At 54.0% G+C, this 57,671-nt stretch carries 52 protein-coding genes and 1 riboswitch (1 of these 53 running past the window's edge); of the genes, 31 read left to right on the forward strand and 21 right to left on the reverse strand.

Annotated features, from left to right (window positions below; genetic code table 11):
• Window positions 1–106: 106 nt before the first annotated feature.
• Window positions 107–544 (reverse strand): acetyltransferase, encoded by a 438-nt coding sequence (locus tag DBY68_RS19610; protein WP_108475972.1) that lies wholly within the window; start codon window positions 542–544, stop codon window positions 107–109.
• Between the two features lie 156 nt (window positions 545–700).
• Here DBY68_RS19610 and metA point away from each other — a divergent pair, with 156 nt between their 5' ends.
• The 4 genes from metA (at window position 701) to aceK (ending at window position 6,727) form a co-directional block, all read left to right on the forward strand.
• Window positions 701–1,630: a homoserine O-succinyltransferase gene (metA, locus tag DBY68_RS19615; protein ID WP_108475973.1), complete on the forward strand. Its 930-nt coding sequence runs from the start codon at window positions 701–703 to the stop codon at window positions 1,628–1,630.
• A 270-nt stretch (window positions 1,631–1,900) separates the two neighbouring features.
• Window positions 1,901–3,502: a malate synthase A gene (gene aceB, locus DBY68_RS19620; protein WP_108475974.1), complete on the forward strand. Its 1,602-nt coding sequence runs from the start codon at window positions 1,901–1,903 to the stop codon at window positions 3,500–3,502.
• Window positions 3,503–3,534: 32 nt separating this feature from the next.
• A complete protein-coding gene (aceA, locus tag DBY68_RS19625) occupies window positions 3,535–4,839 on the forward strand; it encodes an isocitrate lyase (RefSeq protein WP_108475975.1) in 1,305 nt (434 codons plus the stop codon).
• A 103-nt stretch (window positions 4,840–4,942) separates the two neighbouring features.
• Entirely contained in the window at window positions 4,943–6,727 is a 1,785-nt protein-coding gene (gene aceK / locus DBY68_RS19630; RefSeq protein WP_108475976.1) for a bifunctional isocitrate dehydrogenase kinase/phosphatase, read from the forward strand.
• A 152-nt stretch (window positions 6,728–6,879) separates the two neighbouring features.
• Here aceK and iclR read toward each other — a convergent pair whose 3' ends face one another.
• Complete coding sequence (iclR, locus tag DBY68_RS19635) at window positions 6,880–7,704, reverse strand: glyoxylate bypass operon transcriptional repressor IclR (protein WP_146745489.1); 825 nt, start codon at window positions 7,702–7,704, stop codon at window positions 6,880–6,882.
• A 202-nt stretch (window positions 7,705–7,906) separates the two neighbouring features.
• On the opposite strand from iclR, the gene metH reads away from it, so the two are divergent.
• The 3 genes from metH (at window position 7,907) to DBY68_RS19650 (ending at window position 14,868) form a co-directional block, all read left to right on the forward strand.
• The gene (gene metH, locus DBY68_RS19640; RefSeq protein ID WP_108475978.1) at window positions 7,907–11,590 is read left to right on the forward strand and encodes a methionine synthase; all 3,684 of its coding nucleotides are present in this window, start codon (window positions 7,907–7,909) and stop codon (window positions 11,588–11,590) included.
• A 145-nt stretch (window positions 11,591–11,735) separates the two neighbouring features.
• Window positions 11,736–12,545 carry a hypothetical protein gene (locus tag DBY68_RS19645; protein ID WP_108475979.1) on the forward strand — a complete coding sequence of 270 codons (810 nt, stop codon included), beginning with the start codon at window positions 11,736–11,738 and terminating at the stop codon, window positions 12,543–12,545.
• 691 nt (window positions 12,546–13,236) lie between these two features.
• A complete protein-coding gene (locus DBY68_RS19650; protein WP_108475980.1) occupies window positions 13,237–14,868 on the forward strand; it encodes a Na/Pi cotransporter family protein in 1,632 nt (543 codons plus the stop codon).
• A gap of 44 nt (window positions 14,869–14,912) precedes the next feature.
• Here the strand turns inward: DBY68_RS19650 and pepE are convergent, their stop codons facing one another.
• The 9 genes from pepE to DBY68_RS19695 all read right to left on the reverse strand — a co-directional run bounded on the left by pepE (window position 14,913) and on the right by DBY68_RS19695 (window position 22,456).
• Window positions 14,913–15,602 carry a dipeptidase PepE gene (pepE, locus tag DBY68_RS19655; protein WP_108475981.1) on the reverse strand — a complete coding sequence of 230 codons (690 nt, stop codon included), beginning with the start codon at window positions 15,600–15,602 and terminating at the stop codon, window positions 14,913–14,915.
• Between the two features lie 333 nt (window positions 15,603–15,935).
• Entirely contained in the window at window positions 15,936–16,748 is an 813-nt protein-coding gene (locus DBY68_RS19660; protein ID WP_108475982.1) for a shikimate 5-dehydrogenase, read from the reverse strand.
• Window positions 16,741–17,970 carry an L-sorbose 1-phosphate reductase gene (gene sorE, locus DBY68_RS19665; RefSeq protein WP_108475983.1) on the reverse strand — a complete coding sequence of 410 codons (1,230 nt, stop codon included), beginning with the start codon at window positions 17,968–17,970 and terminating at the stop codon, window positions 16,741–16,743. The genes DBY68_RS19660 and sorE overlap by 8 nt, the downstream gene beginning before the upstream one ends.
• A gap of 51 nt (window positions 17,971–18,021) precedes the next feature.
• Entirely contained in the window at window positions 18,022–18,846 is an 825-nt protein-coding gene (locus tag DBY68_RS19670) for a PTS system mannose/fructose/sorbose family transporter subunit IID (RefSeq protein ID WP_108475984.1), read from the reverse strand.
• 11 nt (window positions 18,847–18,857) lie between these two features.
• Window positions 18,858–19,655, reverse strand: coding sequence for a PTS mannose/fructose/sorbose transporter subunit IIC (locus DBY68_RS19675; RefSeq protein WP_108475985.1), 798 nt, complete (start codon window positions 19,653–19,655; stop codon window positions 18,858–18,860).
• A 65-nt stretch (window positions 19,656–19,720) separates the two neighbouring features.
• Window positions 19,721–20,215 carry a mannose/fructose/sorbose PTS transporter subunit IIB gene (locus DBY68_RS19680; protein WP_108475986.1) on the reverse strand — a complete coding sequence of 165 codons (495 nt, stop codon included), beginning with the start codon at window positions 20,213–20,215 and terminating at the stop codon, window positions 19,721–19,723.
• Window positions 20,215–20,622, reverse strand: coding sequence for a mannose/fructose/sorbose PTS transporter subunit IIA (locus DBY68_RS19685; RefSeq protein ID WP_108475987.1), 408 nt, complete (start codon window positions 20,620–20,622; stop codon window positions 20,215–20,217). Before DBY68_RS19685 ends, DBY68_RS19680 begins: the two co-directional genes overlap by 1 nt.
• Window positions 20,623–20,631: 9 nt before the next feature.
• Window positions 20,632–21,438: an SDR family oxidoreductase gene (locus tag DBY68_RS19690; protein WP_015966354.1), complete on the reverse strand. Its 807-nt coding sequence runs from the start codon at window positions 21,436–21,438 to the stop codon at window positions 20,632–20,634.
• A 70-nt stretch (window positions 21,439–21,508) separates the two neighbouring features.
• Complete coding sequence (locus DBY68_RS19695) at window positions 21,509–22,456, reverse strand: sugar-binding transcriptional regulator (protein ID WP_108475988.1); 948 nt, start codon at window positions 22,454–22,456, stop codon at window positions 21,509–21,511.
• A 348-nt stretch (window positions 22,457–22,804) separates the two neighbouring features.
• Here DBY68_RS19695 and rluF point away from each other — a divergent pair, with 348 nt between their 5' ends.
• Complete coding sequence (gene rluF / locus DBY68_RS19700; RefSeq protein ID WP_108475989.1) at window positions 22,805–23,677, forward strand: 23S rRNA pseudouridine(2604) synthase RluF; 873 nt, start codon at window positions 22,805–22,807, stop codon at window positions 23,675–23,677.
• Here rluF and DBY68_RS19705 read toward each other — a convergent pair whose 3' ends face one another.
• Complete coding sequence (locus tag DBY68_RS19705) at window positions 23,678–23,950, reverse strand: DUF3811 domain-containing protein (protein ID WP_108475990.1); 273 nt, start codon at window positions 23,948–23,950, stop codon at window positions 23,678–23,680.
• 197 nt (window positions 23,951–24,147) lie between these two features.
• Between DBY68_RS19705 and DBY68_RS19710 the strand changes: the two genes are divergently transcribed.
• Window positions 24,148–24,504 (forward strand): type II toxin-antitoxin system RelE/ParE family toxin, encoded by a 357-nt coding sequence (locus DBY68_RS19710; protein WP_108475991.1) that lies wholly within the window; start codon window positions 24,148–24,150, stop codon window positions 24,502–24,504.
• The gene (locus tag DBY68_RS19715) at window positions 24,501–24,839 is read left to right on the forward strand and encodes an XRE family transcriptional regulator (protein WP_108475992.1); all 339 of its coding nucleotides are present in this window, start codon (window positions 24,501–24,503) and stop codon (window positions 24,837–24,839) included. The genes DBY68_RS19710 and DBY68_RS19715 overlap by 4 nt, the downstream gene beginning before the upstream one ends.
• Before the next feature lie 31 nt (window positions 24,840–24,870).
• On the opposite strand, the gene panS is transcribed toward DBY68_RS19715, so the two are convergent.
• Together panS and lysC are read right to left on the reverse strand one after the other, a co-directional pair.
• Window positions 24,871–25,812 (reverse strand): ketopantoate/pantoate/pantothenate transporter PanS, encoded by a 942-nt coding sequence (gene panS / locus DBY68_RS19720; protein ID WP_108475993.1) that lies wholly within the window; start codon window positions 25,810–25,812, stop codon window positions 24,871–24,873.
• A 95-nt stretch (window positions 25,813–25,907) separates the two neighbouring features.
• Window positions 25,908–27,257 carry a lysine-sensitive aspartokinase 3 gene (gene lysC, locus DBY68_RS19725; protein ID WP_108475994.1) on the reverse strand — a complete coding sequence of 450 codons (1,350 nt, stop codon included), beginning with the start codon at window positions 27,255–27,257 and terminating at the stop codon, window positions 25,908–25,910.
• Window positions 27,258–27,342: 85 nt separating this feature from the next.
• Window positions 27,343–27,537, reverse strand: a riboswitch (Lysine riboswitch).
• A gap of 234 nt (window positions 27,538–27,771) precedes the next feature.
• Here lysC and pgi point away from each other — a divergent pair.
• The 6 genes from pgi (at window position 27,772) to psiE (ending at window position 34,256) form a co-directional block, all read left to right on the forward strand.
• Window positions 27,772–29,421: a glucose-6-phosphate isomerase gene (gene pgi, locus DBY68_RS19735; RefSeq protein ID WP_108475995.1), complete on the forward strand. Its 1,650-nt coding sequence runs from the start codon at window positions 27,772–27,774 to the stop codon at window positions 29,419–29,421.
• A gap of 451 nt (window positions 29,422–29,872) precedes the next feature.
• Entirely contained in the window at window positions 29,873–30,115 is a 243-nt protein-coding gene (gene yjbE / locus DBY68_RS19740) for an exopolysaccharide production protein YjbE (RefSeq protein WP_015966345.1), read from the forward strand.
• 62 nt (window positions 30,116–30,177) lie between these two features.
• The gene (locus tag DBY68_RS19745; protein ID WP_108475996.1) at window positions 30,178–30,816 is read left to right on the forward strand and encodes a YjbF family lipoprotein; all 639 of its coding nucleotides are present in this window, start codon (window positions 30,178–30,180) and stop codon (window positions 30,814–30,816) included.
• Window positions 30,813–31,550, forward strand: coding sequence for a capsule biosynthesis GfcC D2 domain-containing protein (locus DBY68_RS19750; RefSeq protein ID WP_108475997.1), 738 nt, complete (start codon window positions 30,813–30,815; stop codon window positions 31,548–31,550). Before DBY68_RS19745 ends, DBY68_RS19750 begins: the two co-directional genes overlap by 4 nt.
• Window positions 31,550–33,646 (forward strand): YjbH domain-containing protein, encoded by a 2,097-nt coding sequence (locus DBY68_RS19755; RefSeq protein ID WP_108475998.1) that lies wholly within the window; start codon window positions 31,550–31,552, stop codon window positions 33,644–33,646. Before DBY68_RS19750 ends, DBY68_RS19755 begins: the two co-directional genes overlap by 1 nt.
• Window positions 33,647–33,845: 199 nt before the next feature.
• Window positions 33,846–34,256, forward strand: coding sequence for a phosphate-starvation-inducible protein PsiE (gene psiE / locus DBY68_RS19760; protein ID WP_015966341.1), 411 nt, complete (start codon window positions 33,846–33,848; stop codon window positions 34,254–34,256).
• A 115-nt stretch (window positions 34,257–34,371) separates the two neighbouring features.
• Here the strand turns inward: psiE and malG are convergent, their stop codons facing one another.
• The 3 genes from malG to malE all read right to left on the reverse strand — a co-directional run bounded on the left by malG (window position 34,372) and on the right by malE (window position 38,136).
• Window positions 34,372–35,262, reverse strand: a complete 891-nt coding sequence (gene malG, locus DBY68_RS19765) for a maltose ABC transporter permease MalG (protein ID WP_108475999.1) — start codon at window positions 35,260–35,262, stop codon at window positions 34,372–34,374.
• A 14-nt stretch (window positions 35,263–35,276) separates the two neighbouring features.
• Window positions 35,277–36,821: a maltose ABC transporter permease MalF gene (malF, locus tag DBY68_RS19770; protein WP_108476000.1), complete on the reverse strand. Its 1,545-nt coding sequence runs from the start codon at window positions 36,819–36,821 to the stop codon at window positions 35,277–35,279.
• A gap of 124 nt (window positions 36,822–36,945) precedes the next feature.
• Window positions 36,946–38,136 (reverse strand): maltose/maltodextrin ABC transporter substrate-binding protein MalE, encoded by a 1,191-nt coding sequence (gene malE / locus DBY68_RS19775; protein WP_108476001.1) that lies wholly within the window; start codon window positions 38,134–38,136, stop codon window positions 36,946–36,948.
• A gap of 372 nt (window positions 38,137–38,508) precedes the next feature.
• Here malE and malK point away from each other — a divergent pair, with 372 nt between their 5' ends.
• From malK to ubiA, 5 genes are all read left to right on the forward strand, one after another.
• Window positions 38,509–39,618 carry a maltose/maltodextrin ABC transporter ATP-binding protein MalK gene (gene malK / locus DBY68_RS19785; protein WP_108476002.1) on the forward strand — a complete coding sequence of 370 codons (1,110 nt, stop codon included), beginning with the start codon at window positions 38,509–38,511 and terminating at the stop codon, window positions 39,616–39,618.
• Between the two features lie 75 nt (window positions 39,619–39,693).
• On the forward strand, window positions 39,694–41,052 hold the full coding sequence (locus DBY68_RS19790) for a maltoporin (RefSeq protein ID WP_108476003.1): 1,359 nt from the start codon (window positions 39,694–39,696) through the stop codon (window positions 41,050–41,052).
• 111 nt (window positions 41,053–41,163) lie between these two features.
• Window positions 41,164–42,105 carry a maltose operon protein MalM gene (gene malM, locus DBY68_RS19795; protein ID WP_108476004.1) on the forward strand — a complete coding sequence of 314 codons (942 nt, stop codon included), beginning with the start codon at window positions 41,164–41,166 and terminating at the stop codon, window positions 42,103–42,105.
• Between the two features lie 189 nt (window positions 42,106–42,294).
• On the forward strand, window positions 42,295–42,789 hold the full coding sequence (gene ubiC / locus DBY68_RS19800) for a chorismate lyase (protein ID WP_108476005.1): 495 nt from the start codon (window positions 42,295–42,297) through the stop codon (window positions 42,787–42,789).
• A gap of 12 nt (window positions 42,790–42,801) precedes the next feature.
• Window positions 42,802–43,674, forward strand: a complete 873-nt coding sequence (gene ubiA, locus DBY68_RS19805; RefSeq protein ID WP_108476006.1) for a 4-hydroxybenzoate octaprenyltransferase — start codon at window positions 42,802–42,804, stop codon at window positions 43,672–43,674.
• Window positions 43,675–43,864: 190 nt separating this feature from the next.
• Here ubiA and plsB read toward each other — a convergent pair whose 3' ends face one another.
• On the reverse strand, window positions 43,865–46,306 hold the full coding sequence (gene plsB, locus DBY68_RS19810; protein ID WP_108476007.1) for a glycerol-3-phosphate 1-O-acyltransferase PlsB: 2,442 nt from the start codon (window positions 46,304–46,306) through the stop codon (window positions 43,865–43,867).
• Between the two features lie 130 nt (window positions 46,307–46,436).
• Here plsB and DBY68_RS19815 point away from each other — a divergent pair, with 130 nt between their 5' ends.
• The 4 genes from DBY68_RS19815 to DBY68_RS19830 all read left to right on the forward strand — a co-directional run bounded on the left by DBY68_RS19815 (window position 46,437) and on the right by DBY68_RS19830 (window position 49,267).
• Window positions 46,437–46,805, forward strand: a complete 369-nt coding sequence (locus DBY68_RS19815; RefSeq protein WP_108476008.1) for a diacylglycerol kinase — start codon at window positions 46,437–46,439, stop codon at window positions 46,803–46,805.
• Window positions 46,806–46,914: 109 nt separating this feature from the next.
• Window positions 46,915–47,523: a transcriptional repressor LexA gene (gene lexA / locus DBY68_RS19820; RefSeq protein WP_108476009.1), complete on the forward strand. Its 609-nt coding sequence runs from the start codon at window positions 46,915–46,917 to the stop codon at window positions 47,521–47,523.
• A 68-nt stretch (window positions 47,524–47,591) separates the two neighbouring features.
• Window positions 47,592–48,920, forward strand: a complete 1,329-nt coding sequence (gene dinF, locus DBY68_RS19825; RefSeq protein WP_108476010.1) for an MATE family efflux transporter DinF — start codon at window positions 47,592–47,594, stop codon at window positions 48,918–48,920.
• Between the two features lie 137 nt (window positions 48,921–49,057).
• On the forward strand, window positions 49,058–49,267 hold the full coding sequence (locus DBY68_RS19830) for a CsbD family protein (RefSeq protein ID WP_108476011.1): 210 nt from the start codon (window positions 49,058–49,060) through the stop codon (window positions 49,265–49,267).
• Window positions 49,268–49,346: 79 nt separating this feature from the next.
• Here the strand turns inward: DBY68_RS19830 and zur are convergent, their stop codons facing one another.
• Window positions 49,347–49,862 carry a zinc uptake transcriptional repressor Zur gene (gene zur, locus DBY68_RS19835; protein WP_108476012.1) on the reverse strand — a complete coding sequence of 172 codons (516 nt, stop codon included), beginning with the start codon at window positions 49,860–49,862 and terminating at the stop codon, window positions 49,347–49,349.
• A gap of 313 nt (window positions 49,863–50,175) precedes the next feature.
• Between zur and DBY68_RS19840 the strand changes: the two genes are divergently transcribed.
• Window positions 50,176–51,486: a conjugal transfer protein TraF gene (locus DBY68_RS19840; RefSeq protein ID WP_108476013.1), complete on the forward strand. Its 1,311-nt coding sequence runs from the start codon at window positions 50,176–50,178 to the stop codon at window positions 51,484–51,486.
• Here DBY68_RS19840 and DBY68_RS22835 read toward each other — a convergent pair.
• The gene (locus DBY68_RS22835; RefSeq protein ID WP_146745490.1) at window positions 51,469–51,741 is read right to left on the reverse strand and encodes a hypothetical protein; all 273 of its coding nucleotides are present in this window, start codon (window positions 51,739–51,741) and stop codon (window positions 51,469–51,471) included. The two genes, DBY68_RS19840 and DBY68_RS22835, sit on opposite strands and share 18 nt — an antisense overlap.
• A 131-nt stretch (window positions 51,742–51,872) precedes the next feature.
• Here DBY68_RS22835 and dusA point away from each other — a divergent pair, with 131 nt between their 5' ends.
• Together dusA and pspG are read left to right on the forward strand one after the other, a co-directional pair.
• Window positions 51,873–52,868, forward strand: coding sequence for a tRNA dihydrouridine(20/20a) synthase DusA (gene dusA, locus DBY68_RS19845; protein ID WP_108476014.1), 996 nt, complete (start codon window positions 51,873–51,875; stop codon window positions 52,866–52,868).
• Between the two features lie 139 nt (window positions 52,869–53,007).
• The gene (gene pspG, locus DBY68_RS19850) at window positions 53,008–53,262 is read left to right on the forward strand and encodes an envelope stress response protein PspG (RefSeq protein ID WP_108476015.1); all 255 of its coding nucleotides are present in this window, start codon (window positions 53,008–53,010) and stop codon (window positions 53,260–53,262) included.
• 165 nt (window positions 53,263–53,427) lie between these two features.
• Here the strand turns inward: pspG and DBY68_RS19855 are convergent, their stop codons facing one another.
• Window positions 53,428–54,411 carry a quinone oxidoreductase gene (locus DBY68_RS19855; protein WP_108476016.1) on the reverse strand — a complete coding sequence of 328 codons (984 nt, stop codon included), beginning with the start codon at window positions 54,409–54,411 and terminating at the stop codon, window positions 53,428–53,430.
• Window positions 54,412–54,498: 87 nt separating this feature from the next.
• Here DBY68_RS19855 and dnaB point away from each other — a divergent pair, with 87 nt between their 5' ends.
• The 3 genes from dnaB to tyrB all read left to right on the forward strand — a co-directional run.
• Window positions 54,499–55,914 carry a replicative DNA helicase gene (gene dnaB, locus DBY68_RS19860; protein ID WP_108476017.1) on the forward strand — a complete coding sequence of 472 codons (1,416 nt, stop codon included), beginning with the start codon at window positions 54,499–54,501 and terminating at the stop codon, window positions 55,912–55,914.
• A 47-nt stretch (window positions 55,915–55,961) separates the two neighbouring features.
• On the forward strand, window positions 55,962–57,041 hold the full coding sequence (alr, locus tag DBY68_RS19865; protein WP_108476018.1) for an alanine racemase: 1,080 nt from the start codon (window positions 55,962–55,964) through the stop codon (window positions 57,039–57,041).
• 174 nt (window positions 57,042–57,215) lie between these two features.
• Window positions 57,216–57,671 carry the 5' end (the start) of an aromatic amino acid transaminase gene (gene tyrB, locus DBY68_RS19870; protein WP_108476019.1) on the forward strand. 738 nt of this gene lie beyond the right edge of the window, so 456 of the gene's 1,194 nt are visible here — the first part of the coding sequence; it begins with the start codon at window positions 57,216–57,218; its stop codon lies off the right edge, out of view.

The raw sequence follows: 57,671 nt of genomic DNA on the forward strand, positions 1-57,671 counted from the left end.
GAGTAGGGAACTGCCAGGCATCAAATAAAGCAGAAGGCCATCCGCAGGGATGGCCTTTTTGCGTTGGTGCGGAAAACCTGCCGGATGCGGCTTTGCCTTATCCGGCCTACACATACGCCAGGTTCAACAACGGATACGGCTTCCCAAGATCGTCCACCTCGCTACGTCCTGTCACCCTGAACCCCATCTTCTTATAAAACCCAATCGCCTGCACGTTCTGCTCATTCACGTTAGTTGTTAACTTCGGGGCCTGGGAAAGCGCATGTTCCACCAACAAACGGCCAACCCCCGTACCGCGCGCATCAGGATCGACAAATAACGCATCCATATGCTCCCCGCTTAACAACATAAACCCAACCGGCTCATCCTGCGCATTGGCCGCGACCCATAGCGGCGCCTCGGGCAAAAATGAGCGTACAAGCTTCTCCAGCTCTGCCCGATACTCTATAGATAAAAAATGGTGCGTGGCATCGACAGAACGGCACCAGACAGCAACCAGCTTCTCTCCCTCATCATGGCGGGAACGACGAATACTAATAACCATAAATGCTCCTTTTATTTATTCTTATATTCTACGGTAATGTTGTCGGTGAAACTTTCTCACCTTTCACATGCAGACTCGACATTTCCCCTATTCCTGGTTATTGTCAGCTATCTGGATGTCTAAACGTTTATACGTATGTTGTGAGGTAATAAGGTTATGCCGATTCGGGTACAGGACGAGCTACCAGCCGTCAATTTCTTGCGTGATGAAAATGTGTTTGTCATGACCGCATCACGTGCAACAGGTCAGGAAATCCGTCCACTTAAGGTCTTGATTCTCAACCTGATGCCAAAGAAAATCGAAACGGAAAACCAGTTCCTCCGTCTTCTCTCTAACTCGCCGTTGCAGGTGGATATCCAACTGTTACGCATCGACGCGCGGGAATCACGCAATACCCCTGCCGAGCACCTGAACACCTTCTACTGCAATTTCGACGATATTCGCGACCAGAACTTCGATGGCCTGATTGTCACCGGTGCGCCGCTGGGGTTAGTTGAGTTTAACGACGTTGCCTACTGGCCGCAGATAAAACAGGTATTAGAGTGGGCGAAAGATCATGTCACTTCCACGCTATTTGTCTGTTGGGCCGTCCAGGCCGCGCTGAACATTCTTTATGGCATTCCAAAACAGACCCGCAGCGACAAACTCTCTGGCGTCTATGAGCACCACATTCTCCAGCCGCATGCGTTGCTCACGCGCGGGTTTGATGACAGTTTCCTGGCTCCCCACTCACGCTACGCTGATTTCCCGGCGGCGCTGATTCGCGACTATACCGATCTCGATATTCTGGCGGAAACAGACGGTGGAGATGCTTATCTGTTTGCCAGCAAAGACAAGCGTATCGCATTTGTGACGGGTCACCCTGAGTACGATGCGAATACGCTGGCAGGTGAATTTTTCCGCGACGTGGAGGCCGGTCTCAACCCGGTAGTGCCGCACAATTACTTCCCGAAGAACGACCCGCAGAACACTCCGCGTGCAACCTGGCGAAGCCACGGTAATCTGCTGTTTGCCAACTGGCTCAACTATTACGTCTACCAAATCACGCCATACGATCTGCGGAATATGAATCCCACACTGGACTGATCGTCTACCTCTCTCGATCCTAAAGCGTTTCAGCACTCTTCCTCAGGCACCTTCGGGTGCCTTTTTTATTTCCGAAAAGCACCTCAATCATTTAAAAAATTTTAATTTCATTGTAATCATAAGGTTATGTGTTATTTAATTTAAAAATGGAAATCGTTTTTGATTTTTATTAAATCCTGGATAGTCTTAAAAGTGTTGAATGAAAACTATGCAGCGATCGTCCGTTCACCCCTGGGGGATCGATCGCAATACATAATGAGGATCAGCACAATGACACAACAGGCAACAACGGCGGATGAACTGGCGTTTACCGAACCTTTTACCGGGCAGGAGCAGCAGATCTTAACGGCAGACGCCATCGAATTTCTCAGTGAACTGGTCGCGCGCTTTACGCCGAAGCGCAATAAATTGTTGGCTGCGCGTATTCAGCAACAGCAGGATATCGATGACGGTAAGTTGCCTGATTTTATTTCGGAAACTGCTTCCATTCGTAATGGTGATTGGAAAATCCGCGGTATCCCCGAAGACTTACAGGATCGACGCGTAGAGATCACCGGCCCCGTTGAACGTAAAATGGTGATTAATGCCCTGAACGCCAACGTAAAAGTCTTTATGGCGGATTTCGAAGATTCGCTGGCACCGGACTGGAACAAAGTGATTGATGGGCAAATCAACCTGCGTGATGCCGTGAACGGCACCATCAGCTACACCAATGAAGCCGGGAAAATCTACCAGTTGAAACCCAATCCCGCGCTGCTGATTTGTCGCGTGCGTGGCCTGCATTTACCAGAAAAACACGTTACCTGGCGCGGTGAAGCTATTCCGGGCAGTTTGTTTGATTTCGCACTCTACTTCTTCCACAACTACAAAGCGTTGCTGGCGAAAGGCAGCGGCCCCTATTTCTACCTGCCCAAAACCCAGGCGTGGCAGGAAGCGGCCTGGTGGAGTGACGTCTTCAGTTATACCGAAGATCGCTTCGACCTGCCGCGCGGCACCATCAAAGCCACACTGCTGATTGAAACGCTGCCCGCTGTCTTCCAGATGGATGAAATTCTGCACGCACTGCGCGATCACATTGTCGGCCTCAACTGTGGCCGCTGGGATTACATCTTTAGCTACATCAAAACCCTGAAGAATCACCCGGACCGCGTATTGCCCGATCGCCAGGTCGTGACGATGGACAAACCGTTCCTCAGCGCTTATTCGCGCCTGCTGATCAAAACCTGCCACAAACGCGGCGCTTTCGCGATGGGCGGTATGGCGGCGTTTATCCCGAGCAAAGACGCTGAGCGGAATACCCAGGTGCTCAACAAAGTCAAAGCGGATAAATCCCTGGAAGCCAACAACGGCCATGACGGCACATGGGTGGCGCATCCGGGCCTGGCGGACACCGCGATGGCGGTATTCAACGATGTGCTTGGCGAGCATAAAAACCAGTTATTTGTGACCCGTAATGACGATGCCCCGATCACCGCCGAACAGCTGCTGGCCCCTTGTGACGGTGAACGTACCGAAGAGGGGATGCGCGCCAACATTCGCGTCGCGGTGCAGTACATTGAAGCGTGGATCTCTGGCAACGGCTGCGTCCCTATTTACGGCCTGATGGAAGATGCGGCGACAGCGGAGATCTCCCGTACCTCCATCTGGCAATGGATCCACCATGAGAAAACCCTGAGCAACGGCAAAGCCGTCACCAAAGCCCTGTTCCGCCAGATGCTGGCCGAAGAGTTGTTGGTGATTCAGGAAGAACTGGGTGAGCACCGCTTCAGCAGCGGACGCTTCGACGATGCCGCGCGCCTGATGGAGCAGATCACCACCTCTGACGACCTTATCGACTTCCTGACTCTGCCAGGCTACCGCCTGTTAGCGTAAATCCACCACATAACAATATGGAGCATCTGCACATGAAAACCCGTACACAACAAATTGAAGAATTACAGAAAGAGTGGACTCAACCGCGCTGGGAAGGCATTCGCCGCCCCTACAGCGCCGAGGAAGTGGTGAAATTACGCGGCTCGGTTAACCCGGAGTGTACGCTGGCGCAACTGGGCGCGGCGAAGATGTGGCGGCTGCTGCATGGCGAATCAAAGAAAGGTTACGTCAACAGCCTCGGTGCGTTGACCGGCGGTCAGGCGTTGCAGCAGGCGAAAGCGGGTATTGAAGCTATCTATCTTTCCGGCTGGCAGGTCGCGGCTGACGCGAACCTGGCGTCAAGCATGTATCCGGATCAATCCCTTTATCCAGCCAACTCGGTTCCTGCGGTAGTCGATCGGATCAACAACACCTTCCGCCGCGCGGATCAGATCCAGTGGGCGTCCGGTATCGAACCGAACGATCCACGTTATACCGACTATTTCCTGCCGATCGTTGCCGATGCGGAGGCCGGTTTTGGCGGTGTGCTTAATGCGTATGAACTGATGAAATCGATGATTGAAGCCGGTGCAGCGGCAGTTCACTTCGAAGATCAGCTCGCGTCGGTGAAGAAGTGCGGTCATATGGGCGGGAAAGTGCTGGTTCCGACGCAGGAAGCCATCCAGAAACTGGTTGCGGCGCGTCTGGCCGCCGATGTCATGGGCGTACCTACGCTGGTGATTGCGCGTACGGATGCCGATGCGGCAGATCTGATCACCTCTGATTGCGATGCTTACGACAGCGAATTTATTACTGGCGAACGCACCTGCGAGGGCTTCTTCCGCACGCGTGCTGGGATTGAACAGGCGATTAGCCGTGGCCTGGCATATGCACCCTATGCTGACCTGGTGTGGTGCGAAACCTCCACACCAGATCTCGACCTCGCGCGCCGTTTTGCTGAGGCGATTCACGCTAAGTATCCTGGCAAACTGCTGGCCTACAACTGCTCGCCGTCATTCAACTGGCAGAAAAATCTGGACGATCAAACCATCGCCAGCTTCCAGCAGCAACTGTCGGATATGGGCTACAAGTACCAGTTCATTACCCTGGCGGGCATTCACAGCATGTGGTTCAACATGTTCGACCTGGCGCGCTCATACGCGCAGGGTGAAGGTATGAAGCATTATGTTGAGAAAGTGCAACAGCCTGAGTTTGAAGCGGGCAAACAGGGCTACACCTTCGTTTCTCATCAGCAGGAAGTGGGGACGGGCTACTTCGATAAAGTGACGACCATTATTCAGGGCGGCACTTCCTCGGTAACCGCGTTGACCGGTTCAACGGAAGAATCTCAGTTCTGATCCAGATGCCCGGTGGCGTCTTGCTAACCGGGTGCACACCGTTCTGTAGGCCGGACAAGCGTCAGTGGCATCCGGCATTACCGCGCACCGAACGAGGTCGATTATGCCGCGTGGCCTGGAATTACTGATTGCCCAAACTATTTTGCAAGGCTTTGACGCCCAATACGGGCGTTTCCTGGAAGTGACCTCCGGCGCGCAGCAGCGCTTCGAACAGGCCGACTGGCACGCTGTGCAGAAGGCGATGAAAAGCCGTATTCATCTTTATGATCATCACGTTGGCCTGGTGGTTGAGCAGTTGCGCTGCATCACCGATGGCAAAGGCGCGGATGCCGATTTTTTATTGCGTGTGAAGGGGCACTACACCGCGCTTCTCCCCGATTACCCTCGCTTTGAAATCGCGGAGAGTTTTTTTAACTCGGTCTATTGCCGGTTATTCGATCACCGCTCGCTCACACCGGAGCGGCTTTTTATTTTCAGCTCTCAGCCAGAACGCCGTTTCCGTACCATTCCACGTCCACTGGCGAAGGATTTCTTCCCCGAACACGGCTGGGGGATGTTGCTCAAGCGCCTGCTTACGGATCTGCCATTACGCTTGCCGTGGCAGAATAAACAGCGTGATATCAATTACATCATTGCGCATCTAAGCGAAACCTTTGGCCAGGCGATGCTTCAACAATCGCATCTGCAGGTAGCGAACGAACTGTTTTATCGCAATAAAGCGGCGTGGCTGGTTGGCAAGCTGGTGACCCCCTCTGCCACGTTGCCCTTTTTAGTGCCTATTCATCGCACGGATGAAGGGGAGCTGTTTGTCGACACCTGCCTGACAACCGCGACGGAAGCGAGCATTGTCTTCGGCTTCGCTCGCTCCTATTTTATGGTTTATGCGCCACTGCCCGCGGCGATGGTGGAGTGGTTGCGTGAGATTCTGCCCGGCAAATCCACGGCGGAACTGTATATGGCGATTGGCTGCCAGAAGCATGCAAAAACCGAAAGTTACCGTGAATATCTGCACTATATCGCCAGCACCGATGAGCAATTTATTGAGGCGCCGGGCATTCGTGGCATGGTCATGCTGGTGTTTACGTTGCCAGGTTACGATCGCGTCTTTAAGGTCATCAAAGACAAATTTGCCCCGCAAAAAGAGATGAACGCCGCCCACGTTCGCGCATGTTACCAACTGGTAAAAGAACACGATCGCGTCGGGCGGATGGCCGACACTCAGGAGTTTGAAAACTTTGTGCTGGAGAAACGGCAAATCTCGCCTGCGCTGATGGCGCTCTTGCAGCAAGAAGCGCCGGAGAAAATCACCGAACAGGGTGATCACATCATTATTAGTCATCTCTATATCGAACGGCGTATGGTGCCACTCAATATCTGGCTCGAGCAATCCGAAGGACAGCAATTGCGCGATGCAATTGAAGAGTACGGCAACGCCATTCGCCAGCTCGCCGCCGCCAATATTTTCCCCGGTGATATGCTGTTTAAAAACTTTGGCGTCACGCGTCATGGCCGCGTGGTGTTCTACGATTATGATGAAATTTGCTACATGACTGAAGTGAATTTCCGCGATATCCCGCCACCGCGCTACCCGGAAGACGAGTTCGCCAGCGAACCCTGGTACAGCGTCTCGCCCGGCGATGTTTTTCCGGAAGAGTTTCGCCACTGGCTCTGCGCCGACCCGCGCATCGGCCCGCTGTTTGAAGAGATGCATGTCGACCTGTTCAGCGCCGACTACTGGCGCGGTCTACAGACGCGTATCAAAAATGGTCATGTGGAAGATGTCTACGCCTACCGTCGTCGCCAGCGATTTAGTGTGCGTTATGACACCGATCGTAGGCTGGATAAGGCGCTTGCGCCGCCATCCGGCGTTGTGCCCCGATCAGCCTGATGGCGCTTTGCTTATCAGGCCTGCAAGTATTCTTCAAGATATTGAATTATAACTATTTTATAGGGTGGATAAGGCGTTACGCCGCATCCGGCAAGAACAAAGCGCACTTTGTCGGCAATCTGCAATGCCCCATCAGCGATGGGGTATGTATGTTATCGAATCCCACCATACGCCAGCGTCACTTCCTTCGCCGCCTTGATCACCATCGCGCCCAACTCGGTTACCCGGTCGTCGGTAATGCGTGATATCGGCCCGGATATGGAGATTGCCGCAAACGGCTCGCGGTGCTCGTCATAAATGCAGGATGCCACGCAGCGCAGCCCCAGCGCGTGCTCTTCATCATCAAACGAATACCCGCGCTTGCGCGTTTGGGCGAGGTCTTCTTTCAGATGTACTGGCGACACCAGCGTCGCATGGGTATAGGCGTGTAGCCCTTTACGGTGCAATAAGCTGGTAACTTGCTCTTCGCTCAGTTGCGATAAAAATGCTTTACCCGCACCGGAGGCGTGCATTGGCAGTTTGCCGCCAATGGGTGCAGACATGCGCATTAACTGCGTGCACTGGACCTGGTCGATAATAATGGCCTGATGGTCGCTTTGATCCAGCACCGCCAGGTTGACCGTCTCGCCGGAGTCTTCCATCAGTTTACGCAGGATAGGGTGGACAATCGCCAGCAAATTACGGCTCTGCAAAAAGCTGCTGCCGACGATAAATGCATGCGCGCCCACCGCCCAGTGCCCCAGCTCGCCCACCTGACGGACGAAACCCTGCTGCTGCATGGTGGTCAGCAAACGGTGAGTGGTGGAATTGGGTAGCCCGGCCTGTTGGGCGAGTTCGGTCAGCGCGACGCTACCGTTTGATTCGGCGATCCATTCCAGTAATTTCAGCCCGCGCGTTAAAGACTGAACCTGGCCACTCGGTGGAGCGGCGGCTGCGGCGGGTTTTCTTCCGCGCTTTGCGGGAACGGTGGCAACCATAGCGAACTCCTGTTTCTGTATCGTGGAAATAATTTTCGTTTTATTTGATTATAATGCAATCGCCAGAGTTACTGATCCGATGAGTCATGGTGAACTTGTCTCATGTAGCGCGTTGTTCTCTTTTCCACCATCAGGGTTTATGCCAGTATGGTCTATTGCCGTTTTTTTATCTGGGTTTGGTTGAGCGTGGTCGGGAGTGCGTGTGAGCAGCAAAGTTGAACAATTACGTCAGCAGTTAAATGATCGAATTCTGGTTCTGGACGGGGGCATGGGCACCATGATCCAGAGCTATCGCCTGAGCGAAGCGGATTTTCGCGGCGCACGTTTTGCCGACTGGCCATGCGACCTCAAAGGCAACAATGACCTGCTGGTGTTGAGCAAGCCGGAGGTGATCTCCGCCATCCATGATGCCTACTTCGCAGCGGGCGCGGATATCATTGAAACCAACACCTTTAACTCCACGACCATCGCCATGGCGGATTACCAGATGGAATCCCTGTCGGCAGAAATCAACTTCGCAGCGGCCAAACTGGCGCGCGCCTGCGCTGATGAGTGGAGCGCACGCACGCCGGAAAAACCGCGCTACGTGGCCGGTGTTCTTGGCCCCACCAACCGCACGGCGTCCATCTCTCCAGACGTCAACGACCCGGCATTCCGCAATATCACTTTCGATGGGCTGGTGGTTGCCTACCGGGAATCGACGAAAGCGCTGGTGGAAGGCGGCGCAGACCTGATTCTGATTGAAACTGTCTTCGACACCCTCAACGCCAAGGCCGCAATTTTTGCGGTAAAAGAAGAGTTTGAAGCCCTGGGCGTTGACCTGCCAATCATGATCTCCGGCACCATCACTGATGCTTCCGGGCGTACGCTCTCCGGGCAAACGACGGAAGCGTTTTATAACTCCCTGCGTCATGCTGAAGCCCTGACCTTTGGCCTGAACTGTGCGCTGGGGCCGGATGAACTGCGCCAGTACGTACAGGAACTGTCGCGTATTGCGGAATGCTACGTCACCGCGCACCCGAACGCCGGGCTGCCGAACGCCTTTGGTGAATACGATCTTGATGCCGACACGATGGCAAAACAGATTCGCGAATGGGCGGAAGCGGGCTTCCTCAATATTGTCGGCGGTTGCTGCGGCACCACGCCAGAGCACATTGCTGCGATGAGCCGCGCCGTTGCCGGGCTGCCGCCGCGCAAGCTGCCTGAACTGCCCGTCGCCTGCCGTTTGTCTGGCCTGGAGCCGCTAAACATTGGCGACGACAGCTTGTTTGTGAACGTCGGTGAACGCACCAACGTCACCGGTTCCGCTAAGTTCAAACGCCTGATTAAAGAAGAAAAATACAGCGAAGCGCTGGATGTGGCGCGTCAGCAGGTGGAAAGCGGCGCACAGATCATTGATATCAACATGGATGAGGGGATGCTTGATGCCGAAGCGGCGATGGTGCGTTTCCTCAACCTGATTGCCGGCGAGCCGGATATCGCTCGCGTACCGATTATGATCGACTCCTCGAAATGGGAGGTCATTGAAAAAGGCCTGAAATGTATTCAGGGCAAAGGCATTGTTAACTCTATCTCGATGAAAGAGGGCGTGGACACCTTCATTCACCACGCCAAACTGCTGCGTCGCTACGGCGCGGCGGTGGTGGTAATGGCCTTTGATGAACAAGGTCAGGCCGACACCCGCGCACGTAAAATCGAGATTTGCCGCCGGGCGTACAAAATTCTCACCGAGGAGGTCGGATTCCCGCCGGAAGATATCATCTTCGACCCGAACATCTTCGCGGTGGCGACCGGGATTGAAGAGCACAATAACTATGCGCAGGACTTTATCGGCGCCTGTGAAGATATCAAACGCGAGCTGCCGCATGCATTGATTTCTGGCGGTGTCTCTAACGTCTCGTTCTCGTTCCGTGGCAATGACCCGGTGCGTGAAGCTATCCACGCGGTATTCCTCTACTACGCCATCCGCAACGGCATGGATATGGGGATTGTGAACGCCGGCCAACTGGCAATTTACGACGACTTGCCGGCTGAACTGCGCGACGCGGTGGAGGATGTGATCCTCAACCGTCGCGACGATGGCACTGAGCGTTTGCTGGATCTTGCCGAGAAATATCGCGGCAGCAAAACCGACGACACGGCCAATGCCCAGCAGGCCGAGTGGCGTTCGTGGGACGTCAATAAACGCCTTGAATACTCGCTGGTGAAAGGCATCACGGAATTTATCGAGCTGGATACAGAAGAAGCGCGTCAGCAGGCCGCTCGCCCGATTGAAGTGATTGAAGGCCCGTTAATGGACGGCATGAATGTGGTCGGCGATCTCTTTGGCGAGGGCAAAATGTTCCTGCCGCAGGTGGTAAAATCGGCGCGCGTCATGAAACAAGCGGTGGCGTATCTCGAACCATACATTGAAGCCAGCAAAGAGAAAGGCTCCAGCAACGGTAAGATGGTGATCGCGACCGTAAAAGGTGACGTTCATGATATCGGCAAAAATATCGTCGGCGTGGTGTTGCAGTGTAATAACTACGAAATCATCGACCTGGGCGTGATGGTGCCCGCCGACAAAATTCTGAAAACCGCCAAAGAAGTGAATGCGGACCTGATTGGCCTCTCCGGCTTAATCACCCCGTCGCTCGACGAAATGGTTAACGTGGCGAAAGAGATGGAGCGTCAGGGCTTCACCATTCCACTGCTGATTGGCGGTGCGACGACCTCAAAAGCGCACACGGCGGTGAAAATCGAGCAGAACTATAGCGGCCCGACGGTGTATGTGCAGAACGCCTCGCGCACCGTTGGCGTGGTTGCGGCGCTGCTTTCCGACACCCAACGTGACGACTTCGTCGCCCGCACGCGTAAAGAGTACGAGACCGTGCGTATCCAGCACGGGCGTAAGAAACCGCGTACGCCGCCGGTGACCTTGCAGGCCGCGCGTGAAAACGATCTGGCATTTGACTGGGCGAGCTATACGCCGCCGGTCGCTCATCGGCTCGGCGTACAGGAAGTGGAAGCCAGTATCGAAACGCTGCGCAACTACATCGACTGGACACCGTTCTTTATGACCTGGTCGCTTGCCGGGAAATACCCGCGCATTCTTGAAGATGAGGTTGTTGGCGAAGAGGCGCAGCGCCTGTTTAAAGATGCTAATGAGTTACTCGACAAACTGAGCGCCGAAAAAACGCTGAATCCGCGCGGCGTGGTCGGCCTGTTCCCGGCAAACCGTGTGGGCGACGATATCGAAATCTACCGTGACGAAACGCGTACGCACGTGCTCACCGTCAGCCGTCATTTACGTCAGCAGACCGAGAAAGTGGGCTTTGCAAACTACTGTCTTTCCGACTTTGTCGCGCCAAAACTGAGTGGTAAAGAAGACTATATCGGCGCATTCGCCGTGACCGGTGGGCTGGAAGAAGATGCGCTGGCGGATGCTTTCGAAGCGCAGCACGATGATTACAATAAAATCATGGTGAAAGCGATTGCCGACCGCCTGGCGGAAGCCTTTGCCGAATATCTTCATGAGCGCGTGCGTAAAGTTTACTGGGGTTATGCGCCAAACGAGAACCTCAGCAACGAAGAACTGATCCGCGAAAACTACCAGGGCATTCGCCCGGCGCCCGGCTATCCTGCTTGCCCGGAACACACGGAGAAGGGCACCATCTGGAAACTGCTGGACGTCGAAAAACACACCGGCATGAAGCTGACGGAATCGTTCGCCATGTGGCCGGGTGCTTCGGTTTCCGGCTGGTATTTCAGCCACCCGGACAGCAAGTACTACGCGGTCGCGCAAATTCAGCGTGACCAGGTGGAAGATTACGCCCGCCGCAAAGGAATGAGTGTAGAGGAAGTTGAACGCTGGCTGGCGCCGAATCTGGGGTACGACGCGGATTAACCTACTCCCCCGGCTTTTGGCCGGGGGATTTTTTTGAAAGAAAACCTTTCTTATTGCTTAATTAGTGACGGGATACATTTTTTATTAAGATATCGGTGTATCTTCATAATTCATAAATACATTAATATATGTTATTGGTGAATGTATGGAGCTCTATGACTTACGAAATGGTTATATTAGACCAAAAGATTTCGAAAATATAATTGATCCTCTCACGGCTAAACGTCGGGTTAAGGAAAGCTATCACCTGGAAAAGACAGTGGGTGGAATGATTGGTTCACTGAATGGTTATATGTTGAAAAAAAATGATGGCTTACGCAGTTATTACTCATATGATCTCTATGACCGGGCAAACTGGAGTAAGTTAGATAATGATATCGATAATGGATTTCTAGTCCTTCTTGATCAAAGGATTAATCGAAGCGATGATTATTTATATCCTTTTTTTATTTCTGAAAATGGAGACCTTTTTTGTGTTAATGATATCATCTATGACATTTTCTTTATTAAACATATATTAAGTTATTTCTCTATGAAAGTGCTGGCGTATGGCAAGCCATCACCAACGCGTAGCAAGTTTGTACCATTAACACGGGAGTATGGTCCAGGTTATTGGCAAACAACTGATAACGATTATCATGCATTATTGAACGTAGGAATTATGGCTATCAATCGTGCCACATCTATGGGAGATGAAGGAAGACTATTTATGTCGGAAGGGAAGGATTTCATGAATACAGGTAGAGATAAGATCCAAATATGGACTCCCTTATCTGATAATATCGATAATGAAAATAAAGAGATAATTTCAAAGCGTTCAGTGATCAGACGGTATGGTGAGCAAAGAGCGATTCCACAACGCTATCTTGAAAGCGATGATGTGTGGGCTGCTGAAGGAAAATCCTGGCATTGGATACCAACAATTAGCGATGAATGTTATGAATTCAAAAAATAGGATCTACATCTTTTGGGGAGTGATGGATGTTATCTCCATATTAAGCTATGTTGGATTTTCAATATTGCGTGGGAATATTCCCTTTTATACCGATACACATCATTTTTTGATGAATTTCATGTCAATGAATGTTGGTGGTTGGAGTGGGATGTTTATTATCGCGATGTTTGTCTTTAATATTATGTTTTATGTGTCTCTTTTTTTCTCAATTTATTTGTTTTTATCCTCAAGGGAAATGCCTGTCTTGTTTCTCGTGTGTCAGGAATTTTTACGATTATGTTCTTTCACCTGCTCTGTATCGATAATTCATTTTGTTTTATATTTTATTCCCGGCTATCCAGCCTATATCGGAATTTTGCTTTTTACCTTTTCAGAGTTGTGCAAGATTGGAACATTATGGTGGTACAGAAGGCGTGCGGGGTAAGCATTTTCCTATGCTGATATTGCGCGAAGTCACTTTTCCTTACAACAAACAGGGCGCTCAATGAGCGCCTTGTCTCTTTATTGTGCGTAAACCCTTATACTAAGGGAAGGCTCTGCCGATTTTGCCCGGTGGCGCTGCGCTTGCCGGGCCTACACGGTTCGCAGCCGGATTCACGCCTTGCCTGTAGGCCGGATAAGCACAGCGCCATCCGGCAGAACCGCGCAGATAGCCTCAGGAAAACAATAACGATAAGGAGAACCCCATTCTGTGTTAACGCTGTTACACCTGCTTTCCGCTGTCGCCCTGCTGGTTTGGGGCACCCACATTGTCCGCACGGGCGTGATGCGCGTCTTCGGCGCGCGCCTGCGTACCGTCCTCAGCCGCAGTGTTGAAAAGAAACCGCTCGCCTTCTGCGCGGGCATTGGCGTTACTGCGCTGGTACAGAGCAGTAACGCCACGACCATGCTGGTGACCTCTTTCGTCGCCCAGGACCTGGTCGCTCTGACGCCCGCTCTGGTGATTGTGTTGGGGGCCGACGTGGGGACCGCGTTGATGGCGCGTATCCTCACCTTCGATCTATCCTGGTTATCGCCGCTGCTGATTTTTATTGGCGTCATTTTTTTCCTTGGCCGCAAACAGTCGCGTGCCGGGCAACTGGGGCGTGTCGGGATTGGCCTCGGCCTGATTTTGCTGGCGCTGGAACTCATCGTCCAGGCCGTCACGCCGATCACCCAGGCCAACGGCGTACAGGTGATTTTTGCCTCGCTCACCGGCGACATCATGCTGGATGCTTTGATTGGTGCGATGTTCGCCATCATCAGTTATTCGAGCCTGGCCGCCGTGCTGCTGACTGCCACGCTGACTACGGCGGGGATTATTTCCTTCCCGGTGGCGCTGTGCCTGGTGATTGGCGCTAACCTTGGTTCCGGATTGCTGGCGATGCTTAATAACAGTGCCGCCAACGCTGCCGCTCGCCGCGTGGCGCTGGGCAGTTTACTGTTCAAGCTGGTGGGCAGTTTGATAATCCTGCCATTCGTCCGCGTTCTGGCGGATACGCTGCACAAACTGCCGCTGCCGGAATCGGAACTGGTTATCTATTTCCACGTCTTCTACAACCTGATTCGCTGCGTGGTGATGATCCCCTTCGCCGAGCCGATGGCGCGTTTCTGCAAACGGATGATCCGCGATGAACCTGAACTGGATGCACGCCTGAAGCCAAAGCATCTCGATACCACCGCACTCGACACGCCAACGCTGGCGTTGGCCAATGCCGCGCGTGAAGCGCTGCGTATCGGTGATGCGATGGAATTAATGCTGGAAGGGCTGAAAAAGGTGATGCACGGCGAGCCGCGTGAAGAGAAAGAGCTGCGCAAACTGGCCGACGACATCAACGTGCTTTATACCGCCATCAAGCTCTATCTGGCACGCATGCCGAAGGATGAACTGGCGGAAGAGGAATCCCGACGCTGGGCGGAAATCATCGAGATGTCACTCAACCTGGAGCAGGCATCGGATATCGTGGAACGTATGGGCAGTGAGATTGCCGATAAATCACTGGCAGCCCGCCGCGCGTTCTCGGTGGAAGGGCTGAAAGAGCTGGATGCGCTTTACGACCAACTGCTGAGCAATCTGCAACTGGCTATGTCGGTGTTCTTCTCCGGTGACATCACCAGCGCCCGCCGCCTGCGTCGCAGCAAGCACCGTTTCCGCATACTGAATCGCCGTTACTCGCACGCGCACGTCGATCGTCTGCACCAGCAGAACGTACAGAGTATTGAAACCAGCTCGCTGCACCTTGGGCTTCTGGGCGATATGCAGCGTCTCAACTCGCTCTTTTGTTCAGTGGCTTACAGCGTGCTGGAACAGCCGGACGAAGACGACGAGCGGGATGATTATTAGTGCGTTTTGATGCCGGATACGGGCAGCGCATCCGGCAAAGGTCTTTACAGGTGGTGCCCCGCTTCCAGCGGCACCGCCTGTTCACCGGCTTTAAACAGATAGTTGGTATTTGGCCCGCCAAGCGTCGCCACTTCACCGCTTACCTGAATCCAGTTACCCTCGGGCAAACCAATCACCGTCAGTTCCGGCGCGGCAACCAGCAGTTCGCGGATGCGCTGTTCGCGCGTTTCACCCTGGTGCCCTTCCGGCAGTGCATTGGTGAAGTGCGGGTTAATTTGCAGCGGGAACAGCCCCAGCGCATCAAAACCTTGCGGATCGACAATCGGCATATCATTGGTAGTACGAATCGTTGGGCAAGCCAGGTTCGAGCCTGCGCTCCAGCCGATGTAGAGCGCGCCGCGCTTCACCACATCAACAATTGGCGCCAGTAGCCCACGTTCGCGGCTCTCTTTCAGTAACTGGAAGGTATTCCCGCCGCCGACAATCACCAGGTCCGCATTTTCAATGGCCGAAATCGGATCAGCAGCACGATGAATACCGACGACCGACACGCCCATCGGCTCAAACACCGCCGCCGTTTTTGCCGTGTAGGCGTCCCATGTTTGTGTCACGCCCGCGAAGGGAATAAAGACCGCCGAACGGCGACCGTTCAGCGCGCCACGAATCAGCGGTAGCGCATGTTCCAGCCAGGCTTTACCCGGCAGCGTCGAGTTACTTAACAGCAGCAGTTCCATTTTTTCTCCAGACAATCAGGGAATTAAGGGGATTGATAACTATGCTATCACGGCAGGTGATAAGACTCGCAGACGGGGTTCACGGAGTTCAGGAAGAAGCGTGCAAGTTGCAGGGTAATCTGTCAGCAGTGTTTATCGAAGCGCTGCTGGGGCCATTTCGCGATTTTCAACGTGCGCTTTATTCATGCCGGATGCGGCGTGAACGCCTTATCCGGCCTACAAACGCGTGCAAATTCAATATAGTGAAGGAACTCGTAGGTCTGATAAGCGTAGCGCATCAGGCAATTTCGCATTTGTCATCAGTATGAGCGCCAGTTAAGGCGCTCATACCGCTCACCCCTCTCGCGCAAACCTTGCCGCTTCAGCAATCAGCTGCGCATCGGGTCGCACGCCGGTATACATCGCGAATTGCTCGACGGCCTGTAAGGCAATTACCTCCGCGCCCCTGATCGTCAGCTTATCCAGCCGTTGCGCCAGGCGAATGAGCGGCGTTTCCGGCGGCAAGGCTACGACATCAAAAACGATGCTTGCCGTTGAGACCATCGCTTCGCTGAAGGCCAGCTCATGGCTCTCTTTACCGCCAGCCATGCCAACGGGCGTCACGTTGACCAGAATGTCGCAGGCGATACCTTCCGGTAGTGGTTGCCACTGGAAGCCATACTGCTTCGCCAGCGCCGGGCCGCTCTCGCGGTTACGGGCGGCGATGATGACATCCGTAAAACCCGCGTCGCGAAAGGCGGCAATCACCGCTTTGCCCATGCCGCCGCTGCCACGAATCATCACGCGTGCGGTGGTATTGAGCTGGTGGTGGGCTATCAGGTTTTTCACCGCGATATAGTCGGTGTTAAACCCAGTCAACTTGCCCTCGTCATTTACAATAGTATTCACTGAATCAATGGCTTTCGCCGACGGATCGATAGCATCGAGAAAAGGCATACAGCTTTCTTTAAACGGCATCGACACGGCACAGCCGCGAATCCCCAACGCGCGGACGCCTTTCACCGCCGCTGCAATATCCTGGGTAGTGAACGCTTTATAGATGAAATTTAGTCCCAGCTTTTCATACAGATAATTGTGAAAACGCGTGCCGAAGTTGCCGGGGCGACCGGCAAGCGACATGCAGAGTTGAGTCTCGCGATTAATCATGAGTAATCGCCTCTGCATGGGCGAGCAGATATTGCTCCGCTTCACCGGACCAAACTCCTTGATGACGCGCCAGAATCGCTGCCAGTCCTTCATCCTGGATCTGTGTGAGTGAAGTCAGCGGCAGAGATTTTCCGGTATACACCAGCTTTTTCCCGCCGCTGACGGCAGGCAATTCCAGCGTGGTTTCGCCCGCGGCATTCAGCCCAAGAATATGTGTTACCACTTTTGCGGCTTGCACTTTTTTCTCTTCGATCAATTTGACCGCCGCGCGCATATCATCGGTGTTGCCGCCTGACGTGCCCACGTAATGGGTAAATGCATAATGCACATCGTAGAAATTAATCGGCGCGCTGAAGTGTTTATCCTGCGGCCCGGCGAAGAAGTTCATACAGCCGTCGGCCGCCAGCAGCGAAGAGGCGAGGGTAACAAGCCCTTCATTGGGCACGAAAACGAAGATATCGTCGAAACCGTGACCACCGCTGAGTGCCATTAACGTCTCGTAAGATGCCTCGGCGGCATTGAGATAGTGAATCAGCGTTTGCGGCTCTGACGGATAGTGTTTCCGCGCATAGCTCAGCTTGTCGTTATTGGTATCGGTGACGATTAACAGCGACGGGTTAACCGGCCCATGCAGCGCGTAATCAATCGCCAGCAGCCCCATCGGGCCTGTGCCGCCAAGGATCAGCGTCCGTCCCTGCGGGCGAATCCCCATCTTGTGGTTATAGGTGCCTTCCTGCAGATGATAGTTAGCGTTGAACGCGCCAATCACGCAGGAGAGTGGTTCAACCAGCGAGCCTTCAAAGTAAGTCTCGCCTTCGTATGCCAGCAGGCAATCCTGTTCCATAACCTCGTTGGGGATAACCACATGCGTCGCTTCGCCGCCCACCCACGGGAAGGAGTAGCCGGGGCAGTCCGGGCGATCCGGCAGTTGCAGGTTGGCCTGAATTACATAGCGCTGGCCGGGCTGGAACTTATGCTGCCACTTTTTACCGACGGCCAGAATATCGCCGCAAAACTCGTGGCCGATGATGATCGGGTTGGTCGCCACATCGTCGGGCACTTTTTTATGGTTTTCGCCCAGATTGGCCTCTTTCCAGGAAGAAAGACACAGGCTGTCGGTGACTACTGTCGCCAGAATTTCATCCTCCTGCATTTCAGGAAGGTCAAAGGTTTCCAGGCGAAGATCGCGTTTACCATAGAGACGCAGAGCTGTTGTTTTCATAAACCACCTCATGTTGAGCGATGGCCCCGGCAGTCGCGCCGGGGCGAAGAATCAGGACAGGAAGCCCAGCGCATTACCGATAATCCCTAAGCCAAACAGGGCGAAGATCAGCCATACGGGGTTAATTTTTTTGTTGAGCAGACGTACCATCAGCAGCGTCAGCCCCAGCGCCAGCAGGCCAGGGCAGAGCTGGTCAAGAATGTTCTGCACAGTCATGGTGACGGTGGAACCGTCTGCGGCTGGCGTTTGCGAGACGATCATCGGCACGTTGATTGACGTCCATTTGGTGACCAGCACGCCCATCACAAACAGGCCAAGAATCGACGCACCCTCGGTCAGTTTTTGCAGCACATTCCCGCCCATATCGCTGACAATATTCACGCCTTTACGAAAGCCGAGCTGTAGGCCATACCACTTCATCGCCAGACGCACCGCGTTGAAAATAAAGAAGAACAGCAGTGGGCCGAGAATGTTGCCGGACAGCGCCAGCGAGGCGCCGAGCGCGGCAGTAATCGGGCGCAGTGTTCCCCAGACCAGTGGGTCGCCAACGCCCGCCAGCGGCCCCATCAGGCCGACTTTAATGCCGTTTATTGCACCGTCATCAATTTCTGCGCCGTTGGCACGTGCTTCTTCCATTGCCGCCGTCACACCAATCACCGGGCCACACACGGCTGGCGTGGTATTGAAGAACACCAGATGGCGCTTCAGCGCGGCGACCTGGTCTTCTTTCAATGGATAGAGCCGCTTGATGGCGGGGATCATGTCGTAGCAAAAGCCCAGCCCGTGAATACGTTCAAAGTTGAATGACGCCTGTTGCAGGTTGGAGCGCAGAAACATGCTCACCAGATCGCTGCGTGTGATTTTTCTCTGTTCCATAATGGGCTCCGTTAATCGTCAAGCTGGTCAAGGGCGGTGGAAGACGTGGCCTGCGTTTGCGGCTCGGTTTTACGCCACTGTGGATTAAGCTGGATGTAGACCAGCGCGATAATCACGCCGACGCCGCCAAAGGCCAGCAGGCTGAGGTCGAGATAGCCGCCCGCGATAAATCCGAGGAAAAAGAAGGGCATCAGATACTTCACGCCCATCATGCGCAGCACCATGGCGTAACCGACCACCACGATAAAACCGCCTGCGATTTGCAGACCACGTGTGACAAATTCCGGTATCGCATTCAGCATATTGCTGACCATGTCGGCGCTGACGAACAACGAAACAATCAGTGCCGGAATGGCGACGCGCAGCGCCTGTACACCCAGCGCGGAAACGTGAAGTATGTCGATGGTACGAAAGCGCGCTTCTTCTGCGGCTTTATCCGCCGCGTGCTGGAATACCACGGTGATGGTGCGGGCGAAGACCGTCAGCACCTGGCCTGCCGCTGCCACGGGAAGGGCGATGGCGATGCCCGTGGCAATACTTTGCTGGCCCACGATAACCAGAATGGCGGAGATAATGCTGGCGAGCGCGGAATCCGGAGACTGCGCCGCGCCGACATTCATCCAGCCGAGCGCGATAAGTTCCAGCGTGCCGCCGAGCATAATCCCGGTTTTTAAATCACCGAGTATTAAGCCGATAACCGTACAGGCAATCAGCGGGCGGTGGGTCTGGAATTCATCCAGCACGCTACCCATCCCGGCGATACAGGAAAAAAGAAATATGGCTATGATTTGTAGGGTACTTATTTCCATTATTTGTCACCTTTTAAGTGTCGTCATCCCTGCCTGTTAAAGCATACGTACACAGGCGCTATTATTTAATTTGCGACTAACTGTTCTTTTATTTTGTCGAGAATATTAACGGATGGGTCGGAGGCCACGACGCGTAAATCCAGTTTCACGCCCTGTTTATCCAGCGCATAAAATGCCTGTATATCGTCTTCATCCAGTGAAACCGCTTTGGTTAATTGTTTTTTACCCGGTCGCCAGGCCATTCCGCCAATATTCAGGGTGTCGATTTTCACCCCCTGCCTAACCATCGCTAAAGCATCCTGTGGGCGGGTAAAAAGATAAAATACAGTTTCGTCTTGATATTGCGGGTTATGATAAACCGCGACGGCTTTTTCAATATTGACCACGTTAACCTTCATTCCCGGCGGCGCAGCCTGACGCAATAAGGTTCGGCGAACTTCATCGTTATACACCTCGTCATTGCAGATAATAATGCGCTGGGCATTAGCCACTTTCGACCAGACTGTGGTGACCTGGCCGTGGATCAGGCGGTCATCAATGCGGGCGAGCGTAATGTTCATCAGAAATCCTCCTCAGCCGTTTCCAGTTGTTTCCAGACGACGCAGGTTTGTTGGGCAATTGTCAGCAGATAATCGCAAAGTTCATCAACGTTCATGCTGCTCTGGTTATCCACCAGTTCCAGAGCCAGCGGGAGAGACAGGCCGCTAATCACGCGGAGTCTGGGGTTGCGCATCGCAAGCGTTGCCGCCGCATTCCACGGACTGCCACACTGTAAGTCCACGGCAATCAGCCATTCATCTTGATTGTGAATGCTCACTAACTTTTCCAGCTTTGCCACAATGTCACTGGCGTTCTCACCGGGTACAAATTCCACTGCCTCGACATTGGCGTCGCCGTACACCATCTGAACCGATTCCAGCATGGCGCAGGCTAATTTGCCGTGGGCGCAAAAAATGGCATTGACCATAAACCCTCCTTAACCGCGCGTTTTACCGCCAGCAATGTTAGTGGTTACTCCGGTGATGTAGCTGGCGCGTTCGGACAGCAGATAACACACAAAATCAGCCACTTCCGCTAATCTTCCGGACCGCCCAATAGGAATGGAATTTTTGGTGTATCCTTCCCGCAGTTGCTCAACGGTGATATTGCGCGTCCACGCCAGCGCCTCTTCATATTCCGGCGTGCGCAGCCCGGTTTTTTCCAGAATTCCCGGCGCGATACCGACCACACGGATACCGTGCTTACCCAGCTCTTTCGACCAGGAGCGGGTAAAACTGTTAAGTGCGGCTTTGGTGGCGGCGTAGCAGCTCTGGCCTTCTGAACCTTCCAGCCCGCTTTCCGAGGAGACATTCACAATGACGCCGTCATGCTGTTTAACCATCTGGCGTGCAACGGCCTGCGACATCAGAAATACGCCTTTTTGGTTGATATTGACCATCTTTTCGAATGCGGCTTCGTTGAGTTCATACTGCCCGGCAGGTGCTTTCTCATCGACCAGCAGACGCGGAAAATTGACCCCGGCATTGTTGACCAGACCGTCGATACGGCCAAAGCGTTGGATAATTTCCGCCACCGTATGATTCACCTCTTTGGCGCTGGAAATATCGGTCGGCCAGAATTGATAACCTTTATGGCCTTCATATTGACCGTCACCACCGTGAATATCGGCCATCTGCACATTCGCGCCTTGTGCTAATAATTCTTCGACAATTGCCAGACCAATGCCGGATGCACCGCCGGTGACAATAATGGTTTTATCCTGCAAATTTAACCACGTTTGCATAACAGACTCCTGATTTTAGGTAACAGAGGCCCGCCGTAATTTTTCATTACGGTAAAAGTCGGGCAGATTTTTATTTCAGTAACAGTTCAGCTGTGTTGCTATTCGTAACCAGACAATTAATATATTTTCCGCGCAGTGCGCCAATAATCCCACTGTATTTTTCTTCGCCCATAGCAATGCCGATAGAATAACGCGCCTGCTTTAATTTATTCATTTCGATTGAGAGCGTTTTTTCACTCATATTGGTCTCAACGGTGACACCGCGAATATCATAAAAGCGCGAGCAAATATCACCGGCGACCTGGCGGGCATTCAGGTCATCACTCTCTTCGCCGCCATAAAATGCATGCCAGTTCGCGCCATCGCGAATGGCCGGTGAGCCAATCCCCACCAGGGCGACATCCAGATTATCCCAGTAGGCCGAGATGGTTTTAAAGTGCTGAGACTGCATGATCCCATTACGAATTAGTGGGTTATCCAGCAAGGCTGGAAAATCCGCGAGATGCGATTCACCTTTCAGTTTTGCCGCTGCGCCGTAGGTTAATGTGTTCACGTGATAGCGGCTTTCGAGTTTTCCGGATGGCCCGCCGATAATCGGCACACAGATTAACTGCCGGGATTGCCCAGCCTGCGGTAGATTTTCGACCAGTGCACGTACTGCGCGGCCCCAGGAAAAACCAACAATATCACCCGGCTCCAGCAAACGATCCAACAACTGTGCGCCGTGTAACCCCATCACCGCCAGTTGCGCGTCTTCCTCTTCATCATGACCTGACACTACCACGGCTTCTTTCAGACCAAACTTTTGCTTCAGTTGTTGCTCAAGCCAGAGGTTTTCGTTGTAGTCATAATTGATAGCGATGGTGACAATACCCTGCTCACGGCCCCGTTTAAGCAAGCGGCTGATGGTGGTGCGATAAATTCCCAGCTCGCGGGCGATTTGCGCCTGCGTCATATCCTGTTCGTAATAGAGTTGGGCAATCTTCACAATCAAACGGATATCGTCACTGTTTTCCATCGCCGCCTCCTGATTCTGCACATTTGTGCAAATATGCTTTTTAACCGCTTGATCTGATATAACCCCATCACGCTGGCCTTTAAAAGCGATTTTTCACTCTTTACTCGGGCTGAAATGGCGCTTTCTCTTGCACATTTGTTTCTGTTCGTCGCGGTCATCAGCACAGGTGTGCAGGTATTCGTAATAGATTGATTATCTTGATTTTGACCATGCAAAATTGCAGCCGGTTTGTGGCGACACTTTTGTGATAAAAGGCGTGGCAGATCACATTTAATTTCGACGTTGCTGCATAACCCTGTTTTTCCTCGCTAAGAGGTAAGGTATATTCCGCGTTTTAGAGGAGAACCTATGCTGCCCGACTCATCCATCCGTTTAAATAAATACATCAGCGAAAGCGGAATTTGCTCTCGACGCGAAGCCGATCGCTATATCGAACAAGGTAATGTTTTCCTGAACGGTAAACGTGCCACCATTGGCGATCAGGTGAAACCTGGCGACGTTGTAAAAGTAAACGGTCAGTTGATTGAGCCACGTGAGGCAGAAGATCTGGTGCTGATCGCGCTGAATAAACCTGTGGGCATTGTCAGCACGACAGAAGATGGCGAGCGCGATAACATCGTCGATTTCGTCAACCACAGCAAGCGTGTGTTCCCGATTGGCCGCCTGGATAAAGATTCTCAGGGGCTGATTTTCCTCACCAACCACGGCGATCTGGTCAATAAGATCCTGCGTGCCGGGAACGATCACGAAAAAGAGTATCTGGTCACGGTGGATAAACCGGTGACGGATGAGTTCGTGAACGGTATGGCGGCAGGCGTACCGATTCTTGGCACGGTGACGAAGAAGTGCAAAGTAAAAAAAGAAGCACCGTTTGTGTTTCGCATCACCCTCGTACAGGGGTTGAATCGGCAGATCCGCCGCATGTGTGAACATTTTGGCTATGAAGTGAAGAAACTGGAACGTACGCGCATCATGAACGTCAGCTTAACCGGTATTCCGCTGGGAGAGTGGCGTGATTTAACCGATGATGAATTGATTGATCTGTTTAAGCTGATTGAAAACTCTTCCTCAGAAGCGAAGCCAAAAGCAAAGGCCAAACCGAAAACGGCGGGTATCAAACGTCCGGTGGTGAAGATAGAAAAAACGGCTGAAAAAGCGAGCCGCCCGGCGTCCAACGGTAAGCGTTTTACCTCGCCGGGGCGTAAAAAAAAGGGGCGTTAATCAGCGCCTGCCGCGCGTTGGCGTATTCGCCGACCAGGAGAATGATGCTTCCGCATCCGGTTTATAAGCCTGCTTTTTCTTCAACTGGCGGGCTTTCTTCGCTTCAGCTTCGCGCTCAACCATCAGCTTATCGATATATTCCTTTTTGACGCTGTTCGTTTCAGCATTGGTCAACACGCGGCCATGTGCGATACGCGCACGGTCAAGAAGCGTTTTCAGTTCACGCTGCTCGCGTTCGGTCATCTCTTTTTGGGTAATGCGGGGGAGTGCCATGGTGGTGCCCTCAGTTGGCCAGAGGCTCCAGTGTACGGGAAATTGTGCGAAAGAAACTAATTCTGAAAGCGCATCGCAGATTATTTATTTCCCTGGTGACGAATAAACGCTCCTGAATTAGCGTAATGCCTGTGTTTGGACAGGATATGTGAACATTACAAACAAAGGATGTATAAAATTTTATACAAGGATGTGTTATGCTTTCTATCAGGCAAGCGTCGAGACCTATTGCCTGGGTCGGCCGGTCATTCGATGATTTATGCTGTTTTCCGGCAGAGGTGCGTAAAGAAGCAGGGTATCAGTTGCATCGTTTGCAGGCTGGTCTGGAAGCGGCAGACTGGAAACCGATGACAGACATTGGGTCGGGTGTTGAAGAGGTACGATTACGGCATGTATGCGGGATTTATCGGATTATCTATTTTGCCCGCATGGAGGACGCTGTATATGTGTTGCACTGTTTCGGCAAAAAGACGCAGCGTACTTCTGAACAAGACAAACATATTGCAAAAGCCCGTTATCAGGCAGTACAGCAAGAGCTAAGGAACCGAAAATGAGCCCCTCCATTGATGTCAAAATACAGCACGTGACGCCTGCGGATGCCAACATATTTTCTGAGCTGGGTTTTGGTGACGAGGAAGCCCAACGGCTCTATCAGGATGCTGAACGAGAGGTTGAGCAACTTATTGCGCTCAAACAGCAACTGATGCAGGAAATTTCTGTCTGGATTAACGAGCATAAACTGAAACAAGCTGACGCCGCCCTGAAATTAAATATTTCCCGACCACGGGTTTCGGACGTCGTGAACCATAAAACCAATAAATTCACCCTGGACGCTTTAGTCATGATGTTGGTGAGGTTGGGGAAACCCGTCACACTGCAAATAGGTTAAACCCGGCAAGTTCACCTTACCGGGCCGCGAATCATCCCTCTTTCACCGCATCCCGAGCCTTCTCATCAAGCGGCTTCCCGGACCAGTAACCCGCCAGCAGCGAGCCGGAAAGATTGTGCCACACGGAGAACAGTGCGCCGGGCAGCGCCGCGAGCGGGCCGAAGTAGATTTTACCCAGCGCAGCCGCGAGGCCGGAGTTTTGCATCCCCACTTCAATGGCCAGCGTGCGACAGGTGGACTCATCAAAGCCAAACAGTTTCCCACCCCAGTAGCCGCCGAGCAGGCCAATCGTGTTATGCAGAATAACGGCGATAATCACCACAAAACCGACCGAGGCAATGTGCGAAGCTGAACCGGCCACCACGGCGCTGATAATTGCCAGAATACACACCATTGAAAACGCAGGAAGAAAAGGCTCTACGGCTTTCACCACCCGTGGGAAGAGATGATGCACAATCAGCCCCAGGCCAATAGGGATCACCACAATTTGCAGAATGCTCAGCAGCATGCCCATCACGTCGACCTGAATATGCGCATCGACGTACAGACGGGTGAGTAATGGCGTGGCAATCACCCCAACCAGCGTAGAAACAGAGGAAATGGTGACTGATAGCGCGACGTCGCCTTTCGCCAGGTAAATCATCACGTTGGATGCAGTACCGCTCGCCACGCTGCCAACCAGCACCATGCCAGCAGAGAGTTCCGGCGGCATCTTAAACAGCAGCGCCAGCAGCCACGCGGCGAGAGGCATCACCAGATAGTGCAGGAAAATCCCCGCCGCAACCGGTGCCGGGCGTGAAAGTACGCGTTTAAAGTCGTCCACTTTGAGATGTACACCCATGCCGAACATAATCAGCATTAGCAAAGTGGGAACCCACGGGCCGATGGCGGTAAAGGTGGGAGGCGTGTAATAAGCGATAACGGAGAGCAGCAGCGCCCATAACGGGAACAGCCGGGTCAGAACAGCGAGCATGGTGTATTCCTTGCGATAGTGTTGTGTTTGCGTTTTTTATAAAAATGGCCGGGATCGAGCCCGGCCAGAGGTATTGTTTATCGCGTGGAAGGATATTATTCAAACAAATTATGATGCAGTTTCTGCACAACCTGTTCGGCTTCGCTACCGGGTACCAGGAAGCACAGGTTATGGCTGGAAGCACCGTAGCAAATCATGCGGATATTGAACGGTTCCATCACGCCAAACACCTCTTTACCTACGCCGCAGGCTTTAGAGAGGTCGTTACCAATCAGCGCGACCAGCGCGAGATTCTCTTCCACTTCGACGCGGCAAAGTTCGGAAAGCTCCATCAGCAGCGACTGCGTCAGTAAGGTATCGCCGGTGGAGGTTGAACCAGTGGTATCCAGCGTTAACGCCACGCTCACTTCCGAGGTGGTGATCAAATCCACCGAAATATTATGACGCGCCAGAATGCCGAAAACTTCCGCCAGGAAACCGCGCGAGTGAAGCATATTGAGGCTATGGAGGGTCACCAGCGTTTGTTTACGACGCAGAGCCAATGCGCGGAACAGCGGCGGGTTTTGGGTTTTATTGCACACCAGCGTGCCGCCCGCTTTCGGATCTTTGCTTGAGCCAACAAACACCGGGATATCGCTGCGCACGGCAGGCAGCAGCGTGGCAGGGTGTAACACTTTCGCGCCGAAGGTCGCCATTTCGGCGGCTTCTTCAAAAGCGATTTCATCAATGCGTTTTGCCGTCGGGACAACGCGCGGGTCGGTGGTATAGATGCCCGGCACATCCGTCCAGATATCGACACGGGTTGCGTGCAGCGCTTCACCCAGCAGTGCCGCAGTGTAGTCGCTGCCGCCACGCCCCAGTGTGGTGGTGCGGCCTTTGGCTTCGCTGCCGATAAAGCCCTGCGTGATGACCATACCTTCAACAAGACGCGGGGCCAGTTGCTGCGTCGCCAGCTCAGAAAGCGCTGCGACGTCAGGCTCAGCGCGGCCAAAGCGGTCGCTGGTACGCATGACCTTACGCACGTCAAACCACTGCGCCTGCACATCGCGCTGGCGCAGCACTTCAACAAATAACAGGGTCGACATCAGTTCGCCATGGCTGACCAGTTCATCGGTCAGGGCGGTTGAGGTGGCCAGAGAAGCCGCTTCCGCAAGCGTGGTGATATTTTCCAGCAGGCGTTCCACTTCTTCACGAATGACGTTTGGGTTCGCCAGGCGCTCCAGAATCGAGAACTGTATTTTGCGAATAGCATCCAGTTTGGCGAAGCGTTCGGTGGCTTCCAGCCCTTCGGCCAGCGCAACCAGCAGATTGGTCACGCCTGCGGAGGCGGAGAGCACCACTAAACGAACATTAGGGTCAGAGAGAACCACGTCCGCGCTGCGGTTCATGGCATCAAAATCGGCTACGCTGGTGCCGCCAAATTTGGCGACGACAAAATCTGTCATTGTGTACTGCCTCGTGTCAGGGGTTCCTTTTTTCAGCCTTGGCACAAGGGAAGAGCGGTATACAGGGGGACGCAGAAACTACGATTTCCCCAGAAGTGCTCCACCTTGCGAAACGCCGGACTGCCAACGTTTCTGGTGACAACCCAGGGGATTCAGCCCCTGTAGCCGATAGCGAACGTGACCAGGCGTTCAGCCACCTCGGCGTTGCTCCCCCTCACGTATCTTTCGCGGACTGGCTCCTGAAATACGATTACCTGGGCAACGCGCCTCTTCTGGCCTGCGCCATGCGCAGGTAGTGCCTTTATAAATAAAGGCTTAAGCCACCCCTGTCAACGCTGGGGTTATGCGGATTTTTCATGCAAATAGGGGTGTCAGAAAAAACACTTATGACAGCTATACTTTTTGCGTCTTCATGCCTTGTTTGTTGCCTGTAACACTAAAACGATCACAAATTTTTGTAACAGGCGCTACAATCGAGGGCAGTAACGATTCTCAAATCAGAAGGGTATTGCTAATGAAAAATATCAACCCAACGCAGACCGCTGCGTGGCAGGCACTACAGAAACACTTCGATGAAATGAAAGATGTCACTATTGCCGAGCTGTTTGCCAAAGATAGCGACCGTTTCAGCAAGTTTTCCGCTACGTTTGACGATCTGATGCTGGTGGATTTCTCTAAAAACCGCATCACGGAAGAAACCCTGAGCAAACTGCAGGATCTGGCAAAAGAGACCGATCTGAGCGGTGCGATTAAATCGATGTTCTCCGGTGAGAAGATCAACCGCACCGAAGACCGCGCCGTGCTGCACGTGGCGCTGCGTAACCGCAGCAATACCCCGATTATCGTTGACGGCAAAGACGTGATGCCGGAAGTGAATGCCGTGCTGGATAAAATGAAAGGTTTCTCTGAAGCCATCATTTCCGGTAACTGGAAAGGCTATACCGGTAAAGCGATCACTGATGTGGTCAACATCGGTATCGGTGGTTCTGACCTCGGCCCGTTCATGGTGACCGAAGCGCTGCGTCCGTACAAAAATCATCTGAATATGCACTTTGTGTCTAACGTCGATGGTACCCACATCGCGGAAGTGCTGAAAACCGTTAACCCGGAAACTACCTTGTTCCTGGTGGCATCCAAAACTTTCACCACGCAAGAAACCATGACCAACGCCCACAGCGCGCGCGACTGGTTCCTGGAAACGGCGGGCGATCAGAAACACGTAGCGAAACACTTCGCGGCGCTCTCCACCAACGCTAAAGCAGTGGGTGAATTTGGTATTGATACCGCCAACATGTTCGAGTTCTGGGACTGGGTGGGCGGTCGTTACTCTCTGTGGTCAGCCATCGGCCTGTCTATTATCCTGTCCGTGGGCTTCGACAACTTCGTTGAACTCCTCTCCGGCGCACATGCGATGGACAAGCATTTCTCCACCACACCTGCGGAGAAAAACCTGCCGGTTCTGCTGGCGCTGATCGGCATCTGGTACAACAACTTCTTCGGGGCGGAAACGGAAGCGATTCTGCCGTACGACCAGTATATGCACCGTTTCGCGGCGTACTTCCAGCAGGGCAATATGGAGTCCAACGGTAAGTATGTTGACCGCAACGGCAATAAAGTGGCGCACCAGACCGGCCCAATCATTTGGGGTGAGCCGGGCACTAACGGTCAGCACGCGTTCTATCAGTTGATTCACCAGGGCACCAAAATGGTTCCGTGTGACTTCATCGCGCCGGCTATCACTCACAACCCGCTTTCCGATCACCACCCGAAACTGCTGTCTAACTTCTTCGCCCAGACCGAAGCGCTGGCGTTCGGCAAATCCCGCGAAGTGGTTGAACAGGAATATCGCGATCAGGGTAAAGATCCGGCCACGCTGGAACACGTTGTGCCGTTCAAAGTTTTCGAAGGCAACCGCCCGACCAACTCCATCCTGCTGCGCGAAATCACCCCGTTCAGCCTGGGCGCGTTGATTGCGCTGTATGAGCATAAAATCTTTACTCAGGGCGCTATCCTGAACATCTTCACGTTCGACCAGTGGGGCGTTGAGCTGGGTAAACAGCTGGCAAACCGTATTCTGCCGGAACTGAAAGATGGCAGCGAAATTAGCAGCCACGACAGCTCTACCAACGGCCTGATTAACCGTTATAAATCCTGGCGTGCGTAAGTCGTCTTAATCTGAAAATGCCGGCGTAATAGCCGGCATATTTTTATCGGATAAATCTCCTTGTCCGTGATCTCAGCTGAAAATTACCGATGAGCATATTCCTAAAACATAAATAGACCTGAATTAAACAAGGTCTTATTTTAGGAAAATACGTAGGTTGATAATAACAAAGTTTATCATAACTTTATGATTTAACGTAATTTACAACCAATAAATAATACTTATTTTTTTATTTTTTCTCATTTTCTTAAAATCTGAACCCCTCTTCCCTTAACGCTAATTCCCGGTATTGAGTTGTGTATACTCGATGACGCCTGAATATTTCAGGTATACCCGCTTATTTTCAGGTTGTATGTGCGTGAGCCACGCATGTATTACATGCTGACTTTCATTCTGCAACCCGGAATTCCCAGGGTATGTACCTCCATTTATTCAATGAAGGGAAATTGTTATGAAGAAAATCCTCTATGGCATTTTTGCCATATCTGCGTTTGCGGCGGCATCCGCGTCAGCGGCACCGGTGGAAACCGGTGATGCGGCGGGCTCTGCGGCGACGTCTGTCTCCGCGGGGAGTTCTACCGCGACCAGCGCCAGCACCGTGAGTTCTGCGGTGGGTGTCGCGCTGGCAGCGACAGGTGGCGGTGATGGCTCCAATACCGGAACCACGACCACCACAACAACCAGTACCCAGTAATACGGGTGCGTTTACCCATAACCACACTTCGGTGTGGTTATTTTGCCCCTCGGAGAAACGTCGTGAAGCGACTTGCCATTATCACTCTTTGCCTGCTGCTTCAGGCGTGTTCATCCAGCACAAAAGGGCTGGGAAAATCGTTATGGGATAGCCTGTTCGGCACGCCCGGCGTGCAACTCACCGCGGACGATATCCAGAATATGCCCTACGCCAGCCAGTACATTCAGCTTAATAACGGCCCGCAGATTTTTGTGGCGCTGGCTTACTCGGAAAACGGTCAGCACAAGTGGGTCACCCAGGATCAGGCCACGCTGGTCACGCAGCATGGTCGTATCGTCAAAACGCAACTGGCGGGCGATAACCTGCTGGATGTCAATAACCTCGCCAGCGATCCGCTAGCCAAACCTAATCAGGTGGTGGATGGCGCAAGCTGGACGCGCACGATGGGCTGGACTGAACACCGCCAGGTGCGCTACGCCACCGCGCATTCCACCTTCCACTGGGGCGAGCGCGAAACGCTGACCTTAGCCGGAAGCGAGACGCCGGTTCGCGTGCTTGAGGAAACGGTGACCACCGAACAAACGACCTGGCGCAACCGCTTTTGGATAGATGACGAAGGCCAGATTCGACAATCAGAACAATACCTTGGGGCGGGCTATTTCCCGGTGAAAACGACCCTGATCAAGGCCGCAAAACAATGAAAAAAATCACGTTAGTTGCAGGACTTTTCTGCGCCATGACGGGTGGCGCATTCGCAGCAGGCACCGTAGATGTTCATCGTGAAGGTGAGACAAAAACGCTCACGTTGACCAATGCTGAGCATCTGGCGGATCTCGTCGCACAGCCGCGCCTCGCCGGAAGCTGGTGGCGCGGCGCGGTGATTGCCGAACAGCAGGCGACCACGGTTGCTGAAAAACAACATCAGGCATTGCTCACCGCGTTAAGCCGCGCGGCGATGGAGTCGAGTGGAAGCGATGCCGCTGCCATTAACGCCTTACGCCAGCAGCTTCAGGCTATCAACGTCACGGGGCGGCAGTTTGTCTCGCTGGACCCGGATGAAGTTCGCATAGGCGAAGGGAAAAATCCGCCGCTTCAGGGGAAATACAGCCTGTGGGTGGGCAATGAACCCTCGACAATTACGCTTTTCGGTTTGATCAATCGCCCCGGCAAAGTGGCGTTTACGCCCGGGCGCGATGTCGCCAGCTACCTCAAAGAGGTTGATCGTCTGAGCGGCGGCGAGCGCAGCTACGCGTGGGTAATTTACCCCGATGGCCGCACGCTGAAAGCGCCTATCGCCTACTGGAACCGACGTCATATTGAGCCGATGCCCGGCAGCATCGTGTTTGTTGGCTTTGCCGATTCACTGTGGACGAAGAAATACGATGAACTCAACGTCGCTATTCTTCGCTCCCTGTCGCAGCGGATACCTGATTAATGAAGAAAAAATACCTCTACAGCCTGCTTGCGTTGGGCGTTAGCGCCGCATGCCATGCCGAAACGTATCCGGCACCCGTTGGCCCTTCGCAGTCTGATTTCGGCGGCGTCGGCCTGCTGCAAACGCCTACCGCGCGAATGGCGCGGGAAGGGGAAATCAGCCTTAACTACCGCGATAACGATCAATATCGCTACTACTCTGCTTCTGTGCAGCTTTTTCCCTGGCTGGAAACTACGCTACGTTATACCGACGTGCGCACCAAACAATACAGCAGCGTTGACGCGTTCTCGGGCGATCAAACCTATAAAGATAAAGCCTTCGACCTGAAGCTGCGCCTGTGGGAAGAGAGCTACTGGATGCCGCAGGTGTCGGTTGGTGCGCGTGATATCGGCGGTACCGGGCTGTTTGACTCGGAGTACATCGTTGCCAACAAAGCCTGGGGGCCATTCGACTTCTCGCTGGGGCTTGGCTGGGGTTATCTCGGCACCAGCGGCAACGCGACCAACCCGTTCTGCTCCTACAGCGATAAATATTGCCACCGCGATAACAGCTACCGCGAAGCGGGCTCGATGGACAGCAGCCAGAAGTTTCGCGGCCCGGCGGCGTTTTTTGGCGGGGTAGAATATCAAACGCCCTGGCAGCCGCTGCGCCTGAAACTTGAGTATGAAGGTAATAACTATCAGCAGGATTTCGCCGGAAAACTGGACCAGAAAAGCAAGTTTAACGTCGGCGCTATTTATCGGGTTGCGGATTGGGCCGACGTTAACCTGAGCTACGAGCGCGGGAATACGGTGATGTTCGGCTTCACTCTGCGCACCAACTTCAACGACCTGCGTCCGTCCTATAACGACAACGCGCGACCGACATATCGTCCGCAGCCGCAGGACGCGATTCTGCAACATTCGGTGGTCGCGAATCAGCTTACCCTGCTGAAATATAACGCCGGATTTGCCGATCCGAAGATTCAAACTAAAGGCGATACGCTCTACGTCACCGGTGAGCAGGTGAAATATCGCGACTCGCGCGAAGGCATTGAGCGCGCCAACCGCATTATCATGAACGATCTGCCGGAGGGCATTCGCACTATCCGCATCACCGAAAATCGCCTCAACATGCCGCAGGTGACCACGGAAACTAACGTCGCCAGCCTGCAGCGTCACCTGGAGGGTGAACCGCTCGGCCATGAAACGCCGCTGGAGCAGAAACGTGTCACGCCGATCGTGCCGGAAACCACCGAGCAGGGCTGGTATATCGACAAATCGAGCTTCGATTTCCATATCGACCCGGTACTGAGTCAGTCGGTCGGCGGGCCGGAAAGTTTCTACATGTACCAGTTGGGCGTGATGGGCACGGCGGACTGGTGGGTGACCGACCACCTGCTGACCAGCGGTAGCCTGTTTGCCAACATCGCCAACAACTATGACAAATTTAACTACACCAACCCGCCGAGCGACTCAAAACTGCCGCGCGCGCGTACTCACGTGCGTGAATATGTTGAGAATAACGTCTATGTGAACAACCTGCAGGCCAACTATTTCCAGTATCTGGGGAATAATTTCTACGGCCAGGTTTATGGTGGTTACCTGGAAACCATGTTCGGGGGCGCAGGTGTTGAAGCGCTCTATCGCCCGGTAGACAGCAACTGGGCGGTGGGTATCGACGCCAACTATGTGAAACAGCGTGACTGGCGTAGCGCGCAGGACATGATGAAATTCACCGACTACAGCGTGAAGACCGGGCATCTCACCGCCTACTGGACGCCGCCGTTTGCCCAGGACGTGCTGGTGAAAGCCAGCGTCGGCCAGTATCTGGCGGGCGATAAGGGCGGCACGCTCGACATCTCTAAACACTTCGACAGCGGTGTCGTGGTCGGGGGCTACGCCACCATTACCAACGTTTCCGGCGATGAGTATGGGGAAGGGGAGTTCACCAAAGGCGTGTATGTCTCTGTGCCGCTGGATCTCTTCTCTTCCGGCGCGACGCGCAGCCGTGCCGCGGTGAACTGGGTACCGTTAACCCGCGATGGCGGCCAGAAGCTGGGGCGCAAGTTTGATTTGTATGGGATTACCAGTGATAAGAGTATGAATTTCCGGTAATTGTGCGGTCTGTGTGCCGGATGGCGGCGGAAATGCCTTATCCGGCCTACGCGGATTTGAAGGTGCGATGTAACGTTTTGACGCGTTCTGTAGGCCGGATAAGACGGAGCCGCATCCGGCATTGCTCATGTAAAAAATGTAGATCCAGATCACATTTTTGCGTTATACAAGAGACTCAGCCTGCACAGGAGATGCCACCATGACATCACTCCCCCGTCCACGTGTCGAGTTTATCTCGACGATCTTACAGACTGTTCTCAACCTTGGGCTACTCTGCCTTGGCATGATACTGGTCATCTTTCTCGGCAAAGAGACGCTGCACTTAGCCGATGTACTCTTCGCACCTGAGCGCACCAGCAAATACGAGCTGGTGGAAGGGCTAGTGGTGTATTTCCTCTATTTCGAATTTATCGCACTGATCGTGAAGTACTTTCAGTCCGGTTTTCACTTTCCGTTGCGCTACTTTATCTATATCGGGATCACCGCGATTGTGCGTTTGATCATCGTCGATCACACCTCGCCGCTCGACGTGTTGATCTACTCCGGGGCGATCCTGTTGCTGGTGATCACGCTCTGGCTGTGTAATTCCAAACGCCTGAAACGTGAATAAGCCTATCCCATTAGGCTTAAAAAAATGGCGCTCCGAAGAGCGCCAAACAACAGTCACAAGTTAAATCGAGGATTGCAGTGGCTTTTCCCGTTTCCGGGAGGGTAGAACGAGGGTATTAACCTTTCACACCGCCTGCCGTCAGGCCATTGACCAGCCAGCGCTGCGCCAGCAGGAACACGACGGTAATTGGTATGGCGGAGAGTACGGCTGCCGCAGCAAAGTCACCCCACAGGTAGTTTTGCGGGTTAAGATATTGCTGCATACCAACCGCCAGGGTGTAGCTGTCCACATCACGCAGCAGCAGTGACGCGACCGGAACTTCGGTGATGGCAGCGATAAACGACAGAATAAATACCACCGCCAGAATCGGTACGGAGAGCGGCAGCAGTACCAGGCGGAAGGCCTGCCACGGTGTTGCGCCATCCAGCGCCGCTGCTTCTTCCAGCGAGCTATCGATGGTTTCGAAGTAGCCTTTAATCGTCCAGACGTGCAGTGCAATACCGCCTAAGTAAGCGAAGATTACGCCGCCATGGGTGTTCAGACCGATAAACGGAATGTACTGGCCGAGACGGTCAAACAACGCGTACAACGCTACCAGAGAGAGCACTGCCGGGAACATCTGGAAAATCAGCATCCCTTTCAGCAGGGTCGCTTTACCCGGGAAACGCATACGGGCGAAGGCGTAAGCACAGGTCGTGGAAAGGGTGACGATGCCAATCGCGGTGATGCCCGCAATTTTTACCGAGTTCCACAACCACAGCAGAACCGGGAAGGGTGGCGGGGTGACGCGGCCATCAGCGTGTTCTACGCTAAAGCCCAGCGCCAGCCGCCAGTGCTCCCAGGAGATTTTTTCCGGGATCAGGCTCCCGGTGGCGAAGTTACCTTCGCGCAGTGAAATGGCGATAACCATCAGCAGCGGAAACATGATTGCCGCGATGAAGATCAGGAGTAACAGGTGCGTGGTGAATAAACGCAGTTTCTGAGATTTCGGTTGTACCATAGCCATTGTCGTTATCTCCCTTAATCAAACTTCATTCGCGTGGCTTTCAGGTTCACAATCGCCAGCGCACCCACCAACAGGAAGATAAGCGTAGCAATCGCCGCCGCGAGGCCGAAGTCCTGCCCACCGCCGCCTTCGAACGCGATACGGTAGGTATAGCTCACCAGCAGGTCGGTATAACCGGCAGGCGTCGTGGTGCCGAGTCGGTCCGGGCCGCCGTTAGTCAACAGTTGAATCAGAACGAAGTTGTTAAAGTTAAAGGCGAAGCTGGCAATCATCAGCGGCGTCAGCGGCTTAATCAGCAGCGGCAGCGTAATCTTGAAGAAGTTCTGGAACGGGCCTGCGCCATCCATTGCCGAGGCTTCATACAGGTCGTCCGGAATGGCTTTCAGCAGGCCCATGCACAGGATCATCATGTAGGGGTAACCAAGCCAGGTGTTAACGATGATAATCATCGAACGTGCGGTGGTTGGGTCGCTGAACCATGCCGGTTTGATCCCGAACAGGGCGCTCAGCATCATGTTGATTTCACCAAAGCTCTGGTTGAACAAGCCCTTGAAAATCAGAATCGAGATAAAGGAAGGCACGGCGTAGGGCAGAATCAGCAGCACGCGGTAAATCGCTTTGCCTTTCAGGGCTTCCCACTGCACCAGGCACGCCAGTACCATGCCGACGGCAACGGTCAGGATGACGGTCAGTACGGAGAAGACAATCGTCCAGATGAAAATCGCGAAGAACGGCTTCTGAATCCCTTCGTCGGTGAAGACGCGGGTGAAGTTATCCCAGCCGATGGTCACGGTGTAGCCTGGGCTCAGTTTTTCGCCGGTCAGGTTCCCCGCCGCATCCACAGCCTGATAAAAGCCGGCATCGTTGTTTGGCAGGTACTTCACGCCGGTTTGGTTGTTGGTCAGCTCGTCGTTGGCACCCAGCGTGTACAGCGCGCGGGTACCGGAGAACTGACGCAGCGAACTCATCACCACTTTGCTTTCGTCTGGCAGAACAGCCGTTAACTGGTTCAGCGCCTGACGATTTTGGGTGATCACGCGCAGCGCCGCACGCTCGCCTTCCGGCAGGGCTTCAGTCTCTTTCAGTGTAATTTTTTGCTCGCCGCCAAATTTAAAGGCGTCGGAGAGGTAATTCTTGCCACTTTCACCGTCAGTCAGTGCCAGTTGCCACTCATCACCTGCCGGGAAAAGCGTGAAGTTGTAAGACTTACCCGCCTGATAAGAGCGGTCCATCAGCACCTGCTGTGCACGTTCAAAGGTGAGCTGGTTGGTGCTGCTGTAGTTGGTGAAGGCGATGGCAATGGTACAAATCAGGGGGAACAGAACGAACAGTCCCATCCCGGCCATGCCCGGATAAACATAGCGCCAGGCGTAGGTTTTACGGTTGGCGAAAATATAGAGGCCAGCTGAGCTTAAAATCAGCGTCATGATGGCGAACAGGTACTCCCCTTGTGCGTACATTAAAACTACAAGGTAACCCACCAGCAGGCCCAGCAGACCGATCGCTGACCACTTCAGCGCGTCACTTTGCCACCAATGTTTCTTTTTAATGACATCCATGGGGATCTTCCTCTACAACGATTGATCTTTTCTCCCTCTCCTGGGGGAGAGGGCCGGGGTGAGGGCGAACTTTTAACACAACCCTCACCCTAACCCTCTCCCTGAGGGAGAGGGGATAAAAGCATTACTTAGTGATACGGCCCTGCGCGTCTTTCAGTGCAGCATCGACAGTCTGACGACCGCTTGCGGCGTTGATGACTGCGGTGCGAACGGCATACCAGAAGGCGGACATCTGCGGGATGTTCGGCATGATTTCGCCTTTCTGGGCGTTATCCATGGTGGCCGCGATGCGTGGATCTTTCGCCAGCTCATCCTGGAAGGATTTCAGCGCGACGGCACCCAGCGGTTTGTCCTTGTTCACTTCATCCAGACCCTGATCGGTCAGCAGGTAGTTTTCGAGGAACTCTTTCGCCAGCTCTTTGTTCGGGCTTGCGGCGTTGATACCGGCACTCAGCACACCGACGAACGGTTTAGACGGCTTGCCTTTAAAGGTCGGCAGCAGCGTTACGCCATAGTTGACCTTGCTCTTATCGATGTTGGACCATGCCCACGGGCCGTTGATGGTCATCGCGGTATCGCCTTTGTTAAAGGCCGCTTCAGCGATGGAGTAATCGGTATCCGCGTTCATGTGTTTGTTTTTAATCAGGTCAACCAGGAAAGTCAGACCCGCTTTCGCGCCAGCGCTATCTACGCCGACATCTTTCACGTCATATTTGCCGTTTTCAAACTTAAACGCATAACCACCGTCAGCAGCAATCAGCGGCCAGGTGAAGTACGGTTCTTGCAGGTTGAACATCAGGGCGCTCTTACCTTTCGCCTTCAGCTCTTTATCCAGCGCAGGAATTTCTTCCCAGGTTTTCGGCGGGTTCGGTACGAGGTCTTTGTTGTAGATCAGGGAGAGCGCTTCAACCGCAATCGGGTATGCGATCAGTTTGCCGTTATAGCGAACGGCGTCCCAGGTGAACGGATATAGTTTGTCCTGGAAGGCTTTGTCCGGGCTGATTTCAGCCAGCAGGCCAGACTGCGCGTAGCCGCCGAAACGGTCATGCGCCCAGAAGATGATGTCCGGGCCGTCACCGGTTGCCGCAACCTGCGGGAATTTTTCTTCCAGTTTATCCGGGTGTTCAACGGTGACTTTAATGCCAGTGTCTTTCTCGAATTTCTTACCTACCTCGGCGAGACCGTTATAGCCTTTATCGCCGTTGATCCAGATAACCAGTTTTCCTTCTTCGATTTTCGCGAGGGCTGAGGCGGAAAACATCATCGTGGTCAGAGCAGACAGCGCGAGGATGCGAGCGCCAGTTTTAATTTTCATATATCCCGTCCTTTTTGGTGATGTACTCGTGGATACACAGAGGTGGTTTTTACAGGGATGAGTCTCCTTTTTTAGCAACCTCTTTCCATCCTCCCTTCCTCTACGCCCCGGGGGGTGTTTATGTGATCTCTGTTACATAAATCAGAGTTATGAGCCCTGGCGCACATAAAAAACGCCCCGATTTTGCAGGCCAGCTCACGATTTTCCCTGTCGCCCCTAACCCCCGGTGGCAGAACGCGTTTTCTCATCCTCCCGCCTCCTCCCCCATAAAAAACAAGGGGGGTGGAGGATTCGCGACAACAAGGGATACCCCATAGTTCAATCCATCTTGAATGTTTCTGATAGTGACGGGTTGTAACAAGGGAGAAGGCGATGGCAAACGTACAACTGCGAAATGTAACGAAAGCCTGGGGCGACGTGGTGGTATCGAAAGATATCAACCTGGATATCCAGGAAGGGGAGTTCGTGGTGTTTGTTGGGCCGTCGGGCTGTGGCAAATCTACACTGCTTCGCATGATCGCCGGGCTTGAGACGATTACCAGCGGCGACCTCTATATCGGGGAAACCCGGATGAACGACATCCCGCCTGCGGAGCGCGGTGTGGGCATGGTGTTCCAGTCTTATGCGTTGTATCCGCATCTCTCTGTTGCCGAAAACATGTCCTTCGGCCTGAAACTGGCTGGCGCGAAAAAAGAGGTCATTAACCAGCGCGTCAATCAGGTTGCCGAAGTATTGCAACTGGCACACCTGTTAGAGCGCAAACCGAAAGCGCTTTCCGGTGGTCAGCGTCAGCGTGTGGCGATTGGCCGTACGCTGGTGGCGGAACCGAATGTGTTCCTGCTTGATGAACCGCTTTCCAACCTGGATGCCGCACTGCGCGTGCAGATGCGTATTGAAATTTCCCGTCTGCACAAACGTCTGGGCCGCACGATGATTTACGTCACCCACGATCAGGTCGAAGCGATGACGCTCGCCGACAAGATTGTGGTGCTCGATGCAGGCCGTGTCGCGCAGGTCGGTAAACCGCTTGAACTCTATCACTACCCGGCCGACCGCTTCGTCGCGGGCTTTATCGGCTCGCCGAAAATGAACTTCCTGCCAGTGAAGGTCACGGCAACGGCGATTGACCAGGTGCAGGTTGAGCTGCCAAACCGTCAACAGGTTTGGCTGCCGGTAGAAAGTAACAATGTCCAGGTCGGTGCCAATATGTCACTGGGTATTCGCCCTGAACATCTGCTGCCCAGCGACATCGCTGATGTCACCCTGGAAGGCGAAGTCCACGTAGTGGAACAGCTCGGTCACGAAACGCAAATTCATATCCAGATCCCCGCCATCCATCAGAACCTGGTCTATCGCCAGAATGATGTGGTGTTAGTAGAAGAGGGAGCCACATTCGCTATTGGCTTGCCACCAGAGCGCTGCCACCTGTTCCGTGAGGATGGCACCGCATGTCGTCGGTTGCATAAAGAGCCCGGCGTTTGATTCCCATAACAAAGGCACAAAACCCGGCTACAAGGGTTCGTGTTTCAAAGAAAAGCAATGATCTCAGGAGATAGAATGATGATTACTCTGCGCAAACTTCCCCTGGCAGTCGCCGTCGCGGCAGGCGTTATGTCTGCTCAGGCGCTGGCAGTCGATTTCCACGGCTACGCGCGTTCTGGTATTGGCTGGACAGGCAGCGGTGGTGAACAACAGTGCTTCCAGGCAACCGGCGCACAAAGTAAGTACCGTCTTGGTAACGAATGTGAAACCTATGCGGAACTGAAGCTGGGCCAGGAAGTGTGGAAAGAAGGTGATAAGAGCTTCTACTTTGACACCAACGTGGCGTACTCCGTTGCTCAACAGAATGACTGGGAAGGTACTGACCCCGCGTTCCGTGAAGCCAACGTTCAGGGTAAAAACCTGATTGACTGGCTGCCAGGCTCTACCATCTGGGCCGGTAAGCGTTTCTATCAGCGTCATGACGTGCACATGATCGACTTCTACTACTGGGATATTTCAGGCCCTGGTGCCGGTATCGAAAACGTCGATCTGGGCTTCGGTAAACTGTCTCTGGCAGCTACCCGTTCTCAGGAAGCCGGCGGTTCTTATGCGTTCAGCACACAGAACATTTACGACCGTACTAAAGACACAGCAAACGATGTATTCGACGTACGTTTAGCGGGTCTGGAAACCAACCCGGACGGCGTGCTGGAATTAGGTGTTGACTACGGTCGCGCCAATACCACTGATGGCTACAGCCTTGCCGACGGCGCATCGAAAGATGGCTGGATGTTCACCGCTGAACACACACAGAGCATGCTGAAAGGCTACAACAAATTTGTGGTTCAGTACGCGACAGACGCAATGACCACTCATGGTAAAGGTGTGAACCAGGGCTCTTACGGCTCTTCTTCCTTCACCGTAACTAACCCGGATGGCACGAAGACCAATTACGCGAATAACGTTATCAATAACAACGGTAACATGTGGCGTATCCTGGACCACGGCGCAATTTCTTTGGGCGACAAGTGGGACCTGATGTACGTCGGTATGTTCCAGAAAACCGATCTGGATAGCGACCTGGGTACTGACTGGTGGACCGTAGGTGTTCGTCCAATGTACAAATGGACGCCTATCATGAGCACCTTGCTGGAAGTTGGCTACGACAACGTGAAATCTCAGCAGACTGGCGATCGCAACAACCAGTACAAAATCACCCTGGCGCAGCAATGGCAGGCGGGTGACAGCATTTGGTCTCGTCCGGCTATCCGTGTCTTCGCAACCTATGCGAAGTGGGATGAAAAATGGGGTTACATCAAAGATGGTGACTCTGTAAGCCGCTTTGCTGCTGCGTCTAACTCTGGCATCAACACAACCAGCCGTGGCGACAACGATGAGTGGTCCTTCGGTGCACAGATGGAAATCTGGTGGTAATCGTCGATTAACCCAATGTAATGCCTAAAAGAGGGGCGTAAGCCCCTCTCTCTTTAAGCGCAGCGCGCTATTGCCTGGCGAGCGCTGAGCTCTGTATCTGAGGTAATAACAATGAAAATGAAGAAAAGTCTCGTCGCTCTCAGCCTCTGCGCAGGCCTTCTGGCAAGCGTACCGGCAGTCACCTTTGCAGATGTAAACTATGTGCCGCAGAACACTTCTGCCGCACCAACGATTCCGACCGCTGCGTTACAGCAACTGACCTGGACGCCGGTGGATCAATCTAAAGTTCAGACCACCACGCTTTCCACGGGGGGGCAGAGCCTGAATGTGCCTGGCATCAGCGGCCCGGTTGCGGCCTACAGCGTGCCGGCCAACATTGGCGAACTCACCCTTACGCTCAGCAGTGAAGTGAATAAACAAACCAGCGTATTTGCGCCGAACGTTCTGATTCTTGATCAGAACATGACGCCATCGGCGTTCTTCCCGTCAAGCTATTTCACCTATCAGGAGCCGGGCGTAATGAGCGCTGACCGTCTTGAAGGCGTAATGCGTCTGACGCCTGCGCTGGGTCAGCAGAAACTGTACGTGCTGGTGTTCACGACCGAAAAAGACCTGCAACAAACCACCAAATTACTGGATCCGGCTAAGTCCTACGCGAAAGGCGTGGGTAACGCGATTCCCGATATCCCGGATCCGATTGCCCGTCATATCACTGATGGCACGCTGAAACTGAAGGTAAAAACAAACAGCACTTCCAGCGTCCTGGTTGGCCCGCTGTTTGGCTCTTCAGGCCCGGCACCTGTCACGGTGGGTAACACTGCTGCACCGGCTTACGCAGCTCCTGCCGCCGCAGCCGCCGCACCTGCGCCAGCACCGGTGAAGAAAAGTGAACCGATGCTGAATGACACCGAATCTTACTTCAACAAAGCCATTAAACAGGCAGTTGCGAGTGGTGATGTAGATAAAGCGTTGAAACTGCTGGATGAAGCTGAGCGCCTCGGCTCTACCTCTGCGAGATCCACCTTTATCAGCGCTGTAAAAGGCAAGGGGTAATAACATCCCCACAGCGCTGATGTTTAGGCTATGCCTTTCGGTGCGCCCCTCGGGGCGCACTTTTTTTTCAGTTGTGCACCATGCTGTTGCATAACTGTTGCGCCAATGATCGTATTTAGCCATTACTGCACTCCCGCCCGCCACAATCTGCGATACAATAGCGTCACTTTATGTACAGGAGAGTCAGGCATGACGCATCCCGCACTGACGCAACTGCGTGCGCTAAACTATTTTGACGCCATTCCCTCGCTCGACGCTGAACAACTCGACTGGCTGCTGCTGGAAGATTCCATGACCAAACGGTTCGAACAATATGGTGTGGTCAGCGTCACACTGATTGACGAAGGGTTTGTCACCCGCGATGCTATAGCGGAAGAGTTACCGTTGTTGCCCGACGAGCAACGCTACTGGCTACGAGAAATATTGCTGTGTGTGGACGGCGAGCCCTGGCTTGCCGGGCGCACCGTGGTACCCGAATCGACGCTGAGCGGCCCGGAACTGGCGCTGCAACAGCTTGGTAAGACGCCGCTGGGTCGTTACCTGTTTACGTCTTCCATGCTCACGCGTGATTTTATTGAGATAGGTTGCCATGCAGACCTCTGGGGGCGTCGTTCCCGCCTCCGGTTGAGTGGGAAACCGCTGCTCCTGACAGAGCTGTTTCTGCCTGCATCGCCGTTGTACTAAGAGGAAGAGAAAATGGAGTGGAGTCTGACGCAGAATAAGCTGCTGGCATTTCATCGCCTGATGCGCACCGACAAACCGATTGGTGCCTTGCTGCTGCTGTGGCCGACCTTATGGGCGTTATGGGTTGCCGCGCCCGGCGTACCACCGTTGTGGATTCTGGCGGTGTTTGTCGCGGGCGTCTGGCTGATGCGCGCCGCTGGTTGCGTGGTGAATGACTATGCTGACCGCAAATTTGATGGTCATGTAAAACGTACCGCCAATCGCCCGTTACCGAGCGGTGCGGTGACGGAAAAAGAGGCGCGGACACTGTTTGCCGTGCTGGTTCTTCTGTCGTTCCTGCTGGTGCTGACGCTCAATACCATGACCATTCTGCTTTCGGTCGCGGGACTGGCGCTGGCGTGGGTTTATCCGTTTATGAAGCGCTACACCCATCTGCCGCAGGTGGTGCTGGGTGCAGCGTTCGGCTGGTCAATTCCGATGGCATTTGCCGCCGTCAGTGAATCACTGCCGCTGAGCTGCTGGTTGATGCTGCTGGCGAACATCCTGTGGGCCGTGGCGTATGACACGCAATATGCGATGGTTGACCGTGACGATGACGTGAAAATCGGCGTGAAATCGACGGCGATTCTGTTTGGTCAGTACGACCGCTTAATTATCGGTATTTTGCAGATTGGCGTGCTGGTATTGATGGCGGCGATTGGCTATCTGAACGGGCTTAACTGGGAGTTCTACTGGTCTATTTTCATTGCGGGCGCGCTGTTTGCGTACCAGCAGAAGCTGATTCAACACCGGGAACGCGCGGCCTGTTTCCAGGCATTTATGAACAATAACTACGTTGGGCTGGTGCTGTTTATCGGTCTGGCGATGAGTTACTGGCACTTCTAAAAGCGAAAAAGCCGGATTTTCATCCGGCTTTTTTATGGCGGGGGCGCTACGCTTGCCCGCCCTACAAGCTCCGAACCCGTAGGCCTGATAAGCGAAGCGCATCAGGCATCAGGCATCAGGCATCAGGCGGGGGCGCTACGCTTGCCCGCCCTACAAGCTTCGAACCCGTAGGCCTGCTAAGCGAAGCGCATCAGGCGTCTTTCGGCGCCGGTTCTTCGTCCTGCGTCACACTCTCAATCGTCAAACGCACGTCTGAGGTGATCAGGTTCGCCATCATCTGGTAAACCTTCATCGTCTCTTCCGGCTCGGCGTCGCCGCTGTCGCTGATATAGCCTTCATCACGCAGCGTCAGCACCAGCGATGAGAACACCGCTTTATCAAAGAACTCCGGCGAGTTAATACCGTGCAGCACCGACAGACGTTGCGCCACGGTACGGCTCTCTTTCTCCAGCGTACTGCGGTTCATCGATGGGTTCGCGCTCAGCAGCCAGAACGTAATGGCATAGCGTTGCAGCGTTTCACGTGCGCCTGCGGCCAGCAGTTGCAGAGTGCGGGAGTGCGACGGATTAATATGCAGCTCATCGCCCTGACGGGTGATCAGCGCCTGGCGTTCCATCTCGTCAACCAGTGTATCAATCACCGACGCCAGCTCTGCTTTATCCCAGCGCAGGAACAGCTCGGCCTTCAGCATCGGGTAGAGCACTTCAACCATATTCTGCACATCCGCGCGAGAAACATGGCGATGCTGGGTCATGATGGTCGCCAGCAGCGATGGCATGATCAGCATATGGGCGATATTGTTGCGATAGTAGGTCATCAACACCGCCTGCTCGCGCGGCAGAATGATGATATCGCCGATGGTGTCTTTCTCGACTTCGAACTTGTTCATCTGCAGCGCGTGGTCGATAAGCTCGCCTGCCGTCACGTTTGGCGTGGTGGCATCCGGCGAATACGGTGCGTTGCGCAGCAGCGACAGGTAGCAATCCAACTGTTGAGTTAACTGTTCGCGGGTCAGTGAACGCTGACGAGACGCCAGCAGCGCAGTACAGCACAGGTTCATGGCGTTCGCCGCGCCTGCGTTGTTAATGCGCACCATCAGTTCGGCGGCGATACCGTTAACCGTCGGCGTCAGCCATGCCGGACGAATGGCTTCGATAGGATCGATAGACTCGCGCCACTCCGGTACGTGATGGTTCAGGTAGTTCATCAGCGGAATCGGCTCGCCGAAGTTAACGTAGCCCTGGCCCAGGTTACGCAGTTTGCTCAAGCCTTTGAGCATCTGCGGAAGACTCTCTTTCTCTTTGGTCGCGCCACGCAGTTCTTTTGCATACGTACCGACTTCCATCACGTGCTCGTAACCGATGTAAATCGGCACCAGCGTGATAGGACGCGTACCGCCGCGCAGCATCGCCTGAATGGTCATCGACAGTGTACCGGTTTTCGGATCGAGCAAACGACCGGTACGGGAACGCCCGCCTTCCACAAAGTATTCAACAGAATAACCCCGGCTGAACAGCTCGCCGAGATACTCGCGGAACACGGTGGAGTAGAGTTTGTTGCCCTTAAAGGTACGGCGAATAAAGAACGCGCCCAGACGACGGAAAATCGGGCCGGCTGGCCAGAAATTCAGGTTGATACCGGCGGCAATATGCGGCGGCACCAGCCCCTGGTGATACAACACATAGGAGAGCAGCAGGTAGTCCATATGGCTACGGTGACACGGCACATACACAATCTCGTGGCCGTCGTGAGCCAGCTGGCGCACGCGCTCGGCGTTGTGCACGTTAATCCCCTGATAAAGCCGGTTCCAGGTGAAGCCCAGAATGCGGTCAGTCAGGCGAATCATCTCGTAGGAGAAGTTGGCGGCAATCTCTTCCATCAGCGCAATGGCGTTTTGCTGCGCTTTGTCATGGGAGATTTTTTTGCTGCGTGCTTCGTCTTCAACCGCTTTGGCAATCGCGCGCGAAGCGAGCAGCTTATTGAAGAGATCCTGACGTGCCGGCAGTCGCGGGCCTACCGCCGCCAGACGCTGGCGAGCGAAGTGCATACGCGCCACGCGCGCCAGTTTTTGCGCGATAATTTTATCGGTACCGTGTTCATCGGCCATACGGCGCAACGAGACGGACGGCGAGAAGCGCACAAAGCTGTCACGGCCCAGCCAGGAGACGGCGAAGAATTTCTGGATGCCGTTTAGCATGCGCAGCGGCGGGTTCACCTCGCCTTTTTCACGCCCCGGACGACGACCAAACATCACCGATACCGGCACCATCTGCACGTCCAGATTCGGATTGCTGCGATGCAGATCGAGATAGTCGTGGAACAGCTTGATAGACTCTTCTTTCGGCGTGTAATAGGTGAACACGCGCGGGCCGCCATGGATGAACACATAGCGGGGCAATAGAGTGCCGTCGATCTCCAGCGGCTCAAGCGGGTCGGGGAGATCGTGCGCCAGGCACTGGGCGCGCAAGGTCAGTAAGTCGGCCTTCGAGTTATAAGGCAGGACGTACATGATCGGGCGCGAGGTATCGAGCCCCAATTCCTGGGCAGGCTCTGCCGGAATAGACTTGCTTTTTACCAGTATGCTTAATGGTAAATTCAGTAATTTGTAGTAAATTCGTGGCCAACCGGACATAAACGATGTAAAGCCTCTGGTTAATCATGCAAATGCGCGGCAAGAATATCAGAAAGTCAGCAGGATTTCTGTTCTACCGCCGATAACAGCTACTGTCATTGATGCGTATAACGCTAAAAGGTTCTATTTAATGGCCAATAATACCACTGGACTCACCCGAATTATCAAAGCGGCTGGTTATTCCTGGAAAGGTTTTCGCGCAGCGTGGATAAACGAAGCTGCGTTCCGCCAGGAAGGGGTCGCCTCGGTTGTGGCCATTATCATCGCGTGTTGGCTGGACGTTGACACCATTACCCGCGTCTTGCTGATAAGCTCCGTCCTTCTGGTGATGATAGTGGAAATTCTCAATAGTGCGCTGGAAGCGGTGGTCGACCGCATTGGTTCGGAGTATCACGAACTCTCCGGGCGGGCAAAAGACATGGGCTCTGCGGCGGTATTGCTGGCGATTTTCGTCGCGGTGATGACCTGGGCCGTACTGCTGTGGTCGCATTTCCACTGAGCCTCGCATAATCTGCGAAAACTCCTGTATTTTGTGCGTTTTGCGGTTCCAAAATAGCCGTTAACTGTATATACTCACAGCATAACTGTATATACACCCAGGGGGCGGAATGAAAGCGTTAACGACCAGGCAGCAAGAGGTGTTTGATCTCATCCGAGATCATATCGGCCAAACGGGCATGCCGCCGACACGTGCGGAAATTGCTCAGCGCCTGGGGTTCCGTTCCCCGAATGCGGCGGAAGAGCATCTGAAAGCACTGGCGCGTAAAGGCGTCATAGAAATTGTTTCGGGCGCATCGCGCGGTATTCGCCTGCTGGTGGAAGAAGAAACCGGCCTGCCGCTGATTGGCCGCGTTGCCGCCGGTGAGCCGTTGCTGGCGCAGCAGCACATTGAAGGTCACTATCAGGTCGATCCTTCGCTGTTTAAACCCAATGCTGACTTCCTGCTGCGTGTTAGCGGCATGTCGATGAAAGACATCGGTATTATGGACGGCGATCTGCTCGCGGTGCATAAAACCCAGGACGTGCGTAACGGTCAGGTGGTTGTTGCGCGCATCGACGAAGAAGTGACCGTAAAACGCCTGAAAAAACAGGGCAACGTCGTCGAACTGCTGCCGGAAAACAGCGAGTTTTCCCCGATTGTCGTCGATCTTCGCCGTCAGAACTTCTCCATTGAAGGGCTGGCCGTTGGCGTGATCCGCAACGGCGAATGGCTGTAATCCTCTCCCGATAACAACGGCGCACCATGCGCCGTTGTTCGTTCTCTTTTCTGTTCAGGTTCGTAAGCATGTCGCTCTTCACGGCTGCCGACAAGGCATTATGGCGTCTCGCCCTTCCCATGATTTTCTCCAATATCACGGTTCCCCTGCTGGGTCTTGTGGATACGGCGGTGATTGGTCATCTGGATAGCGCGGTCTATCTCGGCGGCGTGGCGATTGGCGCAACGGCGACCAGCTTCCTGTTTATGCTGCTGCTCTTTTTACGCATGAGCACCACGGGCTTAACCGCGCAGGCCTTCGGCGCGAAAGATCCCCTCCGGCTTGCCCGTGCGCTGGTGCAACCGCTGTTGCTGGCGTTAGGCGCTGGTCTGCTCATCGTGGTGTTTAAAGGGCCGCTTATCAATCTGGCGCTCACCATTGTTGGCGGGAGCGATGCAGTGCTCGAGCAGGCGCGGCGCTTCCTTGAAATTCGCTGGTTAAGCGCGCCCGCCTCGCTGGCGAACCTGGTGCTGCTGGGCTGGCTGCTCGGCGTTCAGTACGCGCGTGCGCCGGTGATTTTGCTGATCGTCGGCAACGTCCTGAACATTGTCCTCGACCTGTGGCTGGTGATGGGCCTGCATATGAACGTGCAGGGGGCGGCGCTGGCGACGGTGATTGCCGAATATGCCACGATGATCATTGGCCTGCTGATGGCGCGTAAGGTGCTGGTGCTGCGCGGGATTACATCTGACATGCTGAAGACGGCCTGGCGCGGAAATATGCGCAGCCTGCTGGCGCTCAATCGCGACATTATGCTGCGCTCGCTGCTGCTCCAGCTCTGCTTTGGCGCGTTGACCGTATTGGGTGCGCGGCTTGGCAGCGATGTAGTAGCGGTGAATGCGGTACTGATGACCATGCTCACCTTCACCGCCTATGCGCTGGATGGTTTTGCCTATGCGGTGGAAGCCCACTCCGGGCAGGCTTACGGCGCGCGCGATGACAGTCAGTTACAGCACGTCTGGCACGCGGCCTGTCGGCAGGCGGGGATTGTTGCACTGGTGTTTGCGCTGGTTTACGCGCTCGCGGGTAGCCATATCGTGGCGATGCTGACGTCACTGCCATCGTTGCAGCAGCTCGCCGATCGCTATGTGCTCTGGCAGGCCATATTGCCGGTAATTGGTGTCTGGTGCTATCTGCTGGACGGCATGTTTATCGGCGCAACACGCGGCGCGGAAATGCGTAACAGTATGGCCGTTGCCGCCGCCGGGTTCGCCTTAACGCTGCTGACGGTGCCGGTATTAGGCAATCACGGTTTATGGCTGGCGCTGGCGGTGTTCCTTGCACTGCGTGGCCTGTCGCTGGCGGTTATCTGGCGTCGTCACTGGCAAAAAGGCACCTGGTTCTCTTCGCAGACATAACGGCGAGGATGGTTAAAGATTCTGAATAGTGAATCGTCAGCGATATCCTCTTCTACACTTATTATCACGTTCAGCAGAAATGAACGCCGAAGGACGAAGTGATATCTCATCCATGATCGAATGATAAGGAGCTGATGATGAACAAAGACGAACTCAGCGGTAACTGGAAACAGTTCAAAGGTAAAGCGAAAGAGAAATGGGGCAAACTGACCGACGATGACATGACCGTTATCGAAGGCCGACGCGATCAGCTGGTCGGTAAAATCCAGGAACGTTATGGATATGCCAAAGACCAGGCAGAGAAAGAAGTGAGCGATTGGGAAACCCATAACGACTACCGTTGGTAGTCTCGCTGACGGCGTAACGCTTAACTCCCCTCAATAAGCGTATCCTGCCCGCTGGTACAAGGACGTGCCAACCCTCGTATTACCGTGCCTTTTTCTTGATCTGAATCGTGTGGTCGTGGTGGCAATGTTCTTGTGAACTGCATGCCTCTACTTCCACACATTCTGCGCACAGACCGTGCGCTTCAATCACATTATGGCGTAGCGCAAAGCCCATTCGTGCCGCGACCATATGCATAATATCTTCCACGCCTTCCGCACACTCTTCCTTCACCACACCACAGCGATCGCAAATAAACATCGCCGATGTATGCGTCGGTTGATCAAAAAGATGGCACAGCACATAGCTGTTGGTGGATTCCACCTTATGGACAAAGCCCTGTTCGAGTAAAAATTCCAGTGCGCGATAAACGGTAGGCGGCTTGGCCTGCGGCTCTTTCACGCGTAACAGATCGAGAAGATCGTATGCGCTGATCGCACCCTGTTGCAGGCTCAGCAGACGTAGCACTTCCAGACGCTGTGGAGTCAGGCGCACGCCGCGCTGCGCGCACAGCTTTTCAGCCTGCGCCAACATATCTTGCGAAGTGGTCTTATCCATTATGCGTCCTCGCGCTACGGGGGAAATAGACCTCTACTTTACCATGTTATGGCAAAAACACCGAGTGCCTGAATAATCGCCAACCTGAGGTAAATCCTAAACCGCGTCATTTAGCCGGTCTGAACGGCATAAATGCTGGGAAGCGCTGTGTCGCTCATCTATAAATAGGAAGGGTAAATTAATAATAACGATAGGGCGAAAAGCCTGTTATATCCTGTTTTTTCACACGTAATTCCGCTTTTTCACAGCAATCGTTCTCCCTTGTGCGTTATTCGCATGGGGGCATTTTCACCTGCAAATAAACGGTAAGACTGTGAAAAAAAACATTAAATATTCGCTTATTCTTTTGACGGCGTCTTTATTTATGGCAAATCAGGCGCATGCGGCTAATACCTGGTCAGAAGCGCGAAATGATGCGATGGGGGGTACCGGCGTTGCGTCGGCACATTACGGTAGCGGCGTACTGATTAACCCCGCACTGCTGGCGAAAGCCAAACCGGACGATGACATTACGGTGATCCTTCCTGCCGTAGGCGCGCAAATTACGGATAAAGACAATCTTCAGGATGAAATCGACGATATTAATGACAAAGTTAATAACTATCGCGGCGTGCTTAACGATCTAACCTTGCAGGATATTTTGCTGGATCCTCAGGGTACGTTAGGGCAGTTTCAGGGGGCGGCGGGCGATCTGGCGAGCGAGCTGGACTACCTCAAGGGCAAAACCGCGCGCGCCAGCGGAGGAGCAGGGATTGCCGTCAGTATTCCAAACGACGTGCTCTCGGTGGCGTTTGTCACTAAAGCCTACGCGCATGGGCGGGTGAGCTCTGCAATCGATCAGGGCGATATCGACTATCTGCGGGGGATTGAACGCAGCCAGGTGACGGCGATCGCTGAGGCCGGGAAAGCGGTGGTAGGGGGCTCGGATGAAATCACCAAACACCTCAATTCTACCGCATCGGGCCGGGTGGCGATTGTCTCTGACTACGGCGTCGCGGTGGCGCGGCAGTTTGAGCTGGGCGATGTGCCCGTTTCGGTCGGCATCACGCCAAAGCTGCAAAAAACCTGGCTCTATAACTACACCACCTCTATCTACAACTATGACAGCAGCGACTGGAACAGCAGCCGCTATCGCAACGATGATACCGGCTTCAACGTCGATGCCGGTGTTGCGGCAGACTTTGGCGAGAACTGGACGGTGGGGGTGAGCGGGCAAAATCTGATCTCCCGGGATATCGATACCAAAGATGTCTTTATCACTAACGGCGAAACGGGCGTGACAACCAACTATAAAGATACCTACCAGATCCGCCCGCTGGTGACTGCTGGGGTGGCGTGGCATAACGATTTGCTGACGGTGAGTGCCGATGGCGACCTGACCGAAACGAAGGGATTTAAAAGCGAGGATAACTCGCAGTATGTTGGCGTCGGGGCGGAAGTTCGCCCGCTTGACTGGCTCGCCGTACGTGCCGGTTATCGTGCGGACGTGAAGAATAATGACAGTAATGTTTTCACCGGCGGCGTCGGTTTTGCGCCGTTTAACCGCGTGCATGTCGATCTGATGGGGTTGGTGGGGGAAGATGAAACCTGGGGGGCGGGTGCGCAGTTAAGCGTCACGTTTTGAGCCTTTTGCCGGATGCGCTACGCTTATCCGGCCTACCACGTGTATGCCGTTTGTTGGCCCGGCAAGCGCAGCACCCCGGGTATCCAGCCCCACTTTAGCCACCGTAGGCCCGGCAAGCGAAGCGCCCCGGGCATCCAGCCGCACTTTAGTCACCGTAGGCCCGGCAAGCGAAGCGTCCCGGGCATCCAGCCGCACCTTAGCCACCGTAGGCCCGGCGAGCGAAGCGCCCCGGGCATCCAGCCGCACTTTAGCCACCGTAGGCCCGGCAAGCGCAGCGCCCCGGGCAATTCACCGTCTCATTGCCAATGCGCCATCGCAACCTTGCCTCACGGCTTTTTCTTTGTGCTATAGTAGCGCCCCTTTTTCAGAATGCTTAATAAATCGCCATGCCAGAATCTTCGTCCACCGTTTTCCCTGCACACCGTTTCTCCATCGCGCCGATGCTCGACTGGACCGATAGACACTGCCGCTACTTCCTGCGCCAGTTGTCGCGCCACACGCTGCTGTACACGGAAATGGTCACCACCGGGGCGATTATTCACGGTAAGGGTGACTATCTGGCTTATAGCGACGAAGAGCACCCGGTTGCATTACAACTTGGCGGTAGCGATCCGGCGGCGCTGGCACAGTGTGCGAAACTGGCGGAAGAGCGCGGTTATGACGAGATTAACCTCAACGTCGGCTGCCCGTCCGATCGCGTGCAAAATGGCATGTTTGGCGCCTGTCTGATGGGTAATGCCCAACTGGTCGCCGACTGCGTGAAAGCGATGCGTGATGTGGTATCCATTCCTGTGACGGTTAAAACGCGTATCGGCATCGACGATCAGGATAGCTACGAATTTCTCTGCGACTTTATCAATACCGTTGCCGGGCGCGGTGAGTGCGAGATGTTTATCATCCACGCGCGTAAAGCCTGGCTTTCAGGCCTCAGCCCGAAAGAGAACCGTGAGATCCCGCCGCTGGACTATCCGCGCGTGTATCAACTCAAACGCGACTTCCCGCATCTGACCATGTCGATCAACGGCGGCATTAAATCGCTGGAAGAGGCGAAAACCCATCTGGAACATATGGATGGCGTTATGGTCGGGCGTGAGGCGTACCAGAATCCTGGCATCCTGGCGACAGTCGATCGCGAAATCTTTGGTGTCGAAGGCGCGGATGCAGACCCGGTTGCGGTGGTGCGCGCGATGTACCCCTACATCGAACGCGAACTGAGTAACGGCACCTATCTGGGACACGTGACCCGCCATATGCTGGGTCTGTTCCAGGGCATTCCGGGCGCGCGCCAGTGGCGTCGCTACCTGAGCGAGAACGCCCATAAAGCCGGGGCGGATATTAACGTGCTGGAGCATGCGCTGAAGCTGGTTGCCGATAAACGTTAATATTTCACTAAATCCTGGTCAAATTCACCACGCCCGGCACAATGTTGCCGGGCTTTTTTATGGAATATCAATACGTTAAATTTGGCATGATTCTTGTAAAAGCACAGACAGAGAATGACGATATCTTTGGGAGAGAGCCATGTTTGAGCTGCTGTTTGTGATTGGATTTTTTGTGATGCTGCTGGTAACGGGCGTTTCACTACTGGGCATTATTGCCGCGCTTTTCGTCGCCACGGCGCTGATGTTTGTGGGCGGCTTATTCGCGCTGATGTTTAAATTACTGCCCTGGTTGCTGCTGGCGGTTGCGGTCGTGTGGGTGATTCGGGCGATTAAAACGCCCAAAATTCCGCAGTACCGTCGGGAGTATCGGAGTAATAACCGTTGGCGTTACTAAGGTATTGAGGCGTTCGTCACACAATAGAAATTTTGCATAAAACGGCGTAGGTTTCGCGTAATAAATCTGTCACTATTGCGCGGTTAACGAATTCATCGAGCTGTACCCTACATACAGCCGAACTAAAAAAAGTAAGGGCTTCCCAGGTGGAAGCCCTAAGCTTTTCTAGGGGATCAGCAAGCTCGAACCCTGCGTCGCACGGCTCTCAAGTACCTCATGCGCATGCTTCGCATCCGTCAGCGCGAACTTCTGATTTTCCGCTACATCGACTTTAATCACTCCGCTGGCAATCAACGAGAACAACTCGTTACTCGCTTCCTGCAACTCTTCGCGCGTTGTCACATAGCCATAAAGGGAAGGGCGGGTCACATACAGCGAACCTTTCTGGTTGAGAATCCCCAGATTCACGCCTGTCACTGGCCCGGAAGAATTACCGAAACTCACCATTAACCCGCGACGTTGCAGACAATCCAGCGACGCTTCCCAGGTATCTTTTCCGACCGAATCATACACCACGCGCACTTTCTTACCGCCGGTGATCTCCTTCACGCGTTCGACGATATTCTCATCGCGATAGTTAATCACCTGCCATGCACCGGCCTCCAGCGCACGCTTGCCTTTTTCTGCGCTGCCGACGGTACCGATAAGCTTCGCGCCCAGCGCTTTCGCCCACTGGCAGGCAATCAGCCCTACACCGCCCGCAGCGGCATGGAACAGGAACGGCTCGTCCGGTTGAATTTCATAGGTTTTACGCAGCAGATAGAACACCGTTAATCCCTTCAGGAACGAGGCCGCCGCCTGCTCAAAGGAAATGGCATCCGGTAAAATCGCAACCTTATCTTCTGCCACGTTATGCACTGCGCTGTATGCACCCAGAGCAGATTGGGCGTAGACCACGCGATCGCCTGGTTTAACGTGCTTCACATCGCTGCCGACTTTACTCACCACGCCAGCCGCTTCAGTACCCAGGCTGCTGGGCAGCGACGGCGGCGGATAAAGCCCGCTGCGGATATAGGTATCGATATAGTTAATGCCGATAGCTTTGTTCTCGACCTGTACTTCATGACTGGCCGGATCGGCGGGGGTGAACGAGACGGCTTTCAGTACTTCTGGCCCGCCATGCTTGTCAAATTCGATGCGTGTTGCCATGCTTCCTCCTGAACAATGTGGTAATCTTTCGCCTCTTTCTTTCTTTCTTTAAACCTTTAAACCTTTATCTCGGTAACTCCATTCACTATGGCAGCAAATAAACCCTTCAACAAACAACAGACTGAAGCTCGTGAGCGTGACCCTCAGGTCGCCGGGCTGAAAGTGCCGCCGCACTCGATTGAAGCGGAACAGTCGGTGTTGGGCGGTTTGATGCTGGATAACGAACGCTGGGACGACGTTGCCGAGCGTGTCGTATCTGATGATTTTTATACCCGTCCGCACCGCCATATCTTTACCGAAATGGGGCGCTTACAGGAAACAGGCAGCCCGATCGACCTGATTACGCTCGCGGAATCGCTGGAGCGTCAGGGGCAGCTTGATAGCGTGGGCGGTTTTGCTTACCTGGCAGAACTGTCAAAAAATACGCCAAGTGCGGCGAACATTAGCGCTTATGCTGATATCGTCCGCGAACGCGCCGTTGTCCGTGAAATGATCTCGGTAGCGAATGAGATCGCCGAGGCCGGGTTTGATCCTCAGGGGCGTACCAGCGAAGATTTGTTGGATCTCGCGGAATCCCGCGTCTTTAAAATCGCGGAAAGCCGCGCCAATAAAGATGAAGGCCCGAAAAATATCGCCGATGTGCTGGACGCCACCGTCGCGCGTATCGAGCAACTTTTCCAGCAGCCGCACGATGGTGTAACCGGCGTAAACACCGGCTATGACGATCTCAATAAGAAAACCGCGGGCTTGCAGCCGTCAGATTTGATTATCGTCGCCGCGCGTCCGTCGATGGGTAAAACGACATTTGCAATGAACCTCGTCGAAAATGCGGCGATGTTGCAGGATAAACCGGTATTAATCTTCTCGCTGGAGATGCCATCGGAACAGATTATGATGCGTTCTCTGGCGTCGTTGTCGCGCGTCGATCAAACCAAAATCCGTACCGGTCAATTGGATGATGAAGATTGGGCGCGTATTTCCGGCACGATGGGCATTCTGCTTGAGAAGCGTAACATCTACATCGATGACTCCTCCGGCCTGACGCCGACAGAAGTGCGCTCTCGTGCGCGACGTATTGCTCGTGAGCATGGCGGTATCGGCCTTATCATGATCGACTACCTTCAACTGATGCGTGTACCGTCGCTTTCGGACAACCGTACGCTGGAAATCGCAGAAATCTCCCGCTCGCTCAAAGCGTTAGCGAAAGAATTACATGTGCCAGTGGTGGCGCTGTCGCAGCTTAACCGCTCACTGGAACAACGTGCCGATAAGCGCCCGGTCAACTCCGACCTGCGTGAATCTGGCTCAATCGAACAGGATGCCGACTTAATCATGTTTATCTACCGTGATGAGGTTTATCACGAAAACAGTGACTTAAAAGGCATTGCCGAGATTATTATCGGTAAGCAGCGTAACGGCCCGATCGGTACCGTGCGACTTACCTTTAACGGTCAATGGTCGCGTTTCGATAACTACGCGGGCCCGCAGTACGACGACGAATAACAATATTGATTCAGGTAACTCAAGCAAACACTTTTCAAGGAACACAAATGCAAGCGGCAACTGTAGTGATTAACCGCCGCGCTCTGCGACACAATCTGCAACGTCTGCGTGAACTGGCGCCTGCCAGCAAACTGGTTGCGGTGGTGAAAGCGAACGCCTACGGACACGGTCTTCTGGAGACCGCGCGAACGCTCCCCGATGCCGACGCCTTTGGCGTCGCACGTCTGGAAGAGGCCCTGCGGTTGCGCGAGGGCGGCATTACTCAGCCCATCTTACTGCTGGAAGGCTTTTTCAACGCCACCGATCTACCGGTTATCGCTGAACAGCAGCTTCATACCGCCGTGCATAACATGGAACAGCTGGAAGCGCTGGAAACTGCGCAACTCAGCCGTCCGGTGACGGTATGGATGAAACTGGATACAGGCATGCACCGTCTCGGCGTGCGTCCGGAAGCGGCGGACGCGTTTTATCAACGTCTGAGCCAGTGCAAGAACGTCAGCCAGCCAGTCAACATCGTCAGCCACTTTGCGCGTGCCGATGAACCCGAGTGCGGTGCGACGGAAAAACAGCTCGATATCTTCAACACTTTCTGCGAAGGCAAGCCGGGGAAACGCTCTATCGCGGCATCCGGCGGCATTTTGCTGTGGCCACAGTCGCATTTCGACTGGGCGCGCCCAGGCATCATTCTCTACGGCGTATCGCCGCTGGAACAAAAGCCCTGGGGGCCGGATTTCGGTTTCCAGCCGGTGATGTCGTTGACCTCCAGCCTGATTGCCGTGCGCGAGCATAAAGCGGGTGAGCCGGTCGGCTACGGCGGTACCTGGGTCAGCGAGCGCGATACGCGCCTGGGCGTGGTGGCGATGGGCTACGGCGATGGTTACCCACGCGCTGCGCCGTCCGGCACCCCGGTGCTGGTTAATGGCCGTGAAGTGCCGATTGTTGGGCGCGTGGCGATGGATATGATCTGCGTTGACCTGGGGCCAGAAGCGCAGGATAAAGCGGGCGACCCGGTGGTGATGTGGGGCGAAGGACTCCCCGTTGAACGCATCGCGGAAATCACAAAAGTGAGTGCTTACGAACTTATTACACGTCTGACGTCGCGCGTGGCGATGAAGTACATCGACTGATTTTGTGGTGCCGGATGCGCTGACGCTTATCCGGCCTACAAATCGTGCTTTCACCCAGGACGGATAAGACGCAAGTCGCATCCGACAATGTTCCTGACAACATCCTCTCGATCTTCTTCCGCTTCCGGTTTATTGTGTTATTACCTGCCTTCTGTAAACCTGGAGAACCACCTCGTGTTTCAAAAAGTTGACGCCTACGCTGGCGACCCCATTCTCTCGCTGATGGAGCGTTTCAAAGAGGATGCGCGCAGCGACAAAGTGAACCTGAGTATCGGCCTGTACTATAACGAAGAGGGCATCATCCCCCAGCTTCAGGCCGTTGCTGAGGCCGAAAAGCGCCTTGCTGCTGAACCGCATAGCGCCTCGCTTTACCTGCCGATGGAAGGGCTGAATAGCTACCGTCAGGCCATTGCGCCGCTGCTGTTTGGTGCTGACCACCCGGTGTTGGCTGAGAAACGCGTCGCCACCATTCAGACACTGGGCGGTTCCGGAGCGTTGAAAGTGGGTGCAGATTTCCTCAAACGCTACTTCCCAAATTCCGGCGTCTGGGTCAGCGATCCGACCTGGGAAAACCACGTCGCCATCTTTGAAGGCGCGGGTTTTACCGTCAAAACGTATCCATGGTTTGAC

Source organism: Pseudocitrobacter sp. RIT415 (assembly GCF_003057695.2).
GTDB classification, from domain to species: domain Bacteria; phylum Pseudomonadota; class Gammaproteobacteria; order Enterobacterales; family Enterobacteriaceae; genus Pseudocitrobacter; species Pseudocitrobacter faecalis.

Bases quoted from the DNA above. Each gene is read 5' to 3' on its own strand.
- DBY68_RS19610 (WP_108475972.1), bottom strand. From the start codon at position 544: ATGGTTATTAGTATTCGTCGTTCCCGCCATGATGAGGGAGAGAAGCTG.
- metA (WP_108475973.1), top strand. From the start codon at position 701: ATGCCGATTCGGGTACAGGACGAGCTACCAGCCGTCAATTTCTTGCGT.
- aceB (WP_108475974.1), top strand. From the start codon at position 1,901: ATGACACAACAGGCAACAACGGCGGATGAACTGGCGTTTACCGAACCT.
- aceA (WP_108475975.1), top strand. From the start codon at position 3,535: ATGAAAACCCGTACACAACAAATTGAAGAATTACAGAAAGAGTGGACT.
- aceK (WP_108475976.1), top strand. From the start codon at position 4,943: ATGCCGCGTGGCCTGGAATTACTGATTGCCCAAACTATTTTGCAAGGC.
- iclR (WP_146745489.1), bottom strand. From the start codon at position 7,704: ATGGTTGCCACCGTTCCCGCAAAGCGCGGAAGAAAACCCGCCGCAGCC.
- DBY68_RS19645 (WP_108475979.1), top strand. From the start codon at position 11,736: ATGGAGCTCTATGACTTACGAAATGGTTATATTAGACCAAAAGATTTC.
- pepE (WP_108475981.1), bottom strand. From the start codon at position 15,602: ATGGAACTGCTGCTGTTAAGTAACTCGACGCTGCCGGGTAAAGCCTGG.
- DBY68_RS19660 (WP_108475982.1), bottom strand. From the start codon at position 16,748: ATGATTAATCGCGAGACTCAACTCTGCATGTCGCTTGCCGGTCGCCCC.
- sorE (WP_108475983.1), bottom strand. From the start codon at position 17,970: ATGAAAACAACAGCTCTGCGTCTCTATGGTAAACGCGATCTTCGCCTG.
- DBY68_RS19670 (WP_108475984.1), bottom strand. From the start codon at position 18,846: ATGGAACAGAGAAAAATCACACGCAGCGATCTGGTGAGCATGTTTCTG.
- DBY68_RS19675 (WP_108475985.1), bottom strand. From the start codon at position 19,655: ATGGAAATAAGTACCCTACAAATCATAGCCATATTTCTTTTTTCCTGT.
- DBY68_RS19680 (WP_108475986.1), bottom strand. From the start codon at position 20,215: ATGAACATTACGCTCGCCCGCATTGATGACCGCCTGATCCACGGCCAG.
- DBY68_RS19685 (WP_108475987.1), bottom strand. From the start codon at position 20,622: ATGGTCAATGCCATTTTTTGCGCCCACGGCAAATTAGCCTGCGCCATG.
- DBY68_RS19690 (WP_015966354.1), bottom strand. From the start codon at position 21,438: ATGCAAACGTGGTTAAATTTGCAGGATAAAACCATTATTGTCACCGGC.
- DBY68_RS19695 (WP_108475988.1), bottom strand. From the start codon at position 22,456: ATGGAAAACAGTGACGATATCCGTTTGATTGTGAAGATTGCCCAACTC.
- rluF (WP_108475989.1), top strand. From the start codon at position 22,805: ATGCTGCCCGACTCATCCATCCGTTTAAATAAATACATCAGCGAAAGC.
- DBY68_RS19705 (WP_108475990.1), bottom strand. From the start codon at position 23,950: ATGGCACTCCCCCGCATTACCCAAAAAGAGATGACCGAACGCGAGCAG.
- DBY68_RS19710 (WP_108475991.1), top strand. From the start codon at position 24,148: ATGCTTTCTATCAGGCAAGCGTCGAGACCTATTGCCTGGGTCGGCCGG.
- DBY68_RS19715 (WP_108475992.1), top strand. From the start codon at position 24,501: ATGAGCCCCTCCATTGATGTCAAAATACAGCACGTGACGCCTGCGGAT.
- panS (WP_108475993.1), bottom strand. From the start codon at position 25,812: ATGCTCGCTGTTCTGACCCGGCTGTTCCCGTTATGGGCGCTGCTGCTC.
- lysC (WP_108475994.1), bottom strand. From the start codon at position 27,257: ATGACAGATTTTGTCGTCGCCAAATTTGGCGGCACCAGCGTAGCCGAT.
- pgi (WP_108475995.1), top strand. From the start codon at position 27,772: ATGAAAAATATCAACCCAACGCAGACCGCTGCGTGGCAGGCACTACAG.
- yjbE (WP_015966345.1), top strand. From the start codon at position 29,873: ATGAAGAAAATCCTCTATGGCATTTTTGCCATATCTGCGTTTGCGGCG.
- DBY68_RS19750 (WP_108475997.1), top strand. From the start codon at position 30,813: ATGAAAAAAATCACGTTAGTTGCAGGACTTTTCTGCGCCATGACGGGT.
- DBY68_RS19755 (WP_108475998.1), top strand. From the start codon at position 31,550: ATGAAGAAAAAATACCTCTACAGCCTGCTTGCGTTGGGCGTTAGCGCC.
- psiE (WP_015966341.1), top strand. From the start codon at position 33,846: ATGACATCACTCCCCCGTCCACGTGTCGAGTTTATCTCGACGATCTTA.
- malG (WP_108475999.1), bottom strand. From the start codon at position 35,262: ATGGCTATGGTACAACCGAAATCTCAGAAACTGCGTTTATTCACCACG.
- malF (WP_108476000.1), bottom strand. From the start codon at position 36,821: ATGGATGTCATTAAAAAGAAACATTGGTGGCAAAGTGACGCGCTGAAG.
- malE (WP_108476001.1), bottom strand. From the start codon at position 38,136: ATGAAAATTAAAACTGGCGCTCGCATCCTCGCGCTGTCTGCTCTGACC.
- malK (WP_108476002.1), top strand. From the start codon at position 38,509: ATGGCAAACGTACAACTGCGAAATGTAACGAAAGCCTGGGGCGACGTG.
- DBY68_RS19790 (WP_108476003.1), top strand. From the start codon at position 39,694: ATGATGATTACTCTGCGCAAACTTCCCCTGGCAGTCGCCGTCGCGGCA.
- malM (WP_108476004.1), top strand. From the start codon at position 41,164: ATGAAAATGAAGAAAAGTCTCGTCGCTCTCAGCCTCTGCGCAGGCCTT.
- ubiC (WP_108476005.1), top strand. From the start codon at position 42,295: ATGACGCATCCCGCACTGACGCAACTGCGTGCGCTAAACTATTTTGAC.
- ubiA (WP_108476006.1), top strand. From the start codon at position 42,802: ATGGAGTGGAGTCTGACGCAGAATAAGCTGCTGGCATTTCATCGCCTG.
- plsB (WP_108476007.1), bottom strand. From the start codon at position 46,306: ATGTCCGGTTGGCCACGAATTTACTACAAATTACTGAATTTACCATTA.
- DBY68_RS19815 (WP_108476008.1), top strand. From the start codon at position 46,437: ATGGCCAATAATACCACTGGACTCACCCGAATTATCAAAGCGGCTGGT.
- lexA (WP_108476009.1), top strand. From the start codon at position 46,915: ATGAAAGCGTTAACGACCAGGCAGCAAGAGGTGTTTGATCTCATCCGA.
- dinF (WP_108476010.1), top strand. From the start codon at position 47,592: ATGTCGCTCTTCACGGCTGCCGACAAGGCATTATGGCGTCTCGCCCTT.
- DBY68_RS19830 (WP_108476011.1), top strand. From the start codon at position 49,058: ATGAACAAAGACGAACTCAGCGGTAACTGGAAACAGTTCAAAGGTAAA.
- zur (WP_108476012.1), bottom strand. From the start codon at position 49,862: ATGGATAAGACCACTTCGCAAGATATGTTGGCGCAGGCTGAAAAGCTG.
- dusA (WP_108476014.1), top strand. From the start codon at position 51,873: ATGCCAGAATCTTCGTCCACCGTTTTCCCTGCACACCGTTTCTCCATC.
- pspG (WP_108476015.1), top strand. From the start codon at position 53,008: ATGTTTGAGCTGCTGTTTGTGATTGGATTTTTTGTGATGCTGCTGGTA.
- DBY68_RS19855 (WP_108476016.1), bottom strand. From the start codon at position 54,411: ATGGCAACACGCATCGAATTTGACAAGCATGGCGGGCCAGAAGTACTG.
- dnaB (WP_108476017.1), top strand. From the start codon at position 54,499: ATGGCAGCAAATAAACCCTTCAACAAACAACAGACTGAAGCTCGTGAG.
- alr (WP_108476018.1), top strand. From the start codon at position 55,962: ATGCAAGCGGCAACTGTAGTGATTAACCGCCGCGCTCTGCGACACAAT.